Here is a 57,671-nt window from a genome sequence, read left to right as displayed (position 1 = left end):
TGGCCTTCCCGAATAATATCATCCATTGTTATCATAGTAGTCTTCACTCCTGTAGTTTAATTTTCAGTGTTGTGTAATTTGTACATCTTAATTATTTTAACAGTATTCACGGGAAAATGCACGATTTTCAAAAATATGCTATAGTTTAGTTATATTTTTCTTTCCATTATTAAAAAATTATGAGATAATGATGAGAAGTTGAAAAGCACATAGAAGAATGTCTTAAATGATATCATAGCTATACAAATAATTTTTAGGGGTGACACAATGGAAAAAGCAAAAGAATATATTGCAGCAGTGTACAAGAAAGTTGAAGAAAGAGATCCGCATCAGGTAGAGTTTTTACAAGCAGTGAAAGAATTTTTTGACACGATTGAACCTGTTTTAGTTCGTCATCCCAAGATGATTGAAGAAAATATTTTAGAACGAATTGTGGAACCTGAAAGACTCATTCAATTTAGAGTACCATGGACGGATGATGAAGGAAATGTTCAAGTAAATCGCGCATTTCGTGCTCAATTTAGTTCAGCTATTGGACCATACAAAGGTGGTCTTCGTTTTCACCCTAGTGTAAACCAAAGTATTGTGAAATTTTTAGGATTTGAGCAAATCTTTAAAAACAGCTTAACTGGTTTACCAATTGGCGGTGGTAAAGGCGGAAGTGATTTTAATCCAAAAGGTAAATCTGATTTTGAAGTCATGCGTTTTTGTCAAAGCTTTATGACGGAGCTACAAAAATATATTGGCCCAGATACAGATGTTCCAGCAGGAGATATCGGTGTTGGTGGACGTGAAATCGGCTATTTATTTGGTCAGTATAAAAAATTAAATGGTTTTGGTGCAGGTGTTTTAACGGGTAAACCAATTCCAATGGGTGGTAGTTTAGCTAGAACGGAAGCAACAGGTTATGGTTTAGTTTACTTTACAAATGAAATGTTAAAAGATGTAGGTAGAACATTTAAAGGTCAAAAAGTAGTTGTTTCTGGTAGTGGAAATGTAGCTATTTATGCCATTGAAAAAGTTCATCAATTAGGAGGGACAGTTATTGCTTGTTCCGATTCTGATGGTTACATCCTTGATTTAGAAGGTATCAATGTTGAAACAGTGAAACGTTTGAAAGAAGTAGAGCGGAAACGTATTTCAGAATACGTTAACGAGCATACTAGTGCCGAATATATAGAAGGAAGCATTTGGGAATTAGAAAATGAGTTCCAAATTGCATTACCATCGGCTACACAAAATGAAATTAATGGAATTACGGCTAAAAAATTAGTTGCGCAAGGCGTTTATGCAGTTGCAGAAGGTGCGAATATGCCAAGTGATTTAGAAGCGATTAAGGTTTATCAAGAACATGGTGTCTTATACGGCCCTGCAAAAGCAGCAAATGCTGGTGGAGTAGCTGTTTCAGCTTTGGAGATGAGCCAAAATAGTATTCGATTAAGTTGGACATTTGAAGAAGTTGATGATCGCTTAAAAGATATTATGGCGACGATTTATCAACAATGTCGTGATGTTGCGAAAGAATATGGTGTTGAAGGGGACTTCGTCAGCGGTGCAAATATTGCTGGGTTCCTTAAAGTAGCTGAAGCAATGTTGTCTCAAGGTGTTGTTTAATTAAAAAATAGTCTAACAGACCACTCTCTTAAATTTTCAGAGAGTGGTCTGTTATTTTAGTTAAGAGTATCTCCAATAAATTTTTTCGGCTTGACTTAATTTTTTATTTGATGTACATTGAAAGGGAAGTAAGAATTGAATACACGCTTCTGTTAGGTGAGGCTCCTATATGGAAAATGCTGCTGCCCTGCACATATCGAGAGACATGTGTAGCAAAATGTTTAACATCTTATAATAAGATGGAATGGGTCAACAGAAATGGTCGAATTAAGGTCATTTTTAATGTAGCTGATGAATAATCTACGCCATATAGTGCTAAAGCTCAATGATGGAGAATACTACTAGTTTTTTTGCGCTAGTTTCAAGTATTTATATGAAAATTGTTTATTTTTGATGAACTTTTTAGCATGCCCTCTATGATTGTAGGGGCATGCTTTTTCTATAGTCTAATTTTCTAACGAGTGGATCAGGACTTACAGCAAAAGAAAAGTGTGTGAATGATAATTAGTAGCAAGCTTTTCAAAAAATACATAAAAAAAGAGAGGTGAGTATGATGGAAAAACCAAGTCAAAAAGATAGTTCAGACCCAGGAAGTCAGAGGTTGCAAGAAAAGTTAATTAAGTTTCATTGTACTCACTTGTCTATTTAGATACGTTTGTATCAAAGATGCCAGCTTTTCTTGCTTATGAAAGCGAGGAAACCAAAATGATGATGAATAGAAAAACTCAAATTAAGACAGAAAAAAAATCTAAAGACAACGAATTGAAAAAATTAGGCTATTTACAAGAAGAAGAAGTACTGAGCCAATTTGGCACTAGTCTAGCAGGATTAACAGAAGATGAAGCTAAAAACCGGTTAGAAAAATACGGTCCCAATGAGGTTGCATCACAAAAACCAACTCCTTGGTTTATATTATTAATTGAAGCTTTTAAAGATCCCTTTGTATACGTGTTAATGCTTTTATTAGTCGTTTCGGCTCTGACTAATGATGTTGAAGCTAGTATTGTGATGGGGTTAATGATTTTATTTAGTGCAGGAATTCGCTTTGTTCAGGAATATCGCTCACAAAAAGCTAGTTTAGCATTAAAAGAATTAATTGAAACAACTTGTGCGGTTACTCGAGATGGAGAGACTAGGGAACTGCCGATTGATGAAGTTGTTCCAGGAGATATTGTCGTTCTTTCCACAGGCGATATGATTCCAGCAGATGCTCGTTTGATTTGGACAAAAGATTTATTTGTGAATCAATCTTCCTTAACAGGTGAATCGATGCCTGTTGAAAAATTTGTACGTGTAGATGACCATGTAGCTGATAAAGATGAAACGGCGCTAGATTTACACAATTTAGCCTTTATGGGAACAGACGTGTTAAGTGGTCAAGGCCGAGTAGTTATTTTAAAAACAGGAGGAGAAACCTTCTTTGGCGATATCGCTTCTAATGTTTCTGAAAAAAGAGGGGAAACAGGCTTTGATCGCGGTGTGACAAACGTAAGTAAATTATTAATTCGTTTTATGTTAGTTATGGTGCCAATTGTTTTTCTAATTAATGGTTTAACCAAAGGGGATTGGGGAGAAGCATTCTTCTTTTCAATTGCAATAGCAGTAGGTTTAACCCCAGAAATGTTGCCAATGATTATTACTAGTAATCTAGCAAAAGGTGCAATAGCTATGTCGAAGAAAAAAGTTATTGTTAAAGAGTTAAATGCAATTCAAAACTTAGGTGCGATGGATATTTTGTGTACGGATAAGACCGGCACAATTACAGAAGATAAAGTTGTATTAGTGCGCCATGTAAATCCCGTTGGAGATGACTGTGAGCGCGTCCTTGAATTGGCTTATTTAAATTCTAATTATCAAACGGGTTGGAAAAATTTAATGGATCATGCTGTTATTCAGTATTTTTCTGAAAATCGTGAAAATTTTGCTATTGGCGAAGTCGAAAAAATTGATGAAATACCATTCGATTTTTCTAGAAGACGTTTAACAGTTGCTGTGAATAATCAAGGACATCAAGTGATGGTTACAAAAGGCGCGGTTGAAGAAATGATGAAAATCTGTTCTTTTGTAGAATTAAATGATGAGATAGTACCATTGACTAAAGAGTTAATGGATCGCATGATGGATGTTAGTATAAAAATGAATGAAAGTGGTATGCGCGTCTTAGGAGTTGCATACAAAAATGATGTCCATGATACAGCTATCTATTCAATTGAAGATGAAAATGAAATGATTTTAGCTGGCTTTATGGGGTTTCTTGATCCAGCTAAAAAGTCTTCTATTACTGCGATTAAATCACTTCATGAACACGGCGTTAATGTTAAAGTTCTAACTGGAGACAACGAAATTGTATCTAAAAAAGTTTGTCGTGATGTTGGAATAGAAGTGGGCAATGCTTTATTAGGGACACAAATTGAGAATATGAGTGACGAAGAATTAACTTTAGCAACGGAATCAACCAATTTATTTGCTAAATTAAATCCAACTCAAAAAGCACGAATTATTGCGCTATTGCAAGCTAAAGGACATACTGTTGGTTTTATGGGTGATGGAATTAACGATGCTCCAGCTTTAAGAAAAGCAGATGTAGGCATATCTGTTGATACTGCAGCTGATATAACGAAAGAAGCTAGTTCTATTATTTTACTTGAAAAAAGTTTAAACGTATTGGAAGATGGTATCTTAGAGGGTAGATCAGTTTTTGGGAATATGATGAAGTATGTCAAAATGACGATTAGCTCTAATTTTGGGAATGTTTTTAGTGTTCTTGTAGCCAGTGCCTTTCTCCCATTTTTACCAATGCTTTCAATTCAACTACTTGTGCAAAATCTAATCTATGATGTTGCTCAATTAACCATCCCTTGGGATCGTATGGATGAGGAAGATTTAATGTTGCCTGCTAAATGGGATACAAGTAACCTAATGAAATTTACGCTAAGTATCGGACCAGTCAGCTCTATTTTCGATATTTTAACCTATTTATTGATGTGGTTTGTCTTCCAAGCCAATACAGTTCAAGAGGCAGCTTTGTTCCATTCAGGTTGGTTTGTAATTGGTTTAATTACTCAAACAGTTGTGGTTCATGTTATTCGTACGAAAAAAATTCCATTTATTCAAAGCCGTGCAAGTTTCGGTGTAACAGTATCCACTATTTTAGTTATTATTGCAGCTGTGCTAATTCCAAGTAGCCCAATTGGAAAAGTTTTTGATTTAGTTGCTTTACCAAGTAACTACTGGCCTTGGATGATTGGTATTGTCATTGCTTACATTGTGACTGTTCAATTAGTTAAAATGCTTTATATCAAAGTCAACAAAGAATGGCTATAGGCTAGTTAAAATGAATAAATAAAGAATCAGTGATTTTCTATAGATTATCACTGGTTCTTTTTTGCATTATTATAGAAGAAAAAAACTAGTAGTAGTCATCTTTTTTTATGAAAGCATTAGAATAAAAAAATACAAAGTTGTTCCTAAAGGAAAAGAAACAGAATTTATTTTTTAGAAAAAGGCAAAAATTCGAATTATGAGAAAAAATTAATCTTAAAAAAAAGCATTGTGAAAAAAATATAATGTGAGCTGTGTCTCAGTTGAAACGCAAAATATTAATACAGTTTTTTATTAAGAGTATAACAGTTGGATGTTGAATCGACGGTTTTTAGCAAAATTGTTTTATTTTCAATGCTTCATTTTAACAATAATAAAATAAGAAAGGGGTCAAGTGAAGAATTTCACTATAACAGTCGTGGTTCCTGTTTTTTTAAGCTAGTACTAGGTTTTTTAACTTTTAATGGTGTGGAAATCGTAGCATAACACTTGCATAAGATATGAAAGCGTGTTAAATTAAAAGGGTAAAGAGATTACACTAATACAGTTTTAGTGGTCTGTATAAAACAGCATCTTAACAAAAACAAATAGATGGTAAAGAGAGAGGAATGGGTAAAAGATGGCGACAAAAAAGAATAAACCTATCGATTTCGATGCATTGATGGATAGCGTAAACGCTGATTTTCCAACAATACAAATTTTAGATGAGGATGGTAAAGTTGTAAATCCTGACTTAATGCCAGATTTATCTGATGAAGAGTTAGTAGACTTAATGTCTAAAATGGTTTGGTCACGTGTGTTAGACCAACGTTCAACAGCACTTAATCGTCAAGGACGTCTTGGTTTCTTTGCTCCAACAGCTGGACAAGAAGCAAGTCAATTAGCAAGTCACTTTGCAATGGAAAAAGAAGATTTCTTATTACCTGGTTATCGTGATGTTCCTCAATTGGTTCAACATGGTTTACCTTTAAAAGAAGCATTTTTATGGTCTCGTGGTCACGCTGGCGGGAACAAATATGATGTGAACCTACATGCTATGCCACCACAAATTATTATTGGCGCTCAAATCGTTCAAGCAGCAGGAGTTGCATTGGGAATGAAAAAACGCGGCAAGAAAAATGTTGTGTTAACTTATACTGGTGATGGCGGTTCTTCACAAGGGGATTTCTATGAAGGAATGAACTTTGCTGGAGCATACGATGCACCTGCAATCTTTATTATTCAAAATAATGGATACGCAATTTCAACACCACGTTCAGTTCAAACTAAAGCGAAAACTTTAGCTCAAAAAGCTGTTGCTGCTGGAATTCCAGGAGTTGTAGTAGACGGAATGGATCCATTAGCAGTTTATGCAGTTACAAAAGAAGCGCGTGATCGTGCAATTGCTGGAGATGGCCCAACTTTAATTGAAACATTAACGTATCGTTATGGTCCACATACACTTTCAGGTGATGATCCAACTCGTTACCGTACTAAGGAAACAGATGATATTTGGGAAAAACGTGATCCTTTAGTTCGTATGCGTAATTTCTTAACTGAAAAAGGTATCTGGTCTGAAGAAAAAGAAAATGAAGTAATTGAAGCTACTAAAGAAGAGATTAAAGAAGCAATTAAAGCTGCTGATCAAGAACCGAAACAAAAAGTTTCTGACTTCTTGAAAAATATGTTTGAAGAACCAAACCAAACAATTAAAGAACAAATTGCAATTTTTGAAGCAAAGGAGTCGAAATAAATCATGGCACAAAAAACAATGATCCAAGCGATTACTGATGCGCTTGCACTTGAACTTGGTAAAGATGAAAACGTCTTGATTTTTGGTGAAGATGTTGGGAATAACGGTGGAGTTTTCCGTGCCACTGAAGGATTACAAGCAACATATGGCGAAGACCGTGTTTTCGATACACCACTTGCTGAGTCTGGTATTGGTGGTCTTGCAGTTGGTTTAGCATTAGAAGGCTTCCGTCCAGTTCCAGAAATTCAATTCTTCGGATTTGTATTTGAAGTAATGGATTCAATCGTTGGACAAGCAGCTCGTACACGTTACCGTATGAGTGGTACTCGTAACTTACCAATTACAATTCGCGCACCATTTGGTGGAGGAGTTCATACTCCAGAATTACACTCAGATAACTTAGAAGGATTAATTGCTCAATCACCAGGGATTAAAATTGTTATTCCAAGTAACCCTTATGATGCAAAAGGACTTTTAATTTCAGCAATTCGTGACAACGATCCAGTTGTTTTCTTAGAGCATATGAAATTATACCGTTCTTTCCGTGAAGAAGTTCCAGAAGAAGCGTATACTGTTCCTCTAGGTAAAGCAGCGATTGCTAAAGAAGGTACTGATATTTCAGTTATCACTTATGGCGCAATGGTTCGTGAAGCCCTTAAAGCAGCAGAAAAATTAGAAAAAGAAGGCATTTCAGTTGAAATCGTCGATCTTAGAACTGTTTCTCCATTGGATATTGAAACAATTATTGCTTCAGTTGAAAAAACTGGCCGTGTTGTTGTTGTTCAAGAAGCACAACGTCAAGCAGGTGTTGGTGCAATGGTGATGTCAGAAATTTCTGAACGTGCAATTCTTTCATTAGAAGCTCCAATTGGACGCGTAGCTGCACCAGATACAGTCTTTCCTTTTGGTCAAGCTGAAAATGCTTGGTTACCAAATGCAAATGACATTGAAGAAAAAATCAAAGAAATCTACAACTTCTAATAAAAATTAAATAGTTTAGGCGAATACAATCGATCCTTTCAATAGATATTGATTGATTGTATTTGTTTTATAGTTGAAGCTCAGATTAAAAAGTAGCACACAATTAAAAGTAGTTATTAAGAAGGGAAGTTATTAAAAATGGCTTTTAAATTTAAATTACCAGATATTGGTGAAGGAATTCATGAAGGTGAAATCGTTAAGTGGTTTGCTAAAGTTGGCGATACAATTAAAGAAGACGATACTTTATTAGAAGTACAAAACGATAAATCAGTTGAAGAAATTCCATCTCCAGTGACAGGTACAATTAAAAGTATCTTAGTTGAAGAAGGAACAGTTGCCGTAGTTGGTGATGTTTTAGTTGAAATCGATGCTCCTGGTTATGAAGAAGAAGAAGCTGCAGCTCCTGCTCCAGCAAAAACTGAAGCTCCAGCACCAGCAGCAACAAGCGGTAATGCAGCTTTATTCCAATTCAAATTACCAGATATCGGTGAAGGAATTGCTGAAGGCGAGATCGTTAAATGGTTTGTAGCTCCAGGAGATACAATCAAAGAAGATGATACTTTACTAGAAGTACAAAATGATAAATCAGTTGAAGAAATTCCATCTCCAGTAACAGGTATTGTTAAAAATATTCTTGTTTCTGAAGGAACAGTTGCTAATGTTGGCGACGTTTTAGTTGAAATTGATGCTCCTGATTACGTTGATCACAGTGCTCCTGCTTCTGAACAAACTCCAGCACAACCTGCTGCAGTTCCTACTTCTGAAGCTCCAACACAACCAGCAACAGGAAATGGTTCTGGTGTTGTAGCAGTATCTGATCCATCAAAACGTATTTTAGCAATGCCTTCTGTTCGCCAATTAGCGCGTGAAAAAGGAATTGACATTAGTACAGTTGCACCAACTGGAAAAAATGGTCGCATTACTAAAGAAGATATCTTAAACTTCAATGGTTCTGCTGCACCAGCAAAAGTTGAAACTGCAAGTACTACACCAGCAGCACAAAATAATGCACCTGCTGAAAAAGCTGCTGCACCAGCACAACCATTTAGCTCAAATCTTGGCGAAATGGAAACAAGAGAAAAAATGTCACCAACACGTAAAGCAATTGCAAAAGCTATGGTAAATAGCAAAGCAACGGCTCCTCACGTGACATTATTTGATGAAGTAGATGCAACTAAATTAATGGCTCATAGAAAACGTTTCAAAGATGTTGCAGCTGATAAAGGCGTTAAATTAACATTCTTACCATATGTCGTTAAAGCATTGGTATCTGTTTTACGCAAATATCCAGCGTTAAATGCTTCTATTGATGACGCTACTCAAGAAATCGTTTATAAACACTATTTCAATATTGGAATTGCGACAGATACAGATCATGGTTTGTTTGTTCCAAATATTAAAAATGCAGATGCGAAAAGTATCTTCTCAATTGCTGGCGAAATCACAACTCATGCTCAAGCAGCAGCTGCTGGTAAATTAGCAGCAGCAGATATGCGTGGCGGATCAACAACAATTAGTAATATCGGTTCAATTGGTGGCGGTTGGTTTACTCCAGTTATCAATTACCCAGAAGTTGCTATTCTAGGCGTTGGTAAAATTGCTAAGAAAGCTATTGTTAACGCGGACGACGAAATTGTAGTTGCTCCAGTTATGCAATTGTCTCTAAGCTTTGACCACCGTATTATTGATGGCGCAACAGCTCAAAAAGCAATGAACGACATGAAAACATTGCTAGCTGATCCAGAATTATTATTAATGGAAGGATGATCTTAAAATGGTAGTAGGAGATTTCGCAATAGAATTAGACACAGTTGTAATTGGTTCAGGCCCTGGAGGCTATGTAGCTGCAATTCGTGCCGCTCAAATGGGACAAAAAGTTGCCATTGTTGAAAAAGAACACATCGGTGGTGTATGTTTAAACGTTGGATGTATTCCTTCAAAAGCACTAATTAGTGCTGGACATCATTATCAAGATGCAATGCATTCTGAGGTTTTTGGTGTAACTGCTGAAAATGTGGTTTTAGATTTTGCTAAAACACAAGAATGGAAAGATAACAAAGTAGTTAAATCATTAACTTCAGGTGTTGAAATGCTGTTAAAAAAACACAAAGTTGAAATTTTAAGAGGTGAAGCTTTCTTCGTTGATGAGCATGATTTACGTGTTATGACTGAAACGAATGCACAAAGCTATAGCTTTAATAATGCAATTGTGGCTACTGGTAGCCGTCCAATTGAAATCAAAGGTTTCAAATTTGGCAAACGTATTATTGATTCAACTGGTGGATTAGCACTTAAAGAAGTTCCTAAAAAATTAGTAGTTATCGGTGGAGGTTACATTGGTAGTGAATTAGCAGGAGCGTATGCTAATTTAGGAGCTGAAGTTGTTATTTTAGAAGGAGCACCTTCAATTTTGCCTAACTTTGAAAAAGATATGGTTAAATATGTAACAGATAACTTTAAAAAGAAAAATGTTACAATTGAAACTAGTGCAATGGCTAAAGAAGCAATTGAAACTGCAGATGGCGTTACAGTTAAATACGAAGTAGATGGCGCTGAAAAATCAATTGATGCAGACTACGTGATGGTAACGGTTGGACGTCGTCCTAATACTGATGAACTGGGCTTAGAACAAGCTGGTGTTGAAGTTGGAGAACGTGGTTTAATTACGGTTGATGCACAAGGTCGCACAAATAAATCAAATATCTATGCAATTGGAGATATTGTTCCTGGTTTAGCTTTAGCTCATAAAGCTAGTTACGAAGCTAAAATTGCTGCTGAAGCAATCTCTGGTAAAAAAGTTGCAGTAGATTATAAAGCAATGCCTGCTGTATGTTTTACAGATCCTGAATTAGCATCTGTTGGACTTACTCAAGCAGAAGCTAAAGCACAAGGTTTAGATGTAAAAGCTTCTAAATTCCCATTACAAGGTAATGGACGTGCACTTTCTTTAAATGCTACTGAAGGATTCGTTCGTTTAGTAACGACTAAAGAAGATAATGTTCTTGTCGGAGCACAAGTTGCTGGTGTTGGTGCTAGTGATATTATTGCTGAGTTAGGTTTAGCTCTTGAAGCTGGCATGAACGCTGAGGATATTGCTTTAACTATCCATGCTCATCCATCATTAGCAGAAACTGTTATGGATGCTGCTGAATTAGCATTAGGATTACCAATCCACATTTAAGTTTAAATTCAAATCTAGACGCATAGACGACTAGTGCTAAATATATTTAGTTGTTTATAAAATAAACTTCCGATTCCTTATGAGTCGGAAGTTTTTATTTATAATTGGAGAGATTCAGCCATAAATAACTTTTAATGGCCCAATCTAGTAATCATTTTTTTTATGACTAAAAAACCGTTTTCTTTACGATAAAATGACAAATTGATGACTTTGTTACAAAAGTTACTATAATGTGTTTTTTTTAGATATAATAGAAGAGGAATTAAAAGGAATTTTTTCTTTTTTTGATTTGGATGAGATACAGGAGGGTGTTAGATGGGTAGAGGTCATCTCAATAAAGTGATGATTGCAGGTTCCAATGAATCAGCCTATGATTTTATATTCTTAAGCATGATTAAGATGCAAATCAAAGAGTTGGTCGTGTTGAACTTGCCAGGGTTAGAGAAAGATGTGATTGAGGATTTAAGTTACACTGAATCCATTTTTCCTAATGGCGCTTTGAAGATTGGCAATGAAAAAGACTTCCACGATACTGATTTATTGGTGATTACGGCCATTGAAGAACGAATCGAGGGAGAGACAGATCATGATTACTTAAAAAGAAATATCAAACTAATCCGCAAAATTGTGAATCAAGCCATGGCAAATAGTTTTGATGGAATGGTGCTGGTGGCTAGTGAGCCAAGTGATATTTTTACGTATTTAATCTGGAAGTTTTCTGGACTACCAAAAGAACGTATTTTTGGAATTGGGACCTATTTTGACACGATTTATTTTCAAAATATGTTAAGTAAATTCTTTAAAATTTCCGTTCGAGACGTCAAAGGGTATATTGTTGGAGGAAGTGATCGAAATCAAAAGGTAGCGATCTGGAGTCGAGCGTATGTTGGTGGTACGCCGGTGCTAGGATTAACTGTGAATCCTGATAATGATTTCAATCAAGATCTCATGTTTGAGATGGAAGAAAAGATTTTAAAACGAAGTGACGCGTTAAAAATCACAGAGTCAGGGTACACAATTGCAGCAATTTTATCTAAAATTCTTCAGTTTATTGGAAATAATGAAGAAGCAATTGTGCCACTGGTTCATTTAGTTGATATTGACGAATACAAAGCAATTCCTTTGTCCTTACCAATTTTACTAGGTGAAAATGGATTAAGTGCTAGCTATGAGTTAGGGTTTTCTGATAGTGAAAAACAAGAAATCTTAGCTGTAGCTAAAGAAGTCAGAGAAAAATTAGACTTTATTGAGCAAGGGAAATAAGCGAAAGAGCAAGGTGTAAAAATGGAGAAAAGTTACAGTTATCCGATTGATTTAGATTGGACACAAGATGAAATGATTCAAGTCATTGACCTCTGGCGAATGGTTGAACTAGCCTATGAAAAAGGAGTTAGTCGGGAGGACTTCTTAAAAAAGTATCAAGCTTTTAAGAAAGTTGTTCCAGCCATTGGCGAAGAAAAGAAGTGGGGCAGGGAGTTTGAACACATTTCAGGTTATTCTTTGTACAAAGTAGTCAAGGAAGCCAAAGAAAGTAACCGTAAAAGCATAAAATTATAAAAATAATCAGAGGAATTCGTCCTAATTTAGGCGGTTTGCTCTGATTTTTTTTTACCAGTAAAATAGTTATTGAATTCGCTTTACACGCTTAAATTTGATACAATAAAGTAAAGAATGAAGATAGAGGTGCTTTTGTATGACACGAGACCAGATGGATAAACTCATTCGCAGTTGGATGGAAGAAGCTGCAGCTATGATTAAAGAATCTTTCAAAACAACTTTAACTATTGAGATTAAATCAGATCGAAACGACTTGGTTACAAATATGGATAAAAAAATTGAACAGTTTTTAATTGAAAAAATTCGAAGTAATTTTCCAGATGACCGAATTCTAGGTGAAGAGGGTTATGGGGACAAAATTGAGGATTTGGTTGGTAGAGTTTGGATTATTGATCCCATTGATGGCACATTGAATTTTGTTAAGCAGCAAGCAAATTTTGCGATTATGATTGGTGTTTATCAAGATGGTGAAGGCCGAATGGGGTATATTTATGATGTCATGGCTGGTGAATTTTATTGGGCATTAGCTGGAGAGGGAGCTTATTTAAATGGTAATCCACTTCCAAAAGTTGCTGATATTGAGCTTCGAGAAGGATTAGTTGCACTCAGCAGTGGTGTTTTTAGTTCAGATAAATATAAGGCAAAAGAGATAGTACGTGGTAGTTCGGGATTAAGAATGGTTGGGTCAGCTGGAATTGAAACAGTTCATGTAGCGGCTGGACGCTTAGTTGCTTATATTACGCATCGCCTTCAACCGTGGGATATGGCAGCTGGTAAAGTTATTGCAGAGGAACTCGGATTGGTCTATACGCAAATTAATGGAGAGCCTGTCGATTTATTGCAACAAAACGCGACGATTATAGCGACACCTACTGCTCATAAAGAAATTTTAACTAATTTTTTAGTAGATATTTAACATAAATAAATGAGAAGAGAGGATGTATTTTAGAGCGATTATGCTTGAAATAATTCCTCTTTTTTTACTTTTTTATTGAAAAAACCTTAGAAAAAATAAAATTCAAAAATTAGTAACAAATTACATAGAGAACGAGTCTTAAATCAAATAAAGTTGTTTTAGCGACAAACTGATGAAAATCAGAAAAACTAATTTGCCAGATTGTTATAAAATGAGCAAAAAGGCATTAGATTAAATAGTGATGTGAATTTGATGACAAAACGCTAATTTTAACTTATACTGAATAAAAATGACAAGTAAAGGATATTTTTTTTTAAAGAAAACATCTAAATTAAACCTAACATGAACATTACATCGTATTGTAAGTTGATATCTCGTTAAATCCGTTTACAATACGTATATTAAGTTTACAAATAATAATATTGTATGTATAATTACGAGAATCAGAGAAAGAAAAGGCAATAAAATTCTATGAGCTGCCTTAAAACGAGAACTGTCAGCAATTTTATCAAACAAAAAAGATAACATCTATTTGGGACTAGAGTAGTGATGTTAACTTTTTAGTATTAGGGGGTATAGATGTGACGATTAAAAAAAAATCAGAAGCAGTGCTAACTATTGGAGAAAATACGTATCATTATTATCAATTAAAAACGTTAGAAAAATTAGAGACTATTGAAATAAAAAAACTGCCTTTTTCTATAAGAGTTTTATTAGAATCTGTTTTAAGACAAGCAGGTGAAAATGGCATTACAGAAGAGCATATTAAACAGTTGGCTAAGTGGTCTGGGAAGAATTCGAATGAGGGAGAAGTACCTTTTAAACCTTCTCGTGTGATTCTTCAAGATTTTACAGGTGTACCTGCAGTTGTAGATTTAGCTTCTTTGCGTAAAACTATCGCTGATTTAGGTGGTGATCCTACAACGATTAATCCAGAAGTACCAGTTGATTTGGTTGTGGATCATTCTGTACAGGTAGATGCCGCTGGAACAATGAACGCCTTGCAAGTTAATATGAAAATGGAATTCCAACGCAATGAGGAGCGTTACCGTTTTTTAAGTTGGGCACAAAAAGCTTTTGATAATTATCGTGTTGTACCTCCAGCAACAGGAATTGTACATCAAGTCAATATTGAATATCTTGCGACTGTTGTAACAACAAAGCAACTAAATGAAAAAGAATTTTTAATTTATCCAGATAGTTTGGTTGGAACAGACTCACATACCACGATGGTAAATGCTTTAGGTGTTTTAGGCTGGGGTGTTGGTGGAATTGAAGCGGAAGCAAGTATGCTAGGAGAACCTTCTTATTTTCCAATTCCGGATGTTGTTGGGGTTCGTTTTGTTAATGAATTATCTAGTGGAGCGACTGCAACAGATTTAGCATTGAAAGTTACTCAAGTTTTGCGAGAATACAAAGTGGTAGGGAAATTTGTGGAATTTTTTGGACCTGGGCTAAACTATTTAACACTAGCGGATCGAGCGACGGTTGCCAATATGGCACCTGAATATGGAGCAACTTGCGGCTTTTTCCCAGTTGATCAAGAGACATTAAATTATTTGCGTTTAACGGGTCGTGAATCGAATCAAATTGCGTTGGTAAAACGTTATTTAGAAGAAAACCAACTCTTTTATACGCCAGGAAAAACAACTGATCCTGATTATACAACAATTATTGAAATTGATTTAAGTGAAATTGAAGCTAATTTGGCTGGACCAAAACGTCCCCAAGATTTAGTTCCATTATCTCAAATGCAAGCTGATTTTAAGCGTGCATTAACAGCGCCAGAAGGAAATCTAGGCTTCGGTCTAAGTGCTAAAGAAGTTGAAAAAACAGTTGAAGTAGAACTGGATCAAAAAAAAGTTCAAATGAAAACAGGTGCTCTAGCGATTGCAGCAATTACGTCTTGTACAAATACATCCAATCCTTTTGTGATGATCAGTGCCGGGTTAGTTGCGAAAAAGGCTGTAGAATTAGGCTTAGAAGTTCCAACATATGTAAAAACATCCTTAGCTCCTGGTTCTAAAGTTGTTACAGCTTATTTAGAGAAAGCCGGATTATTGCCCTATCTAGAAAAATTAGGTTTTAATTTAGTCGGATATGGCTGCACAACTTGTATTGGGAATTCTGGTCCGTTACGCCCCGAAGTTGAAGAGGTCATTAAAGAAGAAAATTTATTGGTGTCCGCTGTACTAAGCGGCAATCGTAATTTTGAAGGTCGCATTCATGCATTAGTAAAAGCCAATTATTTGGCTTCACCGCCACTGGTTGTTTTGTATGCTTTAGCGGGTAATGTCAATGTTGATGTTATAAATGATGCGATTGGTGTCTCTAATCAAGGGGAAGCTGTTTATTTCAAAGACATTTGGCCTACACGGGCTGAAATTGAAACGTTAATAGAAGCCTATGTTACGCCAGAATTATTTAAGAAAGAGTATGAACATGTTTTTAGTGATAATGCAGAATGGAATGCCATTGAAACAACCGATGAAGCTCTATATCCTTGGGATCCAGAATCAACTTATATTGCAAACCCACCTTATTTTGATGGAATGTCTTTGGAACCTAAAGAAATTAAACCACTAAGAAACTTAGCCGTATTAGGGAAATTTGGTGATTCTGTTACAACAGATCATATTTCGCCTGCCGGAAGTATAGGGCCAGGTAGTCCAGCTGGTAAATATTTATTAGAAAAAGGCATTGCGATTCGTAATTTTAATTCTTATGGGTCAAGACGCGGTCATCATGAAGTTATGATGCGCGGCACATTAGCTAACATTCGGATTCGCAATCAACTTTTACCTGATACAGAGGGGGGAATCACAAAATTTGAACCGACAAATGAAATCATGTCCATTTATGACGCAGCAATGAAGTATCAAGCTGAGGGTAAAGGCTTAGTAATTTTGGCCGGGGAAGATTATGGAATGGGTTCTTCCAGAGATTGGGCTGCTAAAGGAGTTCAATTACTTGGAGTCGAGGCTGTTATTGCCAAAAGTTATGAACGAATTCATCGTTCTAATTTAGTGATGATGGGTGTACTACCTTTACAATTTAAACCTGGTGAAGGGGCAGAGACTTTAGGTCTTGATGGGACAGAGGAATTTGCAATTGAAATAGAAGACACAATTGGGCTGCTAGGGGATGTACCTGTTTGTGCTACAAGTAAAAATGGGACTAAGATTCAATTTATGACTACGGTTCGATTTGATTCAGAAGTTGATTTAACTTATTATCGCCATGGTGGGATTTTGCCAATGGTCGTTCGAAAAAAGTTGAAAAATAAGTTATAGAAATAGATATGAGTAGAAAAACTAAGAGATAATGCTCTTAGTTTTTCTACTTACTTTAGGGGGAGATAGAATGGAAATTCATAAGGGGTTAGAAGGTGTGATTGTTTCTGAAACGAAAATTAGCTCAATTGTAGAAAATCAATTACTTTTTGCTGGATATAATATTGATGAGCTAGTTGAAAAAAATGTCTCCTTTGAGGAAGTTGTTTATTTATTGTGGCATTTGAAAATGCCGACAGAACTGGAATTTTCTATTTTCATACAAGAATTACAAGCAAATATGGCCATTTCAGATACGATTATTACGTGTTTGAAAATTCAGACAAGGCAAAATTTACATCCAATGAGTGTGCTTCGTTCAACTGTTTCATTATTAGGCGTTTTCGACCCAAAAGCAGAAGAAATTAATCCTGAGGCTGTTTATGAACAAAGTTTATCTTTACAAGCTAAAATACCAACTATTATTGCAGCCTATTCTCGTTTACGAGTCGGATTAGATCCGATTGCACCACGCTATGATTTGTCTTTTGCGGCTAATTTCATGTATATGTTAACAGGGGAAGAGGCAGATGAACAAGCTGTTTCAGCTATGAATGAAGCCTTAGTTTTGCATGCGGACCACGATCTGAATGCTAGCACATTTACAGCTAGAGTTTGTGCCTCAACATCTTCGGATAGTTACTCGTGTATTACTGCAGCTATTGGTTCTTTGAAAGGCCCGTTACATGGTGGAGCGAACGAGCGTGTTTTTGATATGTTACTAGAAATTGAAGCTGGAAATTTAAGTGTGGAAGAGTATCTAGATCAAAAGTTAAGCCGTAAAGAAAAAGTCATGGGTTTTGGGCATCGTGTCTATAAAACCGAAGATCCTCGTAAAAAGCATTTGAAAAAACTAGCTAAAGAATTGACAATGGCTAATGGAAAAGAGCAGTGGTATTTTTTATCTTGTCAAGTTGAAGAGTACTTAAAAGAAACAAAAGGTTTAATTCCAAATGTCGATTTTTATTCAGCAACGGTTTACCATTGTTTAGGTATTGATAGTGACTTATTTACCTTACTTTTTGCTATGAGCCGTGTTTCAGGTTGGCTAGGTCATATTTATGAGCAAAAAGTTGAAGATTGTTTAATCCGACCAAGGTCTCACTATGTTGGACCACAAAATCAAGTTTATACACCATTAAATAAAGAAGTGTCTATAGGGGGAGCTGAATGATGAGTCAAGGTACAAAAATCGAATTTGAACATGGTCAACTAAAGGTGCCTAATTTTCCGATTATTCCATTTATTGAAGGCGACGGGATTGGTCCGGAAATTTGGCAAGCAGCTAAAGCGGTATTTGAAGCAGCGGTTTCAAAGGCGTATGGGAATGAACGGAAAGTAATCTGGCAAGAAGTATTCGCTGGTGAGAAGGCTTTTAATTCAACTGGGAATTGGTTGCCTGACGAGACATTGGAAATTATAAAAAGTCATTATGTGGCGATTAAAGGGCCATTAACCACTCCAATTGGAGGTGGATTTAGGTCACTTAATGTTACTTTAAGGCAAACCTTAGATTTGTATATTTGCTATCGTCCAGTTCGTTATTTCAAAGGAGTACCTTCGCCTATGCGTCATCCAGAATTAACGGATATGCAAATATTTAGAGAAAATACGGAAGATATCTATGCTGGAATTGAGTTTGCAGCAGGTAGTCCTGAAGCAAATAAGTTAATTGCCTTTTTAAAAAATGAGTTTAATGTTGATAAAATTAGATTTCCTGAGTCCTCGGCAATTGGAGTGAAGCCAGTTTCAAAAGAAGGAACAGAACGTTTAGTCCGAAGTGCAATTCAGCATGCACTTTCTCATAAACGTAAGTCCGTTACTTTAGTTCATAAAGGTAATATTATGAAATTTACTGAAGGTGGTTTTAAAAATTGGGGTTATGAGTTAGCTGAAAAAGAATTTGGTAAGGATGTATTTACTTGGACTAAGTATCAAAAAATTAAAGAAGAGCAAGGCAAAAACCAGGCAGAAGAAGCCTATAAACAAGCTTTAGCAGAAGGTAAATTAATCATTAAAGACAAGATTGCCGATATTTTTCTGCAAGAAATCTTGATTCATCCAGCTGATTACGATGTGATTGCTACGTTGAATTTAAATGGAGATTATATTTCAGATGCACTAGCAGCGCAAGTTGGAGGCATTGGAATTGCACCGGGAGCTAATTTAAATGAGGAAACAGGTCACGGTATTTTTGAAGCGACACATGGAACAGCACCTGAATTTGCTGGCTTAAATCAATTGAATCCCTCATCTTTATTACTATCAGGTGCGTTATTATTTGATTATCTAGGCTGGGGAGAAGTTGCTGAGTTGATTACGTCAAGTATTGAACAAGCCATTGCAAATAAAACTGTTACGATGGATTTTGCGAGACAGATGCCTCAGGCAACTGAACTTAGTTGTTCTGGATTTGGTGAAGAGTTAGTTAAGCTGATTCAGGCTAGTTCATTGCAATAATTTAAATAGAATCAGAAAATAGTATTTCTTGCCTGACATTCGTTAAGTATAGGGATACTATTTTTCTGTCCATTTTAATAAGTAAATGAGATTTTTACTTTTGATATAGTAGGATTTATGCGAAAAGGTCCTTTAAAATAAAGAATTTTTGACTTTGTTTTTGAATGCACATAAGAGTTGAAAAAGATTTTCAATTCAATTAAAATGGAATTTAGAGGTGTTATTTATTTTGAAGGAACAGTTGAAGTATCAACTTTAAAGCGAGTTGTGCTAGTTGTTTTAAAAAAATAAAAAGAAGAGAGGCGGAGAAAAAAATGAAGAATTTTTCATTAATGAAACGTTTTCTAAAAAAAAACCTGCAAAACCAAGATTTTTTTCTTTTCAAAGTCCCGATTTAGTGTTAGACTAGACAAGTTGATAGTTGTCTTCATAAGTTTTCAATGCGTTTTCACTTTGGATTTTGCAGAAACTTATGAAAAGTTCCCAAGTAGCTTACTAGATGTAGCTTGAAGCGAACTGTTTTACACTTAGAAGTGGATAGCGAATCAGTATAGCATTGAAATAACTCTTAAAGAGTCTCGGAGGAAAATATTTATGAAAAGAAGAACTGACATTAGAAACGTTGCAATCATTGCCCACGTTGACCATGGTAAAACGACTCTAGTGGATGAATTGTTAAAACAATCAGAAACATTAGATTCACACAATGAATTAGCAGAAAGAGCAATGGATTCTGGTGATATTGAAAAAGAACGTGGTATCACAATTTTAGCTAAAAACACGGCTGTTGATTATAAAGGCACTCGCATTAACATTATGGATACACCTGGTCACGCGGATTTCGGTGGCGAAGTTGAACGTATCATGAAAATGGTTGATGGAGTTGTTTTAGTTGTTGATGCTTACGAAGGTACAATGCCGCAAACGCGTTTTGTATTGAAAAAAGCCTTAGAACAAAAATTAACACCGATTGTTGTTGTAAATAAAATTGACCGTGATGCAGCTCGTCCTGCAGAAGTTGTTGATGAAGTATTAGAATTATTTATTGAATTAGGTGCAGATGATGATCAATTAGAGTTCCCAGTTATTTACGCTTCAGCGATGAATGGAACTTCAAGCATGTCTGACGATAAAAATGATCAAGAAGCAACAATGGATAATGTTTTTGATACAATTATCGAAGCTATTCCAGCTCCTATTGATAATAGTGACGAACCGTTACAATTCCAAGTATCATTGTTAGACTACAATGACTATGTTGGACGTATCGGAATCGGCCGTGTTTTCCGTGGGAAAATTAAAGTTGGCGATAACGTAACATTAACAAAATTAGATGGATCAACTAAAAATTTCCGTGTAACAAAATTATTTGGTTTCTTCGGACTTTCTCGTGTTGAAATTAATGAAGCTATTGCTGGTGATTTAATCGCAGTATCTGGTATGGAAGATATCTTTGTTGGAGAAACAGTAACACCTGTTGATCATCAAGATCCATTACCAGTTTTACACATTGATGAACCAACTTTACAAATGACTTTCTTAGTAAATAACTCTCCATTCGCAGGACGCGAAGGTAAATGGGTAACATCTCGTAAAATTGAAGAACGTTTAATGTCTCAATTGCACACAGATGTGTCTTTACGTGTTGAAAGTACAGGTTCTCCTGATGCTTGGATCGTATCTGGTCGTGGCGAATTACATTTGTCAATCTTAATTGAAAATATGCGTCGTGAAGGTTATGAATTACAAGTATCACGTCCATCTGTTATCTTGAAACAATTTGATGGAAAAGTTTGTGAGCCTTTTGAATTAGTTCAAATTGACACTCCAGAAGAATATATGGGATCAATCATTGAATCATTAAGCCAACGTAAAGGCGAAATGCAAGATATGCAAAATAACGGAAATGGACAAGTTCGTTTAACGTTCCTTGCTCCTGCTCGTGGATTGATTGGTTACTCAACTGAGTTCCTTTCAATGACTCGTGGTTACGGTATTATGAACCATACATTCGATCAATATTTACCGTTAGCTGCTGGTAAAATTGGCGGACGTCGTAATGGTGCATTAGTTTCAACTGAAACTGGTAAAACAACGACTTACGGAATTATGGGTGTTGAAGACCGTGGAACAATCTTTATCGAACCAGGTGTTGAAATTTATGAAGGAATGATTGTTGGAGAAAACTCTCGTGAAAATGATATTACAGTTAATATCACTAAAGCGAAACAAATGACCAACGTTCGTTCAGCGAATAAAGATCAAACAAATGTCATCAAACGTCCTCGTACGTTATCTCTAGAAGAATCATTAGAATTCTTAGGAGACGATGAGTACTGTGAAGTAACACCAGAAAGCATTCGTTTGCGTAAACAAGTATTAAATAAAAACGAACGTGAAAAATCTGCTAAGAAAAAACGTTTAGCAACTGAATAATAAATAGTTGAAAAACAGTTAAAGCCAATTGAGGTTTTAGCTGTTTTTTTATTTGTATTAGATTGATTAAGCGTAGGATGAGATAAAATAATGGAAACATTGGAATAGAAAGGAACGAGTCATTTAGATTGTATTTATTTAATTTGAATTGGAAGTGAGTCGTATAATTTAAATTAATTAATGAAAAATTGAGAGAATTTATGCTTTCTGTGTTATTATATAGTATATATATTTATGCTATAATAGAATAGAATGAATAGAGGAGGAGAACCCAATTATGAATGAATTTGTTCAAAAACAGACAGCATTAGATATCTTAATGGCAGATGCTGAAAAAATTTATAATTTAATTAATAGTCAAAAGCAACATCTATGTTTGGCACAATGTCCAGCTTTTGAAGAAGTTGTTGATACTCAAATGTATGGCTTTTCTAAAGAGGTTGACTATGCAGTTAAAATAGGTGTTCTAACAGATACAGAAGGTCATCGCGTTTTAAGCGATTTAGAGAAAAATTTAAACGATGTCTATACTGAAATGTATGATGAAAAGAAAGAACAAGTATAAGAAATAAGGGAGGCAAGGCTATTTAAGCTAGCCGAATCAATGAAAAAATTAAAAAATATTGATTATTATATCTTTATCCCTTACATTGTACTGTCAGTTTTTGGGGTTCTTATGGTTTATAGTGCAAGTAGTTTTGCAGCAACCATTGCGCCGATTAATGCGGCACCAGACACTTTTTTTAAACAACAAGGCGTCTTTGTTTTATTAGGCTTTTTTGTTACGATGTTCGTTTTACTTTTTAAATATGAACTTTTCAAATCAAAGCGATTAATGATGTCCGCAGTGATGGTTATTTTAGTGATGCTATTATACCTTTTTTTCTTTGGAAAAGAGTTGAATGGAGCCGCAGGATGGCTAAGGATTGCAGGGATTAGTGTGCAGCCAGCCGAATATGCTAAGATTGTCATTATTTGGTATTTTGCTTTTATTTTTTCTAAGAAACAAAAAGGAATTGTTCATGAATTTAGGAAAACAATCACTCCACCGGTGACGATCTTTTTGATTTTCTTAGCTTTAATTATTATGCAGCCAGATATTGGTGGAGCTGGAATTATCTTGGTAATCGGTGTGGTCATGATTTTTGCTAGTGGGGTTTCTGCTTCTTTAGGGATATCATTAGGAATTGCAGGCATGGCCTTAATTTATGGGATTTTAGAACTTGTAAAGGTTTATGGCACGAAGCTCTTTTTTTTACAAGAGTATCAATATGATCGTTTTCTGGCTTTTTGGGACCCTTTTTCAGTTTCTGACACAGCGGGCACACAGTTAATTAATTCATACTATGCGCTAAGTCGAGGTGGCTTATTCGGGGTTGGGATTGGACAGAGTGTTCAAAAAACGGGTTATTTGCCAGAACCGTTTACCGATTTTATTATTTCTATTTTAGGCGAAGAGTTAGGCCTGGTCGGGGTACTCGTAGTCGTTTCGATTTTTGTTTTTTTGATTTTAAGAATTTATCTAATTGGTATTCGGGCAAAAGATGCTTTTGGCTCGTTACTATGTATTGGGATTGCAACAATGTTATTAGTCCAAGGATTTATCAATTTAGGCGGTGTAATTGGGCTTTTACCGATTACGGGAGTAACATTCCCTTTTATAAGTTACGGAGGCTCTAGTACGCTTGTATTGACGATTTCGATTGGTTTAGTGCTAAACGTTAGTGCTACTGAGAAAATAAATCAACAAAAAAGAATAGCTGAAAAAAGAAATTAGAAAACAATTAGAGAAATTGATGTTAACTGATGCAAGAATTGTGTATAATGAAAAATAAGCAGAAAAGGACTTCAGCTTGATGAGGTCTTTTTTTTCTATAAAACAGAATAGACTAATGAAATAAACATTAATAATTAGAGGAGTGGGGATCATGAAAAAGATATTAGTAGCTAATCGTGGGGAAATTGCGATTCGAATTTTTAGAGCCTGTACAGAGTTACACATTGATACAGTTGCTGTTTATGCGCAAGAAGACGCGGGTTCTGTGCATCGTTTTAAAGCAGATGAAGCTTATTTGGTGGGAAAAGGAAAGAAACCAATTGAAGCCTACTTAGATATTGAAGACATGATCCGGATTGCAAAATATGCGGGAGCGGATGCGATTCATCCTGGTTATGGTTTTCTATCTGAAAATTTGACCTTTGCTCGTCGTTGTCAAGAAGAAGGGATTATTTTTATTGGTCCTAGCTTGCATCATTTAGATATCTTTGGAGATAAAATTAAAGCAAAAGAAGCGGCTGTTGCAGCCGGTATTCAATCGATTCCTGGTACAAATGGACCTGTAAATAGTTTAGACGAGGTTCTTGAATTTGGAGAAACTCATGGGTATCCAATTATGGTAAAAGCGGCGCTTGGTGGCGGAGGACGTGGCATGCGTGTTGCGGCATCCAAAGCGGAGGCGAAAGATAGTTATGAACGTGCTAAAAGTGAGGCTAAAGCAGCTTTTGGTAGTGATGAAGTTTATGTTGAACGCTATATTTCTAGCCCCAAACATATTGAAGTGCAGATTTTAGGCGATACTCATGGAAATGTACTCCATTTATTTGAGAGAGATTGTTCTGTGCAGCGTCGTCATCAAAAGGTTGTAGAAGTAGCTCCATGTGTGTCTATTTCAACAGAGTTACGCCATGAAATGTGTGACGCAGCTGTTCAATTAATGAAGCATGTAGGCTATATAAATGCTGGGACAGTAGAATTTTTATTAGAGGATGACCGTTTTTATTTTATTGAGGTAAATCCACGTGTTCAAGTAGAGCATACAATTACTGAAATGATTACAGGTATTGATATTGTTCAATCACAAATTAAAATTGCGATGGGAATGGATTTATTTAAAGACATGCATTTGCCACAGCAAAAAGATTTGCATATGATTGGTGCAGCTATTCAATGTCGAATTACAACCGAAGATCCAATGAATAACTTTTTACCAGATACAGGTAAAATTGATACGTATCGTTCACCAGGTGGTTTTGGGATTCGTTTAGATGCGGGTAATGGTTTCCAAGGAAGCGTAGTTTCGCCATTTTTCGATTCGTTGCTAGTTAAAGTTTGTGTGCAAGGAATGACGTTTGATGATGCTGTGAAAAAAATGGATCGTTCGTTGAAAGAATTTAGAATTCGTGGCGTTAAAACGAATATTCCGTTTATGCAAAATGTTATTTCACATCCAATCTTTTTATCAGGTAATGCCAAAACAACTTTTATTGATACATCTCCAGAGTTATTTATTTTCCCTAAAACACGAGATCGTGGCAATAAAACAATGAAATATATTGGCAATATAACGGTCAATGGTTTCCCTGGTATCGAAAAAGGCGAGAAAAAATTCTTAGAGGCAGCGCGAGTACCAAGTAAATTAATTTTACCGAATGAACCATATGTAAGTGCTAAAAATATTTTAGATAGCCAAGGGGCAGACGCCGTTGTTGAATGGGTAAAAAATCAAAACCAAGTTCTTTTAACGGATACAACCTTTAGAGATGCTCACCAAAGTTTATTAGCGACACGTGTGAGAACACAAGATTTTGTGAATATTGCTGAGGAAACACAAAAAGGTATTCCGCAATTATTCTCAGAAGAAATATGGGGTGGAGCAACCTTCGATGTAGCTTATCGTTTCTTAAACGAAGATCCATGGGAAAGATTAAGAAAATTACGCCGTCGGATGCCAAATACGTTATTCCAAATGCTATTTAGAGGGTCGAATGCCGTTGGATACCAAAATTATCCGGACAATGTTATTGTTGAATTTATTCAGCAAGCAGCAACTAATGGAATTGACGTTTTCCGTATATTTGATAGCTTAAACTGGATTCCACAAATGGAAAAAAGTATTCAAGCAGTTCGTGATACTGGAAAAATTGCTGAAGCGGCAATTTGTTATACCGGAGATATTAATGATCCTAAACGAGCGAAATATACAGTGGACTATTACAAAGAAATGGCATTGGAGCTGGAACGTCAAGGAGCCCATATCATTGCCTTGAAAGACATGGCGGGTTTATTAATGCCACAAGCTGCTTATCGCTTAATCAGTGAACTGAAAGCAACTGTGGATGTGCCAATTCATTTGCATACTCATGACACAAGTGGGAATGGTATCTTCACATACGCCTCAGCAGTTAAAGCGGGTGTCGATATTGTCGATGTTGCAATGAGTGCAATTAGTGGAGCGACTAGTCAGCCAAGTATGAGTAGTTTATATTATGCCTTAGTTAATGGTGATCGGACACCTGATATTGAGATTAAAAATGTCCAACAATTAAACCATTACTGGGAAGATGTACGTGGTTTTTATACAGATTTTGAAAATGGAATTAGTGCACCACAAACAGAAGTTTATCAACATGAAATGCCTGGTGGTCAGTATTCTAATCTGCAACAACAAGCAAAAGCTGTTGGGCTAGGTGAGAAGTGGGAAGAAGTTAAACAGATGTATTCAACTGTAAACCAAATGTTTGGCGATGTAGTCAAAGTAACGCCTTCTTCTAAAGTTGTTGGAGATATGGCCTTATTTATGATTCAGAATGGTTTAAGTGAAGCAGATGTTTATGAAAAAGGTGCTTCAATTGATTTCCCAGATTCTGTTATTGGTTTCTTTAGAGGCGATTTAGGTCAACCTGTTGGCGGATTCCCTGAGAAATTACAAAAAATAATCTTAAAAGACAAAAAAGCAATCACTGTTCGTCCTGGTTCATTAGCTAAATCGGTCGATTTTGCAGCTGTGAAAAAAGAATTAGCTGAAAAAATGGGAGAAGAGCCCACTCATGAAGATGTGCTGAGTTACATTATGTACCCTCAAGTATTCTTAGAGTATTGCAAAATGCATGATCAATATGGAGATGTGACCTTACTTGATACGCCAACATTCTTCCATGGAATGCGTCACGGTGAATCTGTGGAAGTTCGAATTGAAAAAGGTAAAACGTTGATTATTAAATTAATCGAAGTAGGCGAACCTGATTCTGAAGGGAATCGTATTTTGTACTTCGAGTTAAATGGTCAAGGGCGTGAAGTTGTGATTAAAGATATTAGTATTAAAGGGACAGCTACTTTACGCAGAAAAGCTGAGCCAACGAATAAAGAGCAAGTTGGAGCAACGATGCCAGGTTCTGTTTTGGAAGTATTAGTAGAAAAAGGCGAGCGTGTTAAAGCAGGGCAACCGATTTTAATCACTGAAGCTATGAAGATGGAAACAACAATTCAAGCTAACTTTGAGGGGATTGTCGATCAAATTTATGTTCAAAATGAAGATATTATTGAAACAGGCGATTTATTGATTGAAATTAAACCTAGATAAATGCGATAATAGGGGTACGCTTTAGAAATGAGGATTGAAAAGAGTATGAAAACTTTTTTAAGAGCTATTCCCCTATTTATTGTTTTAATGATTATATTTTATGCTACACCTATTTTACAATCAAAAGATAATCCCAAAGTTCCTGCTAATACACATGAAACAGGACAAGAAATGGATAAACCTAAAACGGGCATGGTGCAAGAAACAATTCCAGCAACTGGTTTTGCTGCTTATATTCACCAACCAGTTTCTAAAATAACTGAAAAATATGGTGAACCTACAAGAAAAGATCCAACGGCTTATGGATTTGAATGGTGGATTTATAATCAACAAGATCGTAATTATTTGCAAGTAGGTGTGAATAATGGACAAGTTGTAACTGTTTTTGCTTTAGGTAAAGAATTGACGGTAGAACCATTTGAAATTGGTATGAACATTGATGATATCTATCAAGTAACAACACTTTATCCTAATTTTGAGATAAATTTTAATGAAGATGTTTATCAAATTGAACTTTCTGAGGCAGATATGAATTATCATCCTTTGGTTGCTTTTGATAATGGAACTTTTGCAATGCTAATGTTAGATCAAGTGTCAAATGAAATTCTTGGTGTTCGTTATTTAGATGCGGATGTATTACTCCATCTCAATGTCTATGAAGTAGCGTCAATGACGCCTATTTCTACTATTATTAACGAACAACTTGATTGGGAATTAGTCAATCAAGCAAATGAAAAACAAACGCTTGAAATGATTAACGTACTTCGAAGACGAAATCAGCTAAATAGCTTAATTGAAAATGTAGAATTAACTAAATTAGCTACATCTGTTTTTACGACGTATAATTCGCGAACAGACGAAGAAATTCAATCCAAAGGTTTAAGTAATAAACAAATTTCTGAAGTTGTGACTAAAGATTCTAGTGGAGCAAAAGATAGTGATAGTTTATATTTAAATCATACATCTGACGCTACATGGGTCATGAGTTATTGGTTCAGTTTAGAAACCCAACGTGAACTCTTAATGAATAAAAAGCTTAGAAATAGTGGGATTCGTTATCAAAATCAAGAAGTAATCCTATTATTAGACTCCCTTGACAAACTCTAATACTTCTCTGTATACTAAAAATAGAATGAGTATCAGATGTTTTTCTACAGACTATCGATAGTTGAACTAAATTTGATTATAGATGAAAGAAGGTTTCCTATGATTGTTACAGAAGATTACCTTGATATGGAGACAGAGGCATTTGCTTTAGTTCAAAGTATTATGGAAAGTGATATCGGGCAAAATTATTGTGCTGCTAAAATTGCTTTAGAACAAGATGAAGCTGCACAAGCTAAAATTCATGCTTTTAATCAAGCTAAAAAAGCTTTTGAAGAAATTGAAGTTTACGGTAAATTTGCACCAGATTTTAAAGAAAAAAATCGTGAAGTTCGTCGTTTAAAACGTGAAATGGATGTTGATGAGTTCGTTTATCAGTATCGATTAGTTGAAACAGATTTACAAACCATTTTAGATGAAGTCAGTTTAACGCTAGCAAGAGCGGTGTCAGATACAATAAAAGTACCAGCTGGGAATCCATTTTTTGCAACAGGAGCAAGTGGTTGTGGAACTGGTGGAGGTTGCGGTTGTGGATAGGATGGTGAGCACAAAATGGAGTTAATTTTAAATGAACGACAAGGGATTATTGTCTGGGTATATAGTTTGCGGCATTTAAAAACACTAAAACGTTTTGGGCTTATCCATTACGTGTCGAAGCGCATGAAATATGTTGTCATTTATGTTGATAAGTCTGAAGTAGAAACGACAGAAAAAAAACTAAATGGGCTTCATTTCGTACGAAAAGTTGATCTTTCTATGAGACCAGAAATCAATATGGATTTTGGTGATCGGATTGGAAAAGCTAAAAATCGTAAAGAAGTTGAAGATGCAGAAGAAATTGCGATGATTGAGGGAGCTACTCAATTAAAGTTAAAAGAAATGGTTTAATTATGAAAAGTGACTGTGACAGTGTTCACAGTTACTTTTTTTGTTTAAAATTGTGAAATTTATATGATGAATGATGGATTTTTTTAGCAATTAAAGTAAAAAAACTAAATAAGTAGAAAATTTTCTGTTAAAATGAATAATAAAGAAAAAATATGTAAAAAGAAGGAGCTAGTTATGCGCGTTATTTCAGGTGAATATGGTGGTAGAAAAATAAAGGCTGTCCCAGGAACTAATACCCGTCCAACAACTGATAAAATTAAAGAATCAATTTTTAATATTATTGGTCCTTATTTTGATGGTGGTGTTTGCTTAGATTTATTTGCAGGAAGTGGTGGATTAGCGATTGAAGCTGTATCTCGTGGTTTTGATAAAGCGATTTTAATTGATAAAGAAATTCTTGCAATCAAAACAATTAAAGAAAATATTGAAATGACGAAAGAGCCTGAGAAATTTCAACTTTATCGAAATGAAGCGAATCGTGCTTTAGATGCTTTAAGTAGACAAAATCAAGCCTTTGATTTGATTTTTATGGACCCTCCTTATATGAAACAAGAAATTGAAAAACAACTTACCCAAATTATGGATAAACATTTATTAAACTCAAATGGAAAAATCATTTGTGAAGTTGATAAGAAAACGGATTTACCTGATAAGGTTGCAGGCTTGGTAGCAACACGTAGAGAAAGTTATGGAATGACAAAGATTGTTATTTATCAATTAGATGAAAAGAGTGAAGAAGATGAGTAAAAAAGCGCTATTTCCTGGTAGTTTTGATCCATTAACTAATGGTCATGTTGATACTATTCAGCGAGCTGCAAAGCTTTTTGATGAGGTTATTATTGCTGTTTTAACGAATACTTCTAAAGTATCTTTATTTAATTCGAATGAAAAAATTGACTTGATTGAAAAATCATTACAACACATTGAAAATGTTCAGGTTATTTCTCATGTTGGAGGATTGACGATTGATTTAGCTAAGGACTTGGAAATTACTGCCATGATACGTGGTATGCGAAATACTTTAGATTTTGAATATGAAACGAATATTGCCTTAATGAATAAACAATTAAATGAAGAGATTGAAACGGTTATTTTATTGGCTGATGAGAAGTATCGTTTTCTCAGTTCAAGTTTAATTAAAGAAGTAGCCCGTTTTGGTGGCGATATTTCTGCATTTGTTCCTAAAGTAGTAAATGAAGCCATTAAAGAAAAATACAAAAAATTAAATTAGCAGAAAAGAGTGGAAATGATGACTAATAAACCAAAAAAAACAAAATATATCCTCCCGATTATTGCTATTTTAATTGTTTTAGGCTTAGTTGTACCCATTCCGTATTTTATTGAATCTCCTGGATCGGCGGTTCATTTGAATGAACTTATCAGCGTTGATAATCAAAAAGATAAAGAAGATGGTAGTTTTATGTTAACGACTGTTGGTGTTCGGCAAGCAACAGCCTTTACCTATTTTATGCGCTTTTTACCCTTTCATGAAGGACTAACTAAAAAAGAACTTTATGGTGATGTCAGCTCAAATAAGGAGTTCAATCAAGTACAAGACTATTATATGACAAGTTCGGTGAACGCTGCTATTGAGCTAGCTTATCGAACAGCAGGCGCTGAATATAAAACACATTATAAAGGTGTTTATGTGATGTCGATTCTGGATGAATCAAAATTCAAAGGGAAATTAGAAGTTGGGGATACAATTGTTTCTCTAGATGGGCACTCATTCAAAAGTTCAGAAGAGTTTATTGACTATGTAAAATCTAAAAAAGTTGGGGAAGAAATTGATGTAGTTGTCAATCGGAATGGGTCAGAAAAAAAAGTTTCGGCTCCATTAATGAAAATGGATACGGATAAAAAAGCCGGATTAGGAATTAGTTTGGTAAATGACACAACGATCACAACTACAATTCCTGTTGATGTAAATACAGAAGAAATTGGTGGGCCGTCTGCTGGGTTAATGTTTAGTTTAGAGATTTATACTCAATTAAAAGGAATTAATTTACGAGATGGACGTCAAATTGCTGGTACAGGGACGATTTCACCAGATGGAACGGTTGGACGAATTGGTGGAATTGATAAAAAAGTGGTAGCAGCAGATAAAGAAGGAGCGACTATTTTCTTTGCACCAGATGATGAGATTGATCCGGCTATTAAAAAGAAATATCCGGAATTAAAAACGAATTATGAAGAAGCTAAAGCAGCTGCAAAAAAAATTGGTACGAAAATGAAAATTGTCCCTGTAAAAACTTTCCAAGATGCAGTGGATTATTTAGAAAAATAAAGGAAAAAACATTCTGGCATAATCGCTAGAATGTTTTTTTATTTTAAAAATTAAAAATTGAATTTATGCATACTTTCTTTGTGAAGGTTAAAAAAAGGAGGTTGGTGGTATGGAAAAAATACAACAAGTAAAAACATGGATGTTGGATCATTTGTTCGCACTCAAGATTGCCTTAGGGGTACTTGGCATAGGGTTAATATTTTCAAGTTTAGTATTTGCAAGAAGCTCAGCTGTTTCTGAGGAGATACCTAGTTTAGCAGTTGATTCAACACTCTTCAACGAAGATAGTAGTGAAGAAAAAAGCAGGAAAGAAGATGTTGAAGTTCCTGATGAGAAGATGGTTGTAGATGTGAAAGGGTCTGTTTTGAATCCAGGAGTTTATTCTGTAAAAGCGGAGATGCGTTTGATAGATGCAATTGAATTGGCAGGTGGTTTTTTGACTGAAGCAGATTCTGTAGGTTTAAATCTTTCTTTACGTTTACAAGATCAGATGGTTATTTATGTCCCATTAATTGGAGAAGAACCAAAATTTGAAGAAGTAGACCGTGAAGAAAATGTAAAACAGAAAGATCAGAACTCTGAAGTTGAGGCCAAGTTAAATATAAATCAGGCCGAGGCAAATGAACTCCAAACTTTAACAGGAATTGGTGCCAAAAAAGCCCAGATGATTGTAGAGTATCGGCAAGAAAATGGTTCTTTTCAAAGTATTGAAGATTTAAAAAAGATATCAGGTATTGGTGAAAAAATATTTGAAGGCTTAAAAGAGCAAATTACAGTGGGCTAACTAGTAATTGAAAAAGCGTTGCAACTTAATTCTAGCTTTTGTATACTTAAAGAAATTAAAATTAGTATTTACTTGTTTTATGAGTATAAATGTTTAGAATTAAAAATTAGGTAAATCAATTTGATAAATTAGTGGAGGGTAAATGATGAAAAGGATTCCGTGGGATCAATATTTTATGGCTCAAAGTTTATTGCTGTCTTTACGAAGCACATGTACAAGATTAACGGTTGGCGCGACGATTGTGCGCGATAAAAGAATTATTGCAGGAGGGTACAATGGTTCCGTTACTGGAGATCTCCATTGTATTGATGAAGGGTGTTATATTGTAGATGGTCATTGTTTAAGGACGATTCATGCTGAAATGAATGCTATTTTACAATGTGCAAAGTTTGGTGTAGGAACAGAAAATGCAGAAATTTATGTAACGCACTTTCCTTGTTTACAATGTACAAAAATGATTTTACAAGCTGGGATTAAAAAAATTCATTATTTAGAGGACTATCACAATGACCCTTACGCGATAAAATTAATTGAACAAGCCCACGTTCAATGTCAAAAAGTCACACTCTCAAATGAGTATTTTGCACAATTAGATTTTGGCAATGGGAAAAACAACTTAGAATAAATGCGTAATTTCTGGATTTTTCCAGCTCTTTTAAGTTTGAGTAGTGTTCTTATTTTTTTTACGAATGCCCATTTTATTTCTGTGCTAGTTGTCCTGTTTGGTATTAGCAGAATAGTTTGCATTGGGATTCCCAAAGTAATAGTGACAAGTTTTATTATAATGGGATTCACAGTTTTGTTCACGTCTCGTTTTATTATGACAAACCAAACAGACTTAGCAGGAAATGAGCAAGAGTTTGTTGTTGAAGTTAATCCAACACAAAGTAAGGTTGATGGGGATCAACTACAATTTTATGGAACAGTTTTAAAAAAGAAAAAATATGGAAAAGTAAAAAAAGAGAAAATTGTTGGGTTTTACCAATTAAAAAACGAAAAAGAACAGATTTTCTGGAAAAAAAACCAAAATTTTATTGAGCTAACAGCTAAAGGAAGTTTAGAACAACCAGAAAATAATCGGAATTTCGCTCAATTTAATTATCGAAAGTTTTTAAAGAGAGAAACTATTGATTGGGTATTGAAAATAAACAAGTTTGAAAAAGTTGAGAAAAAAAAGATTGCTATATGGCAAATTCCTAAAATAGTTGATTTGTTAAGGAAGAAATTACTTTTACATATAGAATCCTATCCAATTGATAAAGTGGGAGAATTTACTGGAGCATTACTATTTGGCAATAGCAACCAATTAGAGGAGACGACGCGTCTAAATTTTTCTAAATTAGGTTTGATTCATTTACTAAGCATTTCTGGTGTTCATGTACAGTATTTAGTTACGGTTTTTAGGCGCCTCTTTAGACGTTTCAAGCTATCTAAAGAGTTAACGGACGAAGCACTACTTTTGATGTTGCCTTTATATGGAGCGTTAGCTGGTGGTCAAACAAGTATTTTTAGAGCAGTTAGTATGCGGTGGCTACCTATTTTAGGCGAGAAAATAAAATTACAATGCAGTTCTTTGGATGCATGGAGCCTGACCTTAATTATCAGCCTTTGGCTAAAACCAACTCAGATTTTTTCTGTGGGTTTTCAGTTAAGCTATTTATTAACCCTTTTTTTATTATTATTCCCACTTAATTTAATCGATTTCTTGAAGCACGATGTGATGAAATCTCTTTTTATTTCATCTATGATGTTGCTGATGTCAATTCCCATTCTGGCGTATCATTTTTATGAGTTTTCTTGGGCAACGGTTATAGCTACGAGCCTATTTACATTTATCTTTATTTACGGATTACTTCCCATTTTATTAGCTCTGCTCATTGCTTCTATATTCTGGTTAAATCAGCCTTTTTTTCAGTTTTTAGTGGAGATTGTGGGTATATTAATTAGTTGGATCGAGAGCTTTCTTCAAAAAATAAATTCAATTGGAAGCTTTATGATTACAACAGGGCGACCAAAATTCATCTTCATTTTTTTATTTTTTAGCTGTATTCTTATTTTTATTATGCAGTTAGAAAAACGAAAACACCGATTTCTTAGTTTGGTTACACTCTGTGTCAGTTTGGGTTGTCTAATTTTCAGCACACGTTTTGATTCTTCTTTAAAGGTAGTTGTCTTGGATGTGGGGCAGGGTGATTCAATTTTAATTAAAGATCGTTTTGGCAAAGGTGCATACTTGATTGATACAGGTGGTGCATTAACCTTTGAAAAAAAGAAGTGGGCAAAAAAGAAAAAAAATACGAGTATTGCGCAAAATAAATTGATTCCAGCCTTAAAGGCAGAAGGTATTAGCTATTTGAATGGGGTTTTTATTAGCCACGGGCATGTTGATCATATGGGTGCTCTGGCTGAGTTGTCTGAAAGTATACCAATCAAAGAGATTAGTTATGCGACAGGATCAGAAACGAAACCTGCTTTTCGAAAAGCGCTAAAAAAGTTAAAAAAGGCTGGAACTCGTTTAAATAGTCTGCTAGCTCCAGAAGAATGGTCTATTTCTAGTGATATAAAATTAAAAGCGTTGTATCCTTCTGAAGTAGGGCAAGGTGACAATCGAGATTCATTGACTTTATATGCTGAAATTGGGCAAATTAGTTGGTTATTTACAGGTGATTTAGATAGTGAAGGAGAACTGAAGTTGCTCCAAAAATACCCAAAGGCAAAGGTGAATGTATTAAAAGTAGGTCATCATGGGAGTTCAACGTCATCAAGCTCAATTTTTTTAAAGACTATAGATGCCAAAGTAGGATTGATTTCTGCTGGTCTCGATAATCAATTTCAGCATCCAAGGCCAGAAACAATTAGTCGCTTAAAAGAACAAAATATGATTATTTTTCGCACAGATTTAGATGGTGCGATTTATTATACTGAACCACTAACAGGGCAAGGTAGCTTTAAAAGGATTATGGAAAAATAATGGTGTAAAAATATCTATCTTTCACTTGTCATTAGTAGCTATTCTCATGTATGATTGAGATAGAAAATGAAAGTGGTGGAAATAATGAATTATACAGCTGAAATGGCAAAAATCACTAAAGGTCAATTTTCTCCGGTTTACTTATTTTTGGGAACGGAGTCTTATTTAGCTGATTCTGCCAAGCAGACACTTATTCAAGCAACTTTAGCTGAAGATGAACGCGATTTAAATTTTGGTATATACGATATGGAAGAAGTTCCAGTGGGAGTTGCGTTAGATGATGCTGAGTCTGTACCTTTTTTTGGGGATAAACGATTAGTTATCATGGATCGTCCCAATTTTTTCACTGCTGAAAAAAGTAAACAAAAAATTGATCATGATTTAGTTTGGTTGGAAAATTATTTGAAAAATCCGCCAGATTTTACTATTTTAGCTTTTTTTGCTCCTTATGAAAAATTAGACGAACGAAAAAAAATTACGAAACTTTTAAAAAAAACAGCTACAGTTATAGAGGTCAACACCTTATCTGAAAAAGAAGTTCGTCATTTTCTGAAAGATACAATTGCCAATGAGGGCTATACAATGACTCCAGAAGCTTTTGAGCTTTTTATCCAATTGACGGATGCGAAACTTTCGACTGCAATGTCAGAATTGCCAAAATTGCTTTTATTTAGCTCTGATACAAAACAAATTACCAAATCTGCTGTAAATGACTTAGTTGCAAAATCACTTGAGCAAAATATTTTTGCCTTAGTTGAATATGTATTGAAAAGACAAACGGCAAACGCATTAAGTTTATATCAAGATTTGCTTTTACAAAAAGAAGATCCAATTAAAATAAATGCTATTTTGATGACGCAATTTAGGTTGCTTTTGCAAGTTAAGTTTTTGGAGAAAAAAGGCTATCAGCAAGGAGACAGTGCGGGTATGTTAAAAGTTCATCCTTATCGAGTAAAATTAGCCATTCAACAAGCTCGAAAATTTAGCGAAAAAGTATTAATCTCAGCTTTTGAAGGTTTGGTAGATGCTGAATATCGCTTGAAGACAGGGCAAGGGGATAAAGAAATGCAATTTGAGTTGTTTGTTTTGCAATTTGCTGCAGTTAAATAACTTAAAAAAATCGAACTAGTTTGGAGAACGAATGAGATTTTAAAAACTTATTTTTACTTTAGTAGCAGTGGCTTAAAAGCTAAATTTTAAGCAAATTCTCTTTTTAATACGAAATATTTTGACTACTGGATTGAAATGCTTTAAGCTTAGTGAGGATAACAACAACAATTCAGCTTTCTTTGCCTATCAAGTAAAAAAACTTTACACTTTATATTGCAATGAAGGCCGTCATTATGTATAATAGTTGATGTTGGAAACAACTGGAATGTACCACATTTTATGTTGTAAATAATTGAAAGTGGGGTGAATCATTTGCCAAATATCGAATCTGCAATCAAACGTGTACGCGTAAACGAAAAAGCAGCTTTACAAAATAACGCTCAAAAGAGTGCTATGCGTACTGCTATTAAAAAATTCGAACAAGCTGTAGAAGCTGGTTCTGAAAACGTTGCATCATTACACAAAGAAGCAATCAAAGCTGTTGACATGGCAGCAACAAAAGGATTGATTCATAGAAATAAAGCTAACCGTGACAAATCTCGTTTAACTGCTAAATTAGCTAAATAATAAGAGTTGGAACGCTCATTCTGAAAAGATGAGCGCTTTATTTTTTTCTAAAACCTGAAAACAAATGATCTTCATTTGTTTTCAGGTTTTTTGTAGCTACATATGAAAAGAAGAGTATAATGAACTTTGATTTACAGAACAAACGTTCCGTGCTAGAATAAGGATATAACTATTGAAAAGTAGGTCATTTAAATAAAATGAAAAGAAGTGATTAAATGGATAGTATTGGAGTTATTGGTGCAGGGCAAATGGGCGGAGCTTTATTAAAAGGTTTGATTAAGTCTGGTTTTAGTTCATCAGATTCAGTTTTTGTTAGTGGTGGAAGTGGTAGAACCGCTGCTATATTACAAAAAGAATTACACTATAATTTATGCCAATCCAATTCTGAGGTTGCTAAAAAAGTAGATGTTTTAATCTTGGCTGTGACACCTCAAATCATGCCAACTGTTTTAAATGAAATCAAGGAAGCTATTATGCCTGATACACTGCTGATTTCATTGGCTGCGGGGATGGAATTTAGTGAGTACACTAAACTATTGAATGAAAAAATAAAACTCGTTCGCGCGATTCCTAATACGCCTGTATCGATTCAAGCTGGAATGACAGCTGTGAGTTACAACGACCAGATCGGTAGCAGTGAACGCGATAAGACAGAAGCTCTTTTTCAAGCAGTTGGTGAAGTTGTGGAAGTTAGCGAAGCACAATTAAATAGTGCGGGTACAGTTTCTGGTTGCTCCCCGGCCTTTATTGCTATTTTTATTGAAGCTTTAGCTGATGGTGGTGTTTTAAATGGACTTTCAAGAAAACAGGCTTACTTATTAGCAGAACAAGCTATTTTGGGAACAGCTAAATTAGCATTATTGTCTGGAGATCATCCTGGAATAGTGAAGGATGATGTTTGTTCACCTGGTGGTTCCACAATTAAGGGTGTTGTGGCTTTAGAACAGTTCGGCTTTCGCAATGCAGTTATTCAAGCAATTGATGCGGCAACTAAGAACTAATTGGATTACAAGTTTAATTTGGATGGAAAGTGGTGAAAGCAGTGGTGAAAGATACATTCGATTTAGTATCAAAATATCAACCTAATGGGGATCAGCCTGAGGCGATTCGTCAGTTAGTCAAGGGAATTAATGAGGGACGAAAGGAACAAACACTTTTGGGAGCGACGGGGACTGGTAAAACATTTACAGTCTCAAACGTCATTCAACAAGTCAATAAACCTACCTTAGTTATCGCTCATAATAAAACATTAGCTGGGCAATTATATGGAGAATTTAAAGAGTTCTTCCCTAATAATGCTGTTGAATATTTTGTTAGTTATTATGATTATTATCAACCAGAAGCATATGTCCCTTCTAGTGATACGTATATTGAAAAGGAATCAAGTGTCAACGATGAAATCGATAAACTACGACATTCAGCCACAAGTTCATTAATTGAGCGACGTGATGTAATTGTTGTAGCTTCAGTTTCCTGTATTTATGGCTTGGTTAACCCTTTAGATTATAAAGAGCATGTCCTTTCAATTCGGCAAGGCGCAGAAATGGAACGCAATGAATTACTACGCCGCCTAGTCGAGATGCAATTTGAGCGCAATGATATTGATTTTCAACGAGGTCGTTTTAGAGTTCGTGGCGATGTGGTTGAAATATTTTTAGCTTCAAGGGATAGTGAAGCGATTCGTGTAGAGTTTTTTGGTGATGAAATTGAACGGATTCGTGAAATTGATGTACTAACGGGTGAGATTAAAGCAGATGTTGAGCATGTACCTATTTTTCCCGCGACTCATTTTATTGCAAATGCGGATAAGACTCGTGAAGCCGTTAATAATATTAAAGCAGAACTTGAAGCTCGTTTAAAGGTTTTACGCGGGGAAGATAAGCTAGTAGAAGCACAACGTTTAGAACAAAGAACGAACTATGATATGGAAATGATGCTAGAAATGGGCTATTGTTCTGGTATTGAAAACTATTCTAGACAAATGGATGGTCGTAAGGCTGGAGAGCCACCATATACATTGTTAGACTTCTTTCCTGATGATTCAATGATTGTGATAGATGAGTCACATATTACGATGTCGCAAATCAGAGGAATGTACAATGGTGACCAAGCTCGTAAACAACGTTTGGTTGATTATGGATTCCGTTTACCAAGTGCATTAGATAATCGTCCATTACGTTTAGAAGAGTTTGAAGAACATGTGAATCAAATTATGTATATTTCAGCAACACCTGGTCCTTATGAACTTGAGCGAACTCCAGAAGTTGTTCAGCAAATTATTCGTCCAACTGGTTTGTTGGATCCTATTATTGAAGTTCGACCAATTCATGGTCAAATTGATGATTTGATTGGAGAGATAAATGCACGATCAGAACGAAATGAGCGTGTCTTTATTACCACACTAACTAAAAAAATGTCAGAAGACTTAACAAACTATTTGAAAGAAGTTGGGATTAAAGTTAAGTATCTCCATAGTGATATTAAGACTCTTGAACGAACCGAAATCATTCGTGATTTACGCTTAGGAGAATTTGATGTTCTGATAGGGATCAATTTATTACGTGAGGGAATCGATGTTCCCGAAGTCTCCTTAGTGGCTATTTTAGATGCAGATAAAGAAGGCTTTTTACGTAGTGAGCGTTCATTGGTTCAAACGATTGGACGAGCTGCTAGAAATTCAAACGGAAAAGTAATTATGTATGCAGATAAAATGACGGATTCAATGAAAGCTGCGATTGATGAAACGGGTCGTCGTCGGGCTACTCAAGAAGCCTACAACAAAGAACATGGGATTGTACCGCAAACGATTATTAAAGAAGTTCGTGATTTAATTTCGATTACTAAAGCTGTAGATGACTCAAATGATTACGATTCAGCTGCAGAAATGATTAATGATTTGACGCAAGCAGAGCGTAAAGAATTGATTGTGAAAATGGAAATGGAAATGCGTGCTGCTGCAAAAGAGCTTGATTTTGAAAAAGCAGCAAACTTAAGAGATATTGTCTTAGAGTTGAAAGCTAAGTAACTTTTATTCATCCACTAGAGTTGAGAAATAACTTGTACAAACATAATCCATTAAGTAGTTTGAGGGGAAACTCTCAAACTACTTTTTTTATTGTAGAATAAAATAATCATACCTTTAGAAAATCCTCTATTTTTATCTACTAGGCTAAACAGTCCACTGATGTACAACTTGATTGTGCTGAAGTTGGTCTTTTTTTGTTTTAAGGGAGAACGTATAGTTAGGGTAGTTCAAAAATAAAACGTTTTCAAAAGGGGTTTGATTAAATGGCAAATATTAATGAAGTAACAAGAGAATCTTGGATTTTAGCAACATTTCCAGAGTGGGGTACGTATTTAAATGAGGAAATTGAAGCAACTGTAGTTAAAGCTAATACATTTGCAATGTGGTGGTTAGGATGTACAGGAATTTGGCTAAAGTCAGACAAAAGTACAAATATTTTATGTGATTTATGGTGTGGAACAGGTAAACAAAGTCATGGAAATGGAAAAATGAAAAAAGGTCATCAAATGATGCGAATGAGTGGTTGTGAAAATATGCAACCTAACTTGAGGACTCAGCCATTTGTAATCGATCCATTTGCCATTACAAATTTAGATGCTCTAGTAGTTACTCATATTCACTCAGATCATGTTGATATTAACACGGCTGCCGCTGTGCTTCAAAATTGCGATGCCTCAGTGCCTTTTATAGGACCACAAGGAGTTGTTGATATTTGGATGGAATGGGGTGTTCCAAAAGAGCGTTGTATTGTTGTAAAACCAGGGGATGTTATTAAAGTGAAAGATATTACGATTACAGCATTAGAAGCTTTTGATCGGACAGCTTTAATTACGGCTGCAGAGGATGTTGTTTTGAAAGGGCAACTGCCACAGGATATGGATGAAATTGCCGTTAATTATTTATTTGATACGTCCGGCGGTTCTTTGTATCATGCTGGAGATTCTCATTATTCAAACCAATTTGCGAAACATGGCAATCAGTATAAAATCGATGTTGCCTTAGGAGCGTATGGTGAAAACCCAAGAGGAATTACAGACAAAGTTACTTCTGTTGATATGCTGAGAATGGCGGAATCTTTAAATGCTAAAGTTGTGATACCCGTTCATTATGACATTTGGGCAAATTTTCAAGCAGATCCAAAAGAAATTTCTATGCTCTGGGAATCGAAAAAAGATCGATTACAATATGGTTTTAAACCTTATATTTGGCAAGTTGGCGGAAAGTTTGTTTATCCAGATGATAAGGATAAACGTGAATTTAATTATTATCGAGGATTTGATGATGTCTTTACTGTAGAAAACGACGTGCCATTTCCATCATTTTTATAAAATAAATTTCTATACAAAGTAAATTTGGGAGGCTGAGGAATTTTTGTCCTAGTCTCATAGAGAAGGATAAAAAGAAAAAGGAGCTGGAAAAATGGACATATTCTTACGTATCTTTGAGTGGTTCGCAAATAATATTCTACAAAAACCTGAATTTTTTATTGGTATTATTGTTTTTGTTGGATATGTACTTTTGAAAAAACCGTTACATGAATGTTTTGCAGGATTCATAAAAGCAACTGTCGGTTATATGATTTTAAATGTTGGGGCAGGTGGTCTAGTAACAACGTTTCGTCCGATTTTAGCTGGATTAAATGACCGTTTTAATCTAGATGCCGCAGTCATTGATCCTTATTTTGGGCTAAATGCAGTCAATGCAGCATTAGAAAATCTCGGCATTTCATTATCATGGACGATGATTTCACTTTTAATCGGTTTTTCGTTAAATATTGTGTTAGTTTTATTTCGAAAAATCACTAAATTGAGAACTTTGTTTATAACTGGTCATATCATGGTTCAGCAGTCAACAACGGTTACTTGGATTATTTTCTTTCTATTTCCTCAGTACCGCAATTTAACCGGGGGGATTATGGTGGGAATCCTAGTTGGGCTCTACTGGGCAGTATCCTCTAATCTAACTGTTGGGCCAACGCAACGTTTGACGGGGAATGCTGGTTTTGCCATTGGACACCAACAGATGTTTGCGGTTTGGTTAACCGATAAAGTTGCTGGTAAATTAGGTGATCCAGAAAAGAATTTGGATACAATCAAAATGCCTAAGTGGTTATCTATTTTTCATGACAATATTGTCGCTACGGGTACTTTAATGATGCTTTTTTTCGGAGTGATTATGACCATTTTAGGAGAAGATTATTTACGGGAAATTAATCCAGCTTTTACTCCAACAACTTCATTTTTAATGTATATTATTTCGCAATCCTTATTCTTTGCTGTCTATTTAGCAATTTTAATGCAAGGCGTGCGTATGTTTGTGGCGGAGTTAACCAACAGTTTCCAAGGAATTTCAAATCGCATTTTACCTGGCTCATTGCCGGCAGTTGATTGTGCAGCAACGTATAATTTTGCGCCACCTAATGCAGTTTTGTTTGGATTTATTTTTGGAGCATTAGGTCAATTTATTACAATCTTTGCTTTAATTATTTTTAAATCGCCGGTGCTGATCATTACAGGGTTTGTACCAGTATTCTTTGATAATGCAACGATTGCAGTCTTTGCAAACAAGCGTGGTGGTATCCGCGCAGCCATGATTTGTTCCTTTGTATCAGGTGTTTTACAGGTGTCCATCAGTGCTTTTGCTGTCATGTTCTTTGGGTTATATAAATACGGTGGTTGGCATGGAAATATTGATTTCGAACTGTTTTGGCCATGGGCTGGCGTTATTATGAAATATCTAGGCGTTATTGGATTTGCTTTAGTATGTGTCTTCTTTTTAGCAATTCCACAATTACAATATCGTTTTTCTAAGAATAAATCGGCCTACAACGAAGGTCTAGAGTAAACAAATAAAAATAAAGAAGCGGAGATGAGCGTATGTTAAAAGTATTAGCAGCATGTGGCAATGGAATGGGTTCAAGTATGGTCATTAAAATGAAAATTGAAAAGGCTTTAAAAGAATTAGCTGTAACGGATTATAAAGTCGATTATTGTAGTGTTGGAGAAGCGAAATCACAAGCAAATGGTTATGATATTGTTGTGGCTTCACAGCATTTGATTCATGAGCTAGACGGTCGTACGAAAGGGACTTTACTTGGTTTAGATAATTTAATGGATGATAATGAAATTAAAACCAAATTGGCTCCGCTAGTTTAACGATACTTTTTTAAATCAACTATTTAGCTAGTAAATGATACTAGATTTATAGAGAAAAGAGGACAATTATGCTTTCTTTAAAACAATCATTAATTGAGAATCACTCAATAAAATTAGGTGAATCTGCTGAAACATGGCAGGAAGCAATTGCTGTGGCTGCGGAGCCTTTAATTGCTAGTGGTGCGGTTGAACGAGATTATCCAACTGCCATCATTGCTTCAACAGAAAAGTTTGGTCCTTATTATATTTTAATGCCGGGTATGGCCATGCCTCATGCTAGACCAGAAGATGGAGTGAAGCGGGATGCCTTTAGTTTAGTTGTTTTGAAAAATCCAGTTGTTTTTTCGGATGGGAAAGAAGTTTCAGTACTCATTACATTGGCAGCAACTTCTAGTAATATTCATACAGGCATTGCTATTCCACAAATTGTAGCTGTTTTTGAATTACCAAATATTATTCAACGTTTAGAACAAGCATCAGAGGTTAATGAGATATTAAGCATTATTGATGAGGCGGATATGAGCGCCTACTTAAATGAATAGAAAGAGGGATAAAATCAATGGGAAGACCTAATTTACAAATTGCTTTAGATAATTCTAGTTTGAGTTCAGCTTTACAATCCATTTCTTTAGCAGGTCCAATTGTCGATATTGTCGAGGCAGGTACGATACTTTGCCTTCAATCAGGAATGGAAGCTGTCCGTTGTTTACGAGCTTTATATCCTGATAAATTGATTGTGGCAGATACAAAATGTGCAGATGCTGGAGGGACGGTTGCTAAGAATTGTAGCGATGCGGGAGCAGATTGGATGACAGTTATTTGTTGTGCCACACTTGCTACGATGGAAGCGGCAATGAAAGAAGTCAAAGAATTACAAGTTGAATTGTATGGCGATTGGACATTTGAACAAGCAAAAGATTGGTACAGAATTGGAATTAGACAAGTCATCTATCATCAAAGTCGTGATGCCTTATTGGCCGGGGATACATGGGGTGAAAAAGATTTAGAAAAATTGCGCCGATTAATCGATATGGGTTTTAAGGTATCTGTAACGGGAGGCTTAACAAAAGAGTCGTTGCCCTTATTTAAAGAATTAGATGTCTATACTTTTATTACTGGTCGCGGTATTACAGCAGCACCTGATCCAGCTCTAGCTGCAAGTGAATTTAAGGCGGAAATTAAACGAATATGGGGGTGATTTAATGAATACTTTAGGTATTTATGAAAAAGCCCTACCTAAAAATATCAGTTGGGAAGAGCGACTACAACTGGCGAAGTCATTAGGTTTTGATTTTGTGGAAATGTCAATTGATGAAACGGATGAACGATTAGCTAGGCTAGATTGGTCAAAAAATAGTCGGAATGAAGTCAGCCAAGCAATTGTTAAAACTGGGGTTACGATTCAATCACTATGCTTAAGTGGACATAGACGTTACCCATTAGGTTCAGTTGATCCTGTTATTCGTGAAAAAGGGCTGGAGATTATGGCAAAAGCAATTGATTTAGCCTCTGATTTAGGTATTCGAGTCATTCAATTAGCTGGTTATGATGTCTATTATGAGAAAAAATCAGTAGCAACACGAAGTTTTTTTATTGAAAATTTAGAAAAATCAGTTGCTTTAGCTGCTAGAAAGCAAATAACCTTAGCAATTGAAATAATGGATGATTCTTTTATGTCGTCTATCACCAAATACAAACGTATCAAAAAACAAATTCCTTCACCGTGGCTACAAGTCTATCCTGATTTAGGTAATTTATCGGCATGGTCGGAAAATGATCCTGGTTATGAACTGGAACTTGGTAAGGGAGCCATCGTTGCCACTCATTTAAAAGATACGCTAGCTGTTACGGATAATTTTTCAGGGAAATTTAAAGGCGTTCCTTTTGGCGAAGGATGCGTTGATTTCTTGGGATGCCTTAAGACAATGAAGTCTTTTTCTTATAATGGACCCTTTTTAATTGAAATGTGGTCCGAAGAGAGTTCGGATTTTAAGGAGGAAATCAAGGCTGCTAAGGCTTTTCTACTGCCAATATTAAAGGAGGCGGGTTTTAATTATGAATACTAAAGCTAAAATTATTAAAGAAATGCAAAAAAATGTTTATGAAGCCAATCTATTTTTACCCAAAGCAGGGTTGGTTAAATTAACGTGGGGCAATGTTAGTCAGATTAATCGCGACTTAGGACTGATTGTGATTAAGCCAAGTGGTGTACCGTATGAAAAAATGCAAGAAGCGGACATGGTTGTAACTGATTTAAGTGGTAAGGTTTTACAAGGCGAGTTAAACCCCTCTTCTGATATACCGACTCATTGTGTCTTGTATCAAAAATTTCCAGAAATTGGAGCAGTAGTTCACACTCATTCGAAATGGGCCGTTTGTTGGGCACAAGCAGGCCGAGGAATTTCAGCATATGGAACGACCCATGCAGATACTTTTTATGGTACGGTACCTTGCACTCGAGATTTGACACAAACAGAGGTTGAAGTGGATTATGAGGTTGAAACAGGTAAGGTAATTGTTGAAACTTTTAATGAAAAAAAATTAGATCCTTTAGCTATTCCAGCTGTTATTGTAAAAGGTCATGGTCCTTTTACTTGGGGAGATACTCCTCAAAAAGCTGTTGAAAATAGTTTGATTTTAGAAGAGGTAGCAGAAATGGCTTTACATTCAGAAGAATTAGCTTCAGCCACAGAATGTTTATTGCCAGGTTATTTGTTAGATAAACATTATTTTAGAAAGCATGGATCAGCTGCTTATTATGGTCAATTTTAGCTATTTAAGCAACTAGTTGTTTTTGGTAAACTGAGGTAAGAGATAAGGTTCATTTATCTCTTACCTTTTTGATAAGGATATTGATAAGTATCAAGATGGTCAAGTTTAAAAATAGTCTATGGATTAGGCTAGTACCATCAGTTTCAAAAAGCAGATAGGGGCGGATAAACATGCAATTTGATTCAAAGTTTAACCAGTTTTTAAAGATCCTAGTAAAGCAAAAAGAAATTAGCGGGATTACAGCTTTAGCTAATCGCTCTGGTTTATCAAGGCGAATGATTTATTATTACATTGAAAAACTAAATGAACTTCTTCTGGCTCTTGATAGTTCGATACTTGAAAAACAAGCACGGGGAGTTTTACAATTAAGTAGTCAGCAGCAAAGAAAAATTAAGGAGTGGTTGAAAAATCAAAAAAAGCAAGACTTTATTTTAACCATTAATGAACGGCGTGTGATTGTGACAGTACTGATTTTAATTGAGAATCAAAAATGGCAATTAAATCATTTTCAAGAATTGTTTTTAGTTTCAAGAAATACAATTTTAAAGGATATTCAGTGGGTTAAGGAACATTTTGCTGTTTCAGAAATACAATTAAAAAGTACAAAAGCAAAAGGCTATCATATTATTGTAGATGAATTAGAGCGACGTCAACTGATTTATCAACAGTTATATTTAATTGAAACAGGACAAAAAGAAGCTTGTTTTGATTTTTTATTAGGAGCATTAGGCTATGAAAATCTAGAAATTTTAAAGGAAACGATTATTGAGCCAATAAAAAAACTTATTGAAAAGACGAAGGGATCATTAGGAAAAGAGTTAGCTGCACAAGATATTCATATTTTATCCAAATTAATTTTTATTTTGAAAGATAGAAATACTAAAAATTGCATTCCAAAATGGACAGATGGAGAGGAGTTTCTAATTAAAGAACGTTTAGAATATCAAGTTGCTAAAAAGCTGTTAGTTAAAATTGAATTAATAGTTAAAATCAACTATCTTGAGGAAGAAGCTTTATACTATGGCATGTTGCTATTGTGTATTGAAAAGAACACAGATGCTCATTTTAGAAGCAATCCTTTTGAAAATTTAATTTATTTAACAGAAAATCTCGTGACCTTATTTGAGCAAATAGTGGGATTATATTTTCATGATCGAGAAAATTTAATTAAAAAAATTCAAACACATTTAAAAGTTCTTTATTACCGGCATGTATTTGATATGCAAATGCCTAGTTATTGACTAGATAATGTTTCTACTTATTATCAAAAAGCTTTTCGATTAACCGAAAAAGTCAGTAATTTAATGAAGTCTGATGTGGTTTTTCAACATAGCTTTCCAGATGGTTTTTCAAAAGAAGAGTTAGCTGAAGTTGCTCTATATTTTGAAGAGGCCATCCTAAAGGAACAAACAAAGCAATATGTTCCCCAATTAATTATTGTTTCTGATTTTCCTGATGTGCTGAATTCCTTATTGGAAAACCATTTGCGTCAACTGCTTCCCAATGTGTCTATTGTAGGTATTTTAAAATCAGATAATGCCCATTTTTATTCTGGAAAAGTCGATTATTGTATTTCAACAAATACGAACTATGTGCATAATCAAGGTGAAACCGTTATTGTATCTGTAATTTTAACGAAAGAAGAAAAAATACGCATCAAAAAAATTGAACAATCCCATGGTCGCTATTTAAAAATGCGAGATAAAATTAAACAGTTAATGAATGATTACCAGTATTTAACGAATCAAGAGGATTTTATTGCAGAGTTGTCTCACGTGTTGGAACAATCAGAAAAAAACAGTGTAGAAACACAACATATTGAGTTGATTGATTTCTTAAAGAATCCTTTTTTTTGCTGTATTAAGCAAGAAGTCGGCTCATTAACTGAAATGATGTCTTGGCTTTCTGGGCCTTTAATCGAAGAAAAATATATTCAACCAACGTATACACAACAAGTTTTAAAGGAATTAAAGGAAGAAAGGTTTATTTTTTTATACCCTAAAGTGTTATTGGTTCACACTGATTACCGCTTTGGATCGATGAAACCAGGCTGTAGCTTTCTCTATTTGAAGACACCGTTTGTATTGAGTACTAATGAGCAAGTCCAATTTGTCCTATTTTTAGCAACGGAAGAAAACATGGGACATGTACCTTTGTTGTTTGAATTAGATCATTTATTACAAGGTTCTTTTTTGCGCCAGTTAAAAGAAAAAAACTCGTTTAAGGAGGCAATAGCAAGTATAGATTGGTAGTTGAAAAGAGCACGTGAAATGATGTGCAGTAAAAATAGCAACGGAAGAAAGATAACGGACAAAATTCCTTTGACAATTAGGCTAAAAGAGCATAAAATCTGCTTGCTTTTTTAATGATTATCGTGTAAAGTTTAGGTTGTGCAAAGCACATGACCCTTACTTGGTTCTTCGAGTCACCAACGAACTACTCAGTAAGTGGCAAATCTAATAGGAAGAGGTGTTTAGAAATGGCAATTTCTAAAGAAGACAAAAACGTAATCATGAAACAATATGCAACTCACGAAGGAGATACTGGTTCTCCAGAAGTACAAATTGCTGTATTAACTGCAGAAATCAATCACTTAAATGAGCATGCACGTGTTCACAAAAAAGATCATCATTCATACCGTGGATTAATGAAAAAAATTGGTCACCGTCGTAACTTATTAGCTTATCTACGTAACAAAGATGTAGCTCGTTACCGTGAATTAATTCAAAGCCTAGGCTTACGTCGTTAATCTCGTATGCTGAAGTTGAAGCGAGGTTCATAAGAATCTCGCTTCATTTTGTATGTAAGTAAAAATAGAGAAGCTAATTTCAATCACTCAATTCCAATATCCTACTATGCAAATGTAAGACGTTCCCATTCACTGTTTACATTTGTTTAGTAGCTCGTGTGTATTGTGAGGAAATAAATTAGTAATCTTTAAAAACAAAGGAGACATGTAAAAAATGACAGAAAAACAAATTTTTACAAAAGAATGGGCTGGCCGGACATTAACAATTGAAACTGGACAATTAGCAAAACAAGCCAATGGTGCTGTTTTAGTTCGTTATGGTGATACAGTTGTTTTAACTGCTGCCGTAGCAAGTAAAAAAGCAAAAGATGTAGATTTCTTTCCATTGACTGTAAATTACGATGAAAAAATGTATGCTGTTGGGAAAATACCTGGTGGATTTATTAAACGTGAAGCTCGTCCAAGTGAACGTGCAACCTTAACAGCTCGTTTAATTGACCGCCCAATTCGTCCTATGTTCGCTGAAGGTTTCCGTAATGAAGTTCAAATTACAAATACGGTTATGTCTGTTGAGCAAGACTGTTCACCAGAATTTTCAGCAATGTTTGGTTCATCACTTTCATTAGCTATTTCTGATATTCCTTTCAATGGACCAATTGCTGGTGTTGATGTTGGACGTATCAATGGTGAGTATGTCATCAATCCAACGATTGAACAAAACGAACTGTCTGATATTCATTTAACTGTAGCTGGAACGAAAGACGCAATTAACATGGTTGAAAGTGGCGCTAAAGAAGTGTCAGAAGAAGATATGTTAGGTGCTTTAATTTTTGGACACAATGCAATTAAAGAATTAGTCGCATTCCAAGAAGAAATTCAAGCAGCAGTTGGTAAAGAAAAAATGGAAATTCAATTATTACAAATTGATGCTGAATTAGAAAAAGAAGTTAACGATAGCTACCAAGCAAAAATGGTTGCAGCGATTCAAACAGAAGAAAAATTAGCCCGTGAAGAAAACATTGAAGAAGTAAAAGATATAGCAATTGCCTTTTTTGCTGAAAAATATGCTGATTATGATGAAGCAGCTCGTATTCAAAAAGAAATCAAACAAATTGTTGAAGATATGGAAAAAAATGAAGTTCGTCGTTTAATTACGGTAGATAAAATTCGTCCAGATGGTCGTAAAGTAGACGAAATTCGTCATTTATCATCTGAAACGGGTATCCTACCACGTACACACGGTTCAGGATTATTTACTCGTGGTCAAACACAAGCTTTATCTATAGCAACTCTAGCGCCACTTGGCGAACATCAAATTATTGATGGACTAGGACTTGAAGATAACAAACGATTTATTCACCATTACAATTTCCCACAATATTCTGTTGGAAGTACTGGACCAAGCCGTGGACCTGGTCGTCGTGAAATTGGACATGGAGCTTTAGGAGAGCGTGCGCTTTCAGAAGTTATCCCTTCAGAAGAGGATTTCCCGTATACAATTCGATTAGTAGCAGAAGTTTTAGAATCAAATGGTTCTTCTTCTCAAGCAAGTATCTGTGCCGGAACGTTAGCTTTAATGGATGCTGGTGTACCAATCAAAGCTCCAGTAGCGGGGATTGCGATGGGTCTAGTTAAAAATGAAGATAACTACACTGTGTTAACAGATATTCAAGGTCTAGAAGATCATTTAGGTGATATGGACTTTAAAGTTGCTGGAACAAAAGACGGAATTACAGCCTTGCAAATGGATATTAAAATTGATGGAATTACGCAACAAATTCTAGAAGAAGCTCTAACTCAAGCTAAAAAAGCTCGTTTAGAAATTTTAGAAGAGTTAGTTTCGACAATTGCGGAACCTCGTCAAGAATTAAGCCCATATGCGCCTAAGATTGAAATGATTAAAATTAATCCAGATAAGATCAAAGTGGTTATTGGACGTGGTGGCGATCAAATCAATGCGATTATTGAAGAAACTGGCGTTAAAATTGATATTGATCAAGAAGGTAATGTAAGTATTGCATCTACTGAAGCTGATATGATTAAGAAAGCTAAAACAATTATTGAAGAGTTAACTAGAGAAATCAAAGTTGGCGAAATCTTTGATGGTACTGTAAAACGTATTGAAAAATTTGGTGCTTTTATTGAAATCATAAAAGGTAAAGATGGTTTAGTTCATATTTCTGAATTAGCAAATGAGCGCGTTGGAAAAGTTGAAGATATTCTAGCATTAGGCGATAAAGTAATGGTTAAAGTTACTGAAATTGATAATCAAGGAAGAATTAACTTATCACGTAAAGCTTTGCTTAAAGAAGAAGAAGCTAAAAAATAAATTATATTGAAGTGAGCAACTTGAAGGTTTTCCTTTAAGTTGCTTTGTCATGGTTCTTGTTGCTTTAGCAACTTAGAAACATGATACACATCCATCAAAGATGGACTGTGTTCCTTTTTTTATGCATCGACTAAAAGGGGACGATCTAATCCGAAAATTTTGGTTTGATGTGGTTTGGTAAATTCATTTGCATGTAATTGATTAATTAAGCTTAAAAAAACGGAAATTCCAATTAGGAATTTCCGTTTTTTTATTATTATATATAACCATTTAGTCCACGGATTGAAATTTCACCAGCAAGTAAAGGTGTAGATTCAGTATCACCATTAAATTTAACAATCAGTTGTCCTGCATTATCAATCGTAATCGCTTGTGCTTGCCTCGTTTCTTTAGAGCTGATAACGTGGATATCTTTTCCGATGACAGCCGAATGTTCACGACAAATAGTTAGAAATTTTTCCGTCGAACCTGTTTCAATAAATTCTTGATAGAGATGTTCAAATTGATTTAAAAATGCACTAATTAATTGATTGGGATCAATTTTCTGTCCAAGTTGCAAAGCAAAGGATGTAGCTTTTTTTTGTAATTCATCAGAAAAATCAGTTATGTCTAAATTAGTATTTATGCCGATTCCAACAACTACATAATGAATTTCTGTTAATTCGGCGCTCATCTCAGTTAAAATACCACAAAGTTTTTGCCCGTTAACTACAATATCATTTGGCCATTTAATCTTAACTGGTAAGATAGGTTCACTTGCTAAGACAAAGGCAGCTGCAACTATCTGTGTGATGAGGCTTGCATTTGTTGGAGAAATTGATGGGGTTAACGTGATTGACAAGGCAACTGATTTACCTTTCGTAGAGTTCCAGGTTCGTCCTAATCGTCCACGCGCCCCGATTTGTTCTTCTGCAATTAAGACATTTCCATCAATTGGTGTTACGTCAGCCAACTGCTTGGCTACTGTATTTGTTGAAGAAATAGTTGGTAGAACGGTTAGATGTTTCCCAATAAATTTGGTATTTAATTGAGCCGAGATTGCTACTTTACTAACTGGAGGTTGAGTAAAATAGTAACCACTTTTCCCTTGGGAATGTATATCATAGCCTTCTTCTTTTAAACTTTGAATGGCTTTCCAAACGGCAGTTCTTGAAATTGTTAGTTTGTCACAAATTAATTGCCCAGAGATGGGCTCTGGATAGGCTTCTTGAATAAAGGCTAAGACCTTTTCTTTAGTCGTTGTCATAGTTAGAAAATTCCTTTCAATTCAAACATGTATGATTTTATTATAACAGAAAAAGCACTGAAAAAATTTTTCTTTAGATAAAAACTACCTACAAAGTCATCTTGTGGTATGCTTAATAAAGAATGCTTGAACTAACTCCTCGAGAAAAAGATAAAAATTCGAGGTGGCAAAAAACGCCACATCAATTTTTGCTATTTTCTTATCGGAGCTAATCGGCTCAACGAGCTTTTTATTAGAAAGTAAGGGAGACAAGAAAATATGATTAAACTAATTGCTATTGATATTGATGGAACACTTTTAAACAGCCAACATAGATTAACACAAAAGGTCATAGATACCATTAAACGCGCTAAAGCACAGGGTGTCAAAATTGTTTTATGTACTGGAAGACCGATTGTGGGAATTCTACCATACTTAAAGAAGCTAGACTTGTTGGATTCTACTGATATTGCTATTACTCAAAATGGGGCATTGGTGCAAGAAACGGCGAGTAAAAAAGTTTTATCTCATTTGACGATTGAGTTGGAGCAATTGAAAGAAATAGAGAAGTTTTCTAAAACACAGAAGGCACAACTAACTTTCTTTGATGATAAAAAAATGTATACGCTACATCCAGAACCAAACAAGCTGCTTTTTGATGATGCAAAATTATTGCATACAGAGCTGACTGTGATTGATAAGAAAGATCTTTCATCAGACATGCTCCTAACAAAAGCGATGTTTTTAGGCGATTCCACTGAAATTGATCAATTACTTTTAGATTTACCGCCGTCATTTTACGATGAATTTTATTGCGTACGGAGTGTTTCGTATAATTTTGAATTTTTAAATCGAGGAGCGAGTAAAGGGGAAGCTTTAAAAGTATTGGCGGAGTCATTGAATTTAAAACCTGAGAATGTAATGGCAATTGGAGATGCTGAAAATGATCGCAGTATGTTGGTGTATGCTGGATCAGCAGTCGTTATGGAGAATGCTTTGTTAGAGATTCAGGCTTTAGCTACTTTTGTTACAAAATCAAATGACAACGATGGTGTTGCATTTGCGATTGAAGAATTAGTGTTGACCAAATAAAAGAAGAGGTTGGGATTTTCCCAACCTCTTCTTTTATAGTTTGAAGCCATTTTAAAAGTAGTTCACTGACTTCGCTTTGTTGTTTTTTATCAGAAATACTGGCTTTATTATCTCCTTTTTGAGGACCATAGCTACCAAATCCTGCATGATTTCCCCCATCAATTACTTGGAAATCGGTTTTAGCGGGTAATAATTTTTGGCTAGAGTGATAGCTTTCCCAGTTTAACACACCATCTTTAGAGCCAGTAATGGATAAGACTGGTAGTTCTGTTGCGTTTAAGGCTCCTTTTTCATCGGGATAACTGGCTAAAAAGAAAACACCTTTTAAATTATCAGAAGTTTGCTTTTTAGCAAAACGGCTAGCCATCACACCACCTAATGAATGTCCGCCAATCACATACGAGTCGATTGCATACTTGTCAATGATTTTTTCAGCTTTATTTGCTCCGAGGACGGCCATATTAAAAGGTTGGTGGATTAAATAGGTTTCGTAACCAGCCTTAGCCAATTGATGAGCCCAGATACTGTAACTTGTTTCATCAACTAGAGCTCCTTGATAAAATAAAACAGCAGGATTATCTGTCTTTTTTTGGGGTGTGAAGATTAAAGCATCTTTTGTACGAGTAACTTTAACATTTTCACTGGTTTTTGCTGCTGCTAAAGCTTCATCGCTAGGCGAGTACGTTTTATTTTGGATTACTAGCAAACCGATTAAAGCTAAACTAATCAGTGTCAATATAATTATTAGGCTGATTTTGTATCTACGTTTCATTTGTTTTCTCCTTTTTGATTTTATTTCATTAGAAAATAGAAGATAATCTATTCAATTAATATTAACATAAAAAGTGAAGTTTGGTAGGATTTATGCTGATTCTATGGTAAAATATTAAATGGTAACTTTTTATTCTTAAAATGTTTCTTTGAGTTGGTACTAGAGTCAATAAGTTGGAGTCAAGGTAGCGTTTATTGTAGCTCAATAGTGAATTTAATCAGCAAACTTTCCTTCATTCGAACGAAATGAGAAATAGCTACTAAATACAAATAAAAAGTGAAAACACGAGTAAATAAAAATAATGAATTAAATTAAAGGGGCTGTATGTATGAGTGGTTATCAAGTAGCAGTTGTAGGGGCAACGGGTGCTGTAGGTACAAAAATGTTAGAAATGTTAGCAGAAGCAGATTTTCCAATTGCAGGAGTTAAATTATTAGCTTCAAAACGTTCTGCAGGGAAAGTATTACTGTTTAAAGACCAAGAATTAGTGATTGAAGAAACAACTGCTGAATCATTTGAAGGCATTGATATTGCATTATTTAGTGCAGGAGGATCTGTTTCAAAAGAGTTTGCTCCAGAAGCTGTCAAACGCGGCGCTGTTGTCATTGACAATACAAGTGCTTTTAGAATGGATTTAAATGTACCTCTAGTCGTTCCGCAAGTGAATGAATTAGCTCTAAAAGAGCATCAAGGTATTATTGCCAATCCAAACTGTTCAACAATCCAAATGATGGTTGCTTTAGAGCCTGTCCGTAAAGCTTATGGATTAAGCAGAATTATTGTTTCGACTTATCAAGCAGTTAGTGGTGCGGGAGTATCTGCGATCAATGAATTAAAAGAACAATCGCAAAAAATGCTAAACGACGAACCTGTTGAAGCACATATTTTACCTTGCGGTGGCGATAAAAAACATTTTCCAATTGCTTTTAACGCTTTGCCGCAAATAGATGTTTTTAGTGACGCTGGTTACACCTATGAGGAATGGAAAATGATGAATGAAACGAAGAAAATTATGGCAGATGAAACAATCAAAGTTGCTGCGACTTGTGTTCGTATTCCTGTTGTATCAGGTCATTCAGAATCTATTTACTTTGAAGTGAAGGATGAACTAGCAACTGTTTTTGGTATTCAAAATGAACTAGAAAAAGCTCCAGGAGTAGTGTTGCAAGATGATCCAGCAACACAGTTGTATCCAACAGCCTTAACATCTGTTGGGAAAAAAGAAACATTTGTTGGACGGGTTCGTAAAGATTTAGATGATGACTTAGGTTTCCATATGTGGGTTGTATCAGACAATTTACTAAAAGGTGCAGCTTGGAATTCAATTGAAATAGCAGAAAGTTTACATCGCTTAGATTTAGTGCGAGTACCTAAATAAAAATAGATTCATAAATGCGAGAGGATGATTGTTTTTGGAAATTGCAACAGCACAAATTATGACGGCAATGGTCACCCCTTTTAACGAAAATGGCCAAGTTGATTTTGCTAAAACAGCCACATTAATCGAATACTTGTTAGCTAATGGAACTGAAGGATTGATTGTTGGAGGAACAACAGGTGAATCTCCAACATTAAGTCATTCTGAAAAGCTTGAACTGTACAAAAAGACAGTTGAAATTGTTCATGGTCGAGTGCCAATTATTGCTGGAACAGGTTCATTTAACACAGCAGAAACCATTGCCTTTACAAAAGAAGTTGCAGAAATTGCTGGAATTGATGCTGCTTTGGTAGTAGCGCCTTACTATAATCGCCCTAATCAAGAAGGCTTGTATCAACATTTTAAAGCTGTAGCTAAAGCAAGTCCGCTTCCAATTATGATTTATAATGTCTCTGCTAGAACAGGGGTCAATGTTGAAGTTCAAACAACGTTGCGTCTATCCTTACTAGAAAATGTGATTGGCATTAAAGAGTGTGCAGGTTTGGAAGCGATGAGTGCCATTATTGAAGGAAGTGAGCCAGACTTTTTAGTTTATACCGGCGAGGATCATCTTGCTTTTCCAACAAAATGTATGGGTGGTGCAGGAGTTATTTCTGTTGCTAGTCATGTTGTAGGAAATGAGATGTCAGAGATGTATCGACTTTTAGATAACGGCTTATTAGCTGATGCTGCACGTATTTATCGTATGTTGTTACCGAAGATGAGTATCGTTTTTAGTGTTCCATCTCCAGCGCCAGTAAAAGCTGTCTTAAATCAGCAAGGAATCTCTGTTGGCGGTGTACGTTTACCGTTAGTAGAATGTACAAAAGAAGAAGAAATGACTATTTTTAATCGTTTAGAAATAAATAGATAAGCAAGAGAAATAATATTTTAGAGGTGAAGAAATGAGCGACATCAAAATTATCCCGCTTGGCGGTGTACGTGAGAATGGAAAAAATATGTACATTGTCGAAGTGGAAGAAGAAATATTTGTCTTAGATTGTGGTCTCATGTATCCTGAAAATGAGTTGTTAGGAATAGACGTTGTCATTCCTGATTTTAGTTATTTAGAAGCTAATGCAGACCGTGTGACAGGAGTATTTTTAACTCACGGCCATGCAGATGCTATCGGAGCATTACCGTACTTTTTACAAAAATTCAATGTTCCAGTATTTGGAACAGAGTTAACCATTGCATTAGCAAAACTTTTTGTGAATAAGGACAATTTAGTCAAAGGCTTTAAAGATTATCATGTCATTGATGACAAGACGGAGATTGATTTCGGAAATGCAGTTGTGAGTTTCTTTAAAACAACGCATACTATTCCTGATTCAGTCGGAATTGCACTTAAAACTTCAGAAGGCACAATTGTTTATACAGGAGATTTTAAGTTTGATCAAAGCGCAACACCGATGTATCAGTCTAATTTTGGTAAAATCAGTGATATTGGCGAAAGCAATGTCTTAGCTTTATTAAGTGATTCAGCTGAAGCAGAAGGATCTGTTGAGAATGCGAGCGATTTAAAAATTGCTGGTGAAGTCTTAGATACATTTAGAAATACAGACGGTCGGATTATTGTGGCATGCATCGCTAGTAATATTATGCGTGTACAGCAAGTATTGGATGCTGCTCACAAATCAAACCGCAAAATTTTTATTACAGGTAGAGATTTAGAAGAAATTGTCAAAACGGCTATGACATTAAATAAAATCCAATTACCAAGTGAAGAGTTAATTGTTTCTGTTAAAGAGATTGATAAATACCCAGATGATGAAATTGTGGTATTAGAAACAGGTAATCTAGGTGAACCGATTCAAAGCTTACAAAAAATGGCTATTGGCAAACATCGTCAAGTCAACATTAAAGAAGGGGATTTAGTTTATATTACAACGACAACCTCTACAGCAATGGAGACGACTGTGGCTAAAACAGAAGATATGATTTACCGAGCTGGTGGAACAGTTAAACAAATTTCAACCAACTTGAAAGCTTCTGGTCATGGAACAGCAAAAGATTTACAACTAATGATTAATTTATTAAAACCAACTTACTTTATTCCAGTTCAAGGAGAATATCGTCGTTTGGCAGCCCATGCTGATTTGGCACATGAAGTGGGTATTCCTCGTAAAAACATTTTTATCCCTGGCAAAGGGGACGTAATGGAGTATACAAAAGGTAGAATGCGCATGGCTGGTCAAGTTGAAGCGGGTAACACGATGATTGATGGAATTGGTGTGGGGGATATTGGAAATATTGTTTTACGTGATCGTAAGCTCTTGTCTGAGGATGGAATCTTCGTAGCAGTGGTTACAATCAGCCGTAAGCAAGGTAAAATCATTTCTGGTCCAGATATTACTACAAGAGGTTTTGTCTACGTTAGAGCCAACGAGGACTTGATTAAAGAAAGCAATGAAATTGTTAAAAAAGTCGTTGAAGATAACTTGAGTCGTAAAGAATTTGAATGGAGTCGCTTGAAGCAAGAAATTCGTGAGTCTTTAAGCAAATATCTCTTTGAAAAAACTCGTCGACGTCCA

Annotated in this window: 47 protein-coding genes and 1 riboswitch (2 of these 48 only partly in view); of the genes, 44 read left to right on the top strand and 3 right to left on the bottom strand. The window is 35.3% G+C overall.

Annotation, left to right across the window (positions count from 1 at the left end; genetic code table 11):
- Positions 1–35, bottom strand: the 5' end (the start) of a protein-coding gene (def, locus tag BR77_RS04335) for a peptide deformylase (protein ID WP_015076133.1). 526 nt of this gene lie to the left of the window's left edge; only the first 35 of its 561 coding nucleotides appear in the window; its start codon is at positions 33–35; the stop codon falls past the left edge of the window.
- A gap of 232 nt (positions 36–267) precedes the next feature.
- Between def and gdhA the strand changes: the two genes are divergently transcribed.
- From gdhA to pnp, 40 genes are all read left to right on the top strand, one after another.
- Complete coding sequence (gdhA, locus tag BR77_RS04330) at positions 268–1,614, top strand: NADP-specific glutamate dehydrogenase (protein ID WP_010054776.1); 1,347 nt, start codon at positions 268–270, stop codon at positions 1,612–1,614.
- 141 nt (positions 1,615–1,755) lie between these two features.
- Positions 1,756–1,955: riboswitch (M-box (ykoK) riboswitch) on the top strand.
- Positions 1,956–2,319: 364 nt separating this feature from the next.
- Complete coding sequence (gene mgtA / locus BR77_RS04325; protein WP_257613191.1) at positions 2,320–4,938, top strand: magnesium-translocating P-type ATPase; 2,619 nt, start codon at positions 2,320–2,322, stop codon at positions 4,936–4,938.
- A gap of 616 nt (positions 4,939–5,554) precedes the next feature.
- Positions 5,555–6,667, top strand: a complete 1,113-nt coding sequence (pdhA, locus tag BR77_RS04320) for a pyruvate dehydrogenase (acetyl-transferring) E1 component subunit alpha (protein ID WP_010054780.1) — start codon at positions 5,555–5,557, stop codon at positions 6,665–6,667.
- Positions 6,668–6,670: 3 nt separating this feature from the next.
- Complete coding sequence (locus BR77_RS04315) at positions 6,671–7,648, top strand: alpha-ketoacid dehydrogenase subunit beta (protein ID WP_010054781.1); 978 nt, start codon at positions 6,671–6,673, stop codon at positions 7,646–7,648.
- A gap of 138 nt (positions 7,649–7,786) precedes the next feature.
- Entirely contained in the window at positions 7,787–9,415 is a 1,629-nt protein-coding gene (locus tag BR77_RS04310; protein ID WP_010054782.1) for a dihydrolipoyllysine-residue acetyltransferase, read from the top strand.
- A gap of 7 nt (positions 9,416–9,422) precedes the next feature.
- Positions 9,423–10,829, top strand: a complete 1,407-nt coding sequence (gene lpdA / locus BR77_RS04305; protein WP_010054783.1) for a dihydrolipoyl dehydrogenase — start codon at positions 9,423–9,425, stop codon at positions 10,827–10,829.
- Between the two features lie 315 nt (positions 10,830–11,144).
- The gene (locus tag BR77_RS04300) at positions 11,145–12,092 is read left to right on the top strand and encodes a lactate/malate family dehydrogenase (RefSeq protein ID WP_015076137.1); all 948 of its coding nucleotides are present in this window, start codon (positions 11,145–11,147) and stop codon (positions 12,090–12,092) included.
- A gap of 21 nt (positions 12,093–12,113) precedes the next feature.
- The gene (locus BR77_RS04295) at positions 12,114–12,386 is read left to right on the top strand and encodes a UPF0223 family protein (protein WP_010054787.1); all 273 of its coding nucleotides are present in this window, start codon (positions 12,114–12,116) and stop codon (positions 12,384–12,386) included.
- Between the two features lie 136 nt (positions 12,387–12,522).
- Positions 12,523–13,302 (top strand): inositol monophosphatase family protein, encoded by a 780-nt coding sequence (locus BR77_RS04290; protein WP_035064050.1) that lies wholly within the window; start codon positions 12,523–12,525, stop codon positions 13,300–13,302.
- A gap of 581 nt (positions 13,303–13,883) precedes the next feature.
- Entirely contained in the window at positions 13,884–16,595 is a 2,712-nt protein-coding gene (acnA, locus tag BR77_RS04285) for an aconitate hydratase AcnA (RefSeq protein WP_015076140.1), read from the top strand.
- Between the two features lie 70 nt (positions 16,596–16,665).
- Positions 16,666–17,808 (top strand): citrate/2-methylcitrate synthase, encoded by a 1,143-nt coding sequence (locus tag BR77_RS04280; protein WP_010054791.1) that lies wholly within the window; start codon positions 16,666–16,668, stop codon positions 17,806–17,808.
- On the top strand, positions 17,808–19,094 hold the full coding sequence (icd, locus tag BR77_RS04275) for an NADP-dependent isocitrate dehydrogenase (protein WP_016356410.1): 1,287 nt from the start codon (positions 17,808–17,810) through the stop codon (positions 19,092–19,094). Before BR77_RS04280 ends, icd begins: the two co-directional genes overlap by 1 nt.
- 594 nt (positions 19,095–19,688) lie before the next feature.
- Positions 19,689–21,530 (top strand): translational GTPase TypA, encoded by a 1,842-nt coding sequence (gene typA / locus BR77_RS04270; RefSeq protein ID WP_010054793.1) that lies wholly within the window; start codon positions 19,689–19,691, stop codon positions 21,528–21,530.
- A gap of 277 nt (positions 21,531–21,807) precedes the next feature.
- Positions 21,808–22,095, top strand: a complete 288-nt coding sequence (locus BR77_RS04265) for an Fpa/YlaN family protein (protein WP_010054794.1) — start codon at positions 21,808–21,810, stop codon at positions 22,093–22,095.
- A gap of 39 nt (positions 22,096–22,134) precedes the next feature.
- Positions 22,135–23,307, top strand: coding sequence for an FtsW/RodA/SpoVE family cell cycle protein (locus BR77_RS04260; protein WP_051926659.1), 1,173 nt, complete (start codon positions 22,135–22,137; stop codon positions 23,305–23,307).
- A 151-nt stretch (positions 23,308–23,458) separates the two neighbouring features.
- Entirely contained in the window at positions 23,459–26,890 is a 3,432-nt protein-coding gene (locus BR77_RS04255; protein ID WP_035064043.1) for a pyruvate carboxylase, read from the top strand.
- A 45-nt stretch (positions 26,891–26,935) separates the two neighbouring features.
- Positions 26,936–27,997 carry a CAP-associated domain-containing protein gene (locus BR77_RS04250; protein ID WP_158380499.1) on the top strand — a complete coding sequence of 354 codons (1,062 nt, stop codon included), beginning with the start codon at positions 26,936–26,938 and terminating at the stop codon, positions 27,995–27,997.
- A 99-nt stretch (positions 27,998–28,096) separates the two neighbouring features.
- Positions 28,097–28,531, top strand: coding sequence for a YlbF/YmcA family competence regulator (locus BR77_RS04245; protein ID WP_010054801.1), 435 nt, complete (start codon positions 28,097–28,099; stop codon positions 28,529–28,531).
- Positions 28,532–28,546: 15 nt separating this feature from the next.
- Positions 28,547–28,882 (top strand): YlbG family protein, encoded by a 336-nt coding sequence (locus tag BR77_RS04240; RefSeq protein ID WP_010054802.1) that lies wholly within the window; start codon positions 28,547–28,549, stop codon positions 28,880–28,882.
- Between the two features lie 132 nt (positions 28,883–29,014).
- A complete protein-coding gene (gene rsmD, locus BR77_RS04235; RefSeq protein ID WP_080639140.1) occupies positions 29,015–29,629 on the top strand; it encodes a 16S rRNA (guanine(966)-N(2))-methyltransferase RsmD in 615 nt (204 codons plus the stop codon).
- Positions 29,622–30,113, top strand: a complete 492-nt coding sequence (gene coaD, locus BR77_RS04230) for a pantetheine-phosphate adenylyltransferase (protein WP_010054805.1) — start codon at positions 29,622–29,624, stop codon at positions 30,111–30,113. Before rsmD ends, coaD begins: the two co-directional genes overlap by 8 nt.
- An 18-nt stretch (positions 30,114–30,131) precedes the next feature.
- Positions 30,132–31,169: a SepM family pheromone-processing serine protease gene (locus BR77_RS04225; RefSeq protein ID WP_119906446.1), complete on the top strand. Its 1,038-nt coding sequence runs from the start codon at positions 30,132–30,134 to the stop codon at positions 31,167–31,169.
- Positions 31,170–31,278: 109 nt separating this feature from the next.
- Positions 31,279–31,953 carry a helix-hairpin-helix domain-containing protein gene (locus tag BR77_RS04220; RefSeq protein WP_015076151.1) on the top strand — a complete coding sequence of 225 codons (675 nt, stop codon included), beginning with the start codon at positions 31,279–31,281 and terminating at the stop codon, positions 31,951–31,953.
- 145 nt (positions 31,954–32,098) lie between these two features.
- Positions 32,099–32,578, top strand: coding sequence for a ComE operon protein 2 (locus BR77_RS04215; protein ID WP_035064036.1), 480 nt, complete (start codon positions 32,099–32,101; stop codon positions 32,576–32,578).
- 195 nt (positions 32,579–32,773) lie between these two features.
- Positions 32,774–34,924, top strand: coding sequence for a DNA internalization-related competence protein ComEC/Rec2 (locus tag BR77_RS04210; RefSeq protein WP_185751407.1), 2,151 nt, complete (start codon positions 32,774–32,776; stop codon positions 34,922–34,924).
- Between the two features lie 84 nt (positions 34,925–35,008).
- Positions 35,009–36,034 carry a DNA polymerase III subunit delta gene (gene holA, locus BR77_RS04205; protein ID WP_080732533.1) on the top strand — a complete coding sequence of 342 codons (1,026 nt, stop codon included), beginning with the start codon at positions 35,009–35,011 and terminating at the stop codon, positions 36,032–36,034.
- 312 nt (positions 36,035–36,346) lie between these two features.
- Entirely contained in the window at positions 36,347–36,601 is a 255-nt protein-coding gene (rpsT, locus tag BR77_RS04200) for a 30S ribosomal protein S20 (protein ID WP_010054139.1), read from the top strand.
- Between the two features lie 215 nt (positions 36,602–36,816).
- Complete coding sequence (proC, locus tag BR77_RS04195; protein WP_015076158.1) at positions 36,817–37,602, top strand: pyrroline-5-carboxylate reductase; 786 nt, start codon at positions 36,817–36,819, stop codon at positions 37,600–37,602.
- A gap of 29 nt (positions 37,603–37,631) precedes the next feature.
- Positions 37,632–39,626 carry an excinuclease ABC subunit UvrB gene (uvrB, locus tag BR77_RS04190; protein WP_376711896.1) on the top strand — a complete coding sequence of 665 codons (1,995 nt, stop codon included), beginning with the start codon at positions 37,632–37,634 and terminating at the stop codon, positions 39,624–39,626.
- 263 nt (positions 39,627–39,889) lie between these two features.
- Complete coding sequence (ulaG, locus tag BR77_RS04185) at positions 39,890–40,954, top strand: L-ascorbate 6-phosphate lactonase (RefSeq protein ID WP_010054143.1); 1,065 nt, start codon at positions 39,890–39,892, stop codon at positions 40,952–40,954.
- Between the two features lie 91 nt (positions 40,955–41,045).
- A complete protein-coding gene (locus tag BR77_RS04180) occupies positions 41,046–42,470 on the top strand; it encodes a PTS ascorbate transporter subunit IIC (RefSeq protein WP_015076160.1) in 1,425 nt (474 codons plus the stop codon).
- 32 nt (positions 42,471–42,502) lie between these two features.
- Positions 42,503–42,781: a PTS sugar transporter subunit IIB gene (locus tag BR77_RS04175; RefSeq protein WP_010054147.1), complete on the top strand. Its 279-nt coding sequence runs from the start codon at positions 42,503–42,505 to the stop codon at positions 42,779–42,781.
- Positions 42,782–42,849: 68 nt separating this feature from the next.
- A complete protein-coding gene (locus tag BR77_RS04170) occupies positions 42,850–43,323 on the top strand; it encodes a PTS sugar transporter subunit IIA (protein ID WP_015076161.1) in 474 nt (157 codons plus the stop codon).
- Between the two features lie 17 nt (positions 43,324–43,340).
- Positions 43,341–43,979, top strand: coding sequence for a 3-keto-L-gulonate-6-phosphate decarboxylase UlaD (locus BR77_RS04165; RefSeq protein WP_015076162.1), 639 nt, complete (start codon positions 43,341–43,343; stop codon positions 43,977–43,979).
- Between the two features lie 4 nt (positions 43,980–43,983).
- Entirely contained in the window at positions 43,984–44,847 is an 864-nt protein-coding gene (locus BR77_RS04160; protein WP_015076163.1) for an L-ribulose-5-phosphate 3-epimerase, read from the top strand.
- Entirely contained in the window at positions 44,837–45,553 is a 717-nt protein-coding gene (locus BR77_RS04155) for an L-ribulose-5-phosphate 4-epimerase (protein ID WP_015076164.1), read from the top strand. Before BR77_RS04160 ends, BR77_RS04155 begins: the two co-directional genes overlap by 11 nt.
- A 170-nt stretch (positions 45,554–45,723) precedes the next feature.
- Complete coding sequence (locus BR77_RS04150) at positions 45,724–46,794, top strand: BglG family transcription antiterminator (protein WP_035064028.1); 1,071 nt, start codon at positions 45,724–45,726, stop codon at positions 46,792–46,794.
- A gap of 63 nt (positions 46,795–46,857) precedes the next feature.
- A complete protein-coding gene (locus BR77_RS04145; protein WP_035064025.1) occupies positions 46,858–47,805 on the top strand; it encodes a BglG family transcription antiterminator in 948 nt (315 codons plus the stop codon).
- A 227-nt stretch (positions 47,806–48,032) separates the two neighbouring features.
- A complete protein-coding gene (gene rpsO, locus BR77_RS04140) occupies positions 48,033–48,302 on the top strand; it encodes a 30S ribosomal protein S15 (protein WP_010054155.1) in 270 nt (89 codons plus the stop codon).
- A 214-nt stretch (positions 48,303–48,516) separates the two neighbouring features.
- Positions 48,517–50,631, top strand: coding sequence for a polyribonucleotide nucleotidyltransferase (gene pnp / locus BR77_RS04135; RefSeq protein ID WP_035064020.1), 2,115 nt, complete (start codon positions 48,517–48,519; stop codon positions 50,629–50,631).
- 256 nt (positions 50,632–50,887) lie between these two features.
- On the opposite strand, the gene BR77_RS04130 is transcribed toward pnp, so the two are convergent.
- Positions 50,888–51,877 (bottom strand): biotin--[acetyl-CoA-carboxylase] ligase, encoded by a 990-nt coding sequence (locus BR77_RS04130; RefSeq protein ID WP_016356413.1) that lies wholly within the window; start codon positions 51,875–51,877, stop codon positions 50,888–50,890.
- Positions 51,878–52,135: 258 nt separating this feature from the next.
- On the opposite strand from BR77_RS04130, the gene BR77_RS04125 reads away from it, so the two are divergent.
- Positions 52,136–52,948 carry a Cof-type HAD-IIB family hydrolase gene (locus BR77_RS04125; protein ID WP_035064017.1) on the top strand — a complete coding sequence of 271 codons (813 nt, stop codon included), beginning with the start codon at positions 52,136–52,138 and terminating at the stop codon, positions 52,946–52,948.
- On the opposite strand, the gene BR77_RS04120 is transcribed toward BR77_RS04125, so the two are convergent.
- Entirely contained in the window at positions 52,884–53,720 is an 837-nt protein-coding gene (locus tag BR77_RS04120) for an alpha/beta hydrolase (RefSeq protein WP_015076170.1), read from the bottom strand. The two genes, BR77_RS04125 and BR77_RS04120, sit on opposite strands and share 65 nt — an antisense overlap.
- 328 nt (positions 53,721–54,048) lie before the next feature.
- On the opposite strand from BR77_RS04120, the gene BR77_RS04115 reads away from it, so the two are divergent.
- The 3 genes in view from BR77_RS04115 to BR77_RS04105 are tightly spaced (at most 34 nt apart) and all read left to right on the top strand, a layout consistent with a single transcriptional unit that may run on beyond the window.
- Positions 54,049–55,098 carry an aspartate-semialdehyde dehydrogenase gene (locus BR77_RS04115; protein ID WP_010049493.1) on the top strand — a complete coding sequence of 350 codons (1,050 nt, stop codon included), beginning with the start codon at positions 54,049–54,051 and terminating at the stop codon, positions 55,096–55,098.
- A gap of 34 nt (positions 55,099–55,132) precedes the next feature.
- Entirely contained in the window at positions 55,133–56,011 is an 879-nt protein-coding gene (gene dapA / locus BR77_RS04110; protein ID WP_015076173.1) for a 4-hydroxy-tetrahydrodipicolinate synthase, read from the top strand.
- A gap of 31 nt (positions 56,012–56,042) precedes the next feature.
- On the top strand, positions 56,043–57,671 hold the 5' portion of the coding sequence (locus tag BR77_RS04105; RefSeq protein ID WP_010049496.1) for a ribonuclease J. Its footprint extends 63 nt past the window's final position; the window shows 1,629 of its 1,692 coding nt (coding positions 1–1,629); it begins with the start codon at positions 56,043–56,045; its stop codon lies off the right edge, out of view.

Source organism: Carnobacterium maltaromaticum DSM 20342, assembly GCF_000744945.1.
Classification (GTDB): domain Bacteria; phylum Bacillota; class Bacilli; order Lactobacillales; family Carnobacteriaceae; genus Carnobacterium; species Carnobacterium maltaromaticum.
This window is presented reverse-complemented; position numbering and strand designations above follow the sequence as displayed.

What these genes read in the sequence shown, in the direction of transcription:
- BR77_RS04280 (WP_010054791.1), top strand. Translation starts at nt 16,666, where the DNA reads ATGGAAATTCATAAGGGGTTAGAAGGTGTGATTGTTTCTGAAACGAAA.
- BR77_RS04120 (WP_015076170.1), bottom strand. Translation starts at nt 53,720, where the DNA reads ATGAAACGTAGATACAAAATCAGCCTAATAATTATATTGACACTGATT.
- BR77_RS04220 (WP_015076151.1), top strand. Translation starts at nt 31,279, where the DNA reads ATGGAAAAAATACAACAAGTAAAAACATGGATGTTGGATCATTTGTTC.
- holA (WP_080732533.1), top strand. Translation starts at nt 35,009, where the DNA reads ATGAATTATACAGCTGAAATGGCAAAAATCACTAAAGGTCAATTTTCT.
- proC (WP_015076158.1), top strand. Translation starts at nt 36,817, where the DNA reads ATGGATAGTATTGGAGTTATTGGTGCAGGGCAAATGGGCGGAGCTTTA.
- BR77_RS04175 (WP_010054147.1), top strand. Translation starts at nt 42,503, where the DNA reads ATGTTAAAAGTATTAGCAGCATGTGGCAATGGAATGGGTTCAAGTATG.
- BR77_RS04130 (WP_016356413.1), bottom strand. Translation starts at nt 51,877, where the DNA reads ATGACAACGACTAAAGAAAAGGTCTTAGCCTTTATTCAAGAAGCCTAT.
- BR77_RS04255 (WP_035064043.1), top strand. Translation starts at nt 23,459, where the DNA reads ATGAAAAAGATATTAGTAGCTAATCGTGGGGAAATTGCGATTCGAATT.
- coaD (WP_010054805.1), top strand. Translation starts at nt 29,622, where the DNA reads ATGAGTAAAAAAGCGCTATTTCCTGGTAGTTTTGATCCATTAACTAAT.
- BR77_RS04160 (WP_015076163.1), top strand. Translation starts at nt 43,984, where the DNA reads ATGAATACTTTAGGTATTTATGAAAAAGCCCTACCTAAAAATATCAGT.
- BR77_RS04225 (WP_119906446.1), top strand. Translation starts at nt 30,132, where the DNA reads ATGACTAATAAACCAAAAAAAACAAAATATATCCTCCCGATTATTGCT.
- BR77_RS04215 (WP_035064036.1), top strand. Translation starts at nt 32,099, where the DNA reads ATGAAAAGGATTCCGTGGGATCAATATTTTATGGCTCAAAGTTTATTG.
- BR77_RS04210 (WP_185751407.1), top strand. Translation starts at nt 32,774, where the DNA reads ATGACAAACCAAACAGACTTAGCAGGAAATGAGCAAGAGTTTGTTGTT.
- BR77_RS04165 (WP_015076162.1), top strand. Translation starts at nt 43,341, where the DNA reads ATGGGAAGACCTAATTTACAAATTGCTTTAGATAATTCTAGTTTGAGT.
- BR77_RS04250 (WP_158380499.1), top strand. Translation starts at nt 26,936, where the DNA reads ATGAAAACTTTTTTAAGAGCTATTCCCCTATTTATTGTTTTAATGATT.
- lpdA (WP_010054783.1), top strand. Translation starts at nt 9,423, where the DNA reads ATGGTAGTAGGAGATTTCGCAATAGAATTAGACACAGTTGTAATTGGT.
- BR77_RS04240 (WP_010054802.1), top strand. Translation starts at nt 28,547, where the DNA reads ATGGAGTTAATTTTAAATGAACGACAAGGGATTATTGTCTGGGTATAT.
- gdhA (WP_010054776.1), top strand. Translation starts at nt 268, where the DNA reads ATGGAAAAAGCAAAAGAATATATTGCAGCAGTGTACAAGAAAGTTGAA.
- BR77_RS04115 (WP_010049493.1), top strand. Translation starts at nt 54,049, where the DNA reads ATGAGTGGTTATCAAGTAGCAGTTGTAGGGGCAACGGGTGCTGTAGGT.
- icd (WP_016356410.1), top strand. Translation starts at nt 17,808, where the DNA reads ATGAGTCAAGGTACAAAAATCGAATTTGAACATGGTCAACTAAAGGTG.
- BR77_RS04290 (WP_035064050.1), top strand. Translation starts at nt 12,523, where the DNA reads ATGACACGAGACCAGATGGATAAACTCATTCGCAGTTGGATGGAAGAA.
- pnp (WP_035064020.1), top strand. Translation starts at nt 48,517, where the DNA reads ATGACAGAAAAACAAATTTTTACAAAAGAATGGGCTGGCCGGACATTA.
- BR77_RS04265 (WP_010054794.1), top strand. Translation starts at nt 21,808, where the DNA reads ATGAATGAATTTGTTCAAAAACAGACAGCATTAGATATCTTAATGGCA.
- BR77_RS04245 (WP_010054801.1), top strand. Translation starts at nt 28,097, where the DNA reads ATGATTGTTACAGAAGATTACCTTGATATGGAGACAGAGGCATTTGCT.
- BR77_RS04295 (WP_010054787.1), top strand. Translation starts at nt 12,114, where the DNA reads ATGGAGAAAAGTTACAGTTATCCGATTGATTTAGATTGGACACAAGAT.
- pdhA (WP_010054780.1), top strand. Translation starts at nt 5,555, where the DNA reads ATGGCGACAAAAAAGAATAAACCTATCGATTTCGATGCATTGATGGAT.
- BR77_RS04300 (WP_015076137.1), top strand. Translation starts at nt 11,145, where the DNA reads ATGGGTAGAGGTCATCTCAATAAAGTGATGATTGCAGGTTCCAATGAA.
- ulaG (WP_010054143.1), top strand. Translation starts at nt 39,890, where the DNA reads ATGGCAAATATTAATGAAGTAACAAGAGAATCTTGGATTTTAGCAACA.
- rsmD (WP_080639140.1), top strand. Translation starts at nt 29,015, where the DNA reads ATGAATAATAAAGAAAAAATATGTAAAAAGAAGGAGCTAGTTATGCGC.
- mgtA (WP_257613191.1), top strand. Translation starts at nt 2,320, where the DNA reads ATGATGATGAATAGAAAAACTCAAATTAAGACAGAAAAAAAATCTAAA.
- BR77_RS04315 (WP_010054781.1), top strand. Translation starts at nt 6,671, where the DNA reads ATGGCACAAAAAACAATGATCCAAGCGATTACTGATGCGCTTGCACTT.
- BR77_RS04260 (WP_051926659.1), top strand. Translation starts at nt 22,135, where the DNA reads ATGAAAAAATTAAAAAATATTGATTATTATATCTTTATCCCTTACATT.
- BR77_RS04125 (WP_035064017.1), top strand. Translation starts at nt 52,136, where the DNA reads ATGATTAAACTAATTGCTATTGATATTGATGGAACACTTTTAAACAGC.
- BR77_RS04155 (WP_015076164.1), top strand. Translation starts at nt 44,837, where the DNA reads ATGAATACTAAAGCTAAAATTATTAAAGAAATGCAAAAAAATGTTTAT.
- BR77_RS04310 (WP_010054782.1), top strand. Translation starts at nt 7,787, where the DNA reads ATGGCTTTTAAATTTAAATTACCAGATATTGGTGAAGGAATTCATGAA.
- BR77_RS04150 (WP_035064028.1), top strand. Translation starts at nt 45,724, where the DNA reads ATGCAATTTGATTCAAAGTTTAACCAGTTTTTAAAGATCCTAGTAAAG.
- BR77_RS04180 (WP_015076160.1), top strand. Translation starts at nt 41,046, where the DNA reads ATGGACATATTCTTACGTATCTTTGAGTGGTTCGCAAATAATATTCTA.
- BR77_RS04145 (WP_035064025.1), top strand. Translation starts at nt 46,858, where the DNA reads ATGAAGTCTGATGTGGTTTTTCAACATAGCTTTCCAGATGGTTTTTCA.
- rpsO (WP_010054155.1), top strand. Translation starts at nt 48,033, where the DNA reads ATGGCAATTTCTAAAGAAGACAAAAACGTAATCATGAAACAATATGCA.
- typA (WP_010054793.1), top strand. Translation starts at nt 19,689, where the DNA reads ATGAAAAGAAGAACTGACATTAGAAACGTTGCAATCATTGCCCACGTT.
- BR77_RS04170 (WP_015076161.1), top strand. Translation starts at nt 42,850, where the DNA reads ATGCTTTCTTTAAAACAATCATTAATTGAGAATCACTCAATAAAATTA.